This window comes from Algoriphagus chordae, from assembly GCF_003254055.1.
In the GTDB taxonomy this organism is placed as follows: Bacteria; Bacteroidota; Bacteroidia; order Cytophagales; family Cyclobacteriaceae; genus Algoriphagus; species Algoriphagus chordae.
Genome location: NZ_QKZT01000014.1, coordinates 62,241 through 119,911 on the forward strand (window position 1 = coordinate 62,241; position 57,671 = coordinate 119,911).

Annotated in this window: 45 protein-coding genes (2 of these 45 cut by a window edge); 18 read left to right on the forward strand and 27 right to left on the reverse strand. The window is 40.9% G+C overall.

What is annotated here, in order from left to right:
• Positions 1-443: the 5' portion of a polysaccharide biosynthesis protein gene (locus tag LV85_RS15160; protein ID WP_111320927.1), read on the reverse strand. 1,468 nt of this gene lie to the left of the window's left edge; 443 of the gene's 1,911 nt are visible here — the first part of the coding sequence; the start codon lies at positions 441-443; its stop codon lies beyond the left edge, outside the window.
• A 571-nt stretch (positions 444-1,014) separates the two neighbouring features.
• Here LV85_RS15160 and LV85_RS15165 point away from each other — a divergent pair.
• A complete protein-coding gene (locus LV85_RS15165) occupies positions 1,015-1,827 on the forward strand; it encodes an amidohydrolase family protein (RefSeq protein ID WP_111320929.1) in 813 nt (270 codons plus the stop codon).
• Positions 1,828-2,238: 411 nt separating this feature from the next.
• On the opposite strand, the gene LV85_RS15170 is transcribed toward LV85_RS15165, so the two are convergent.
• A complete protein-coding gene (locus tag LV85_RS15170) occupies positions 2,239-4,317 on the reverse strand; it encodes a S9 family peptidase (protein WP_111320931.1) in 2,079 nt (692 codons plus the stop codon).
• Positions 4,318-4,554: 237 nt separating this feature from the next.
• Between LV85_RS15170 and LV85_RS15175 the strand changes: the two genes are divergently transcribed.
• The gene (locus LV85_RS15175; protein WP_111320933.1) at positions 4,555-5,634 is read left to right on the forward strand and encodes a serine hydrolase domain-containing protein; all 1,080 of its coding nucleotides are present in this window, start codon (positions 4,555-4,557) and stop codon (positions 5,632-5,634) included.
• 245 nt (positions 5,635-5,879) lie between these two features.
• Here LV85_RS15175 and LV85_RS15180 read toward each other — a convergent pair whose 3' ends face one another.
• Both LV85_RS15180 and LV85_RS15185 read right to left on the reverse strand, forming a co-directional pair.
• A complete protein-coding gene (locus LV85_RS15180) occupies positions 5,880-8,120 on the reverse strand; it encodes a DUF7133 domain-containing protein (RefSeq protein ID WP_111320935.1) in 2,241 nt (746 codons plus the stop codon).
• A 506-nt stretch (positions 8,121-8,626) separates the two neighbouring features.
• Positions 8,627-9,970 (reverse strand): Gfo/Idh/MocA family protein, encoded by a 1,344-nt coding sequence (locus LV85_RS15185; protein ID WP_111321037.1) that lies wholly within the window; start codon positions 9,968-9,970, stop codon positions 8,627-8,629.
• A 303-nt stretch (positions 9,971-10,273) separates the two neighbouring features.
• Between LV85_RS15185 and LV85_RS15190 the strand changes: the two genes are divergently transcribed.
• Together LV85_RS15190 and LV85_RS15195 are read left to right on the forward strand one after the other, a co-directional pair.
• Positions 10,274-11,446, forward strand: a complete 1,173-nt coding sequence (locus LV85_RS15190) for a PQQ-dependent sugar dehydrogenase (protein WP_111320937.1) — start codon at positions 10,274-10,276, stop codon at positions 11,444-11,446.
• Positions 11,447-11,673: 227 nt separating this feature from the next.
• Positions 11,674-12,252 carry a YceI family protein gene (locus LV85_RS15195; RefSeq protein ID WP_111320939.1) on the forward strand — a complete coding sequence of 193 codons (579 nt, stop codon included), beginning with the start codon at positions 11,674-11,676 and terminating at the stop codon, positions 12,250-12,252.
• Between the two features lie 136 nt (positions 12,253-12,388).
• Here the strand turns inward: LV85_RS15195 and LV85_RS15200 are convergent, their stop codons facing one another.
• Both LV85_RS15200 and LV85_RS15205 read right to left on the reverse strand, forming a co-directional pair.
• Positions 12,389-15,070, reverse strand: coding sequence for a carboxypeptidase-like regulatory domain-containing protein (locus LV85_RS15200; RefSeq protein ID WP_111320941.1), 2,682 nt, complete (start codon positions 15,068-15,070; stop codon positions 12,389-12,391).
• A 20-nt stretch (positions 15,071-15,090) separates the two neighbouring features.
• Positions 15,091-15,921: a GLPGLI family protein gene (locus tag LV85_RS15205; protein WP_111320943.1), complete on the reverse strand. Its 831-nt coding sequence runs from the start codon at positions 15,919-15,921 to the stop codon at positions 15,091-15,093.
• Positions 15,922-16,035: 114 nt separating this feature from the next.
• On the opposite strand from LV85_RS15205, the gene LV85_RS15210 reads away from it, so the two are divergent.
• The 6 genes from LV85_RS15210 to LV85_RS15235 all read left to right on the forward strand — a co-directional run bounded on the left by LV85_RS15210 (position 16,036) and on the right by LV85_RS15235 (position 23,714).
• A complete protein-coding gene (locus LV85_RS15210) occupies positions 16,036-17,556 on the forward strand; it encodes a sensor histidine kinase (RefSeq protein ID WP_111320945.1) in 1,521 nt (506 codons plus the stop codon).
• Positions 17,553-18,236, forward strand: a complete 684-nt coding sequence (locus LV85_RS15215; RefSeq protein ID WP_111320947.1) for a response regulator transcription factor — start codon at positions 17,553-17,555, stop codon at positions 18,234-18,236. The genes LV85_RS15210 and LV85_RS15215 overlap by 4 nt, the downstream gene beginning before the upstream one ends.
• A 635-nt stretch (positions 18,237-18,871) precedes the next feature.
• Complete coding sequence (locus LV85_RS15220) at positions 18,872-20,662, forward strand: serine hydrolase (protein WP_111320949.1); 1,791 nt, start codon at positions 18,872-18,874, stop codon at positions 20,660-20,662.
• A gap of 7 nt (positions 20,663-20,669) precedes the next feature.
• On the forward strand, positions 20,670-21,608 hold the full coding sequence (locus tag LV85_RS15225; protein ID WP_111320951.1) for an FAD-dependent oxidoreductase: 939 nt from the start codon (positions 20,670-20,672) through the stop codon (positions 21,606-21,608).
• Between the two features lie 143 nt (positions 21,609-21,751).
• Positions 21,752-23,050, forward strand: coding sequence for a M28 family peptidase (locus LV85_RS15230; RefSeq protein WP_111320953.1), 1,299 nt, complete (start codon positions 21,752-21,754; stop codon positions 23,048-23,050).
• A gap of 82 nt (positions 23,051-23,132) precedes the next feature.
• Complete coding sequence (locus LV85_RS15235; protein WP_111320955.1) at positions 23,133-23,714, forward strand: YdeI/OmpD-associated family protein; 582 nt, start codon at positions 23,133-23,135, stop codon at positions 23,712-23,714.
• 32 nt (positions 23,715-23,746) lie between these two features.
• Here the strand turns inward: LV85_RS15235 and LV85_RS15240 are convergent, their stop codons facing one another.
• The 5 genes from LV85_RS15240 to LV85_RS15260 all read right to left on the reverse strand — a co-directional run bounded on the left by LV85_RS15240 (position 23,747) and on the right by LV85_RS15260 (position 29,593).
• The gene (locus LV85_RS15240; RefSeq protein ID WP_245942325.1) at positions 23,747-25,636 is read right to left on the reverse strand and encodes a sulfatase family protein; all 1,890 of its coding nucleotides are present in this window, start codon (positions 25,634-25,636) and stop codon (positions 23,747-23,749) included.
• Between the two features lie 49 nt (positions 25,637-25,685).
• A complete protein-coding gene (locus LV85_RS15245; RefSeq protein WP_111320957.1) occupies positions 25,686-26,579 on the reverse strand; it encodes an alkaline phosphatase in 894 nt (297 codons plus the stop codon).
• 44 nt (positions 26,580-26,623) lie between these two features.
• The gene (fabF, locus tag LV85_RS15250; RefSeq protein ID WP_111321041.1) at positions 26,624-27,877 is read right to left on the reverse strand and encodes a beta-ketoacyl-ACP synthase II; all 1,254 of its coding nucleotides are present in this window, start codon (positions 27,875-27,877) and stop codon (positions 26,624-26,626) included.
• Positions 27,878-28,116: 239 nt separating this feature from the next.
• Positions 28,117-28,539, reverse strand: coding sequence for a hypothetical protein (locus LV85_RS15255; protein ID WP_111320959.1), 423 nt, complete (start codon positions 28,537-28,539; stop codon positions 28,117-28,119).
• A 73-nt stretch (positions 28,540-28,612) separates the two neighbouring features.
• The gene (locus tag LV85_RS15260; protein WP_111320961.1) at positions 28,613-29,593 is read right to left on the reverse strand and encodes a zinc-dependent alcohol dehydrogenase family protein; all 981 of its coding nucleotides are present in this window, start codon (positions 29,591-29,593) and stop codon (positions 28,613-28,615) included.
• A gap of 115 nt (positions 29,594-29,708) precedes the next feature.
• On the opposite strand from LV85_RS15260, the gene LV85_RS15265 reads away from it, so the two are divergent.
• The gene (locus LV85_RS15265) at positions 29,709-30,476 is read left to right on the forward strand and encodes an SDR family NAD(P)-dependent oxidoreductase (RefSeq protein WP_111320963.1); all 768 of its coding nucleotides are present in this window, start codon (positions 29,709-29,711) and stop codon (positions 30,474-30,476) included.
• Between the two features lie 21 nt (positions 30,477-30,497).
• A complete protein-coding gene (locus tag LV85_RS15270; protein WP_111320965.1) occupies positions 30,498-31,376 on the forward strand; it encodes a 3-hydroxyacyl-CoA dehydrogenase in 879 nt (292 codons plus the stop codon).
• A gap of 19 nt (positions 31,377-31,395) precedes the next feature.
• Here the strand turns inward: LV85_RS15270 and LV85_RS15275 are convergent, their stop codons facing one another.
• Together LV85_RS15275 and topA are read right to left on the reverse strand one after the other, a co-directional pair.
• The gene (locus LV85_RS15275) at positions 31,396-32,529 is read right to left on the reverse strand and encodes a carboxypeptidase-like regulatory domain-containing protein (RefSeq protein ID WP_111320967.1); all 1,134 of its coding nucleotides are present in this window, start codon (positions 32,527-32,529) and stop codon (positions 31,396-31,398) included.
• Positions 32,530-32,562: 33 nt separating this feature from the next.
• Positions 32,563-34,890, reverse strand: a complete 2,328-nt coding sequence (gene topA, locus LV85_RS15280) for a type I DNA topoisomerase (protein ID WP_111320969.1) — start codon at positions 34,888-34,890, stop codon at positions 32,563-32,565.
• A 154-nt stretch (positions 34,891-35,044) separates the two neighbouring features.
• Between topA and LV85_RS15285 the strand changes: the two genes are divergently transcribed.
• Positions 35,045-35,512: a SixA phosphatase family protein gene (locus tag LV85_RS15285; RefSeq protein WP_111320971.1), complete on the forward strand. Its 468-nt coding sequence runs from the start codon at positions 35,045-35,047 to the stop codon at positions 35,510-35,512.
• Between the two features lie 494 nt (positions 35,513-36,006).
• Here the strand turns inward: LV85_RS15285 and LV85_RS15290 are convergent, their stop codons facing one another.
• Complete coding sequence (locus LV85_RS15290; RefSeq protein ID WP_111320973.1) at positions 36,007-36,780, reverse strand: 3-keto-disaccharide hydrolase; 774 nt, start codon at positions 36,778-36,780, stop codon at positions 36,007-36,009.
• Positions 36,781-36,968: 188 nt separating this feature from the next.
• Between LV85_RS15290 and ypfJ the strand changes: the two genes are divergently transcribed.
• On the forward strand, positions 36,969-37,871 hold the full coding sequence (gene ypfJ, locus LV85_RS15295) for a KPN_02809 family neutral zinc metallopeptidase (RefSeq protein ID WP_111320975.1): 903 nt from the start codon (positions 36,969-36,971) through the stop codon (positions 37,869-37,871).
• Between the two features lie 4 nt (positions 37,872-37,875).
• Here the strand turns inward: ypfJ and LV85_RS15300 are convergent, their stop codons facing one another.
• Positions 37,876-39,240 carry an exonuclease domain-containing protein gene (locus tag LV85_RS15300; protein ID WP_111320977.1) on the reverse strand — a complete coding sequence of 455 codons (1,365 nt, stop codon included), beginning with the start codon at positions 39,238-39,240 and terminating at the stop codon, positions 37,876-37,878.
• 182 nt (positions 39,241-39,422) lie between these two features.
• Between LV85_RS15300 and LV85_RS15305 the strand changes: the two genes are divergently transcribed.
• Both LV85_RS15305 and LV85_RS15310 read left to right on the forward strand, forming a co-directional pair.
• Complete coding sequence (locus LV85_RS15305) at positions 39,423-41,768, forward strand: TonB-dependent receptor (protein ID WP_245942327.1); 2,346 nt, start codon at positions 39,423-39,425, stop codon at positions 41,766-41,768.
• A gap of 10 nt (positions 41,769-41,778) precedes the next feature.
• The gene (locus tag LV85_RS15310) at positions 41,779-42,381 is read left to right on the forward strand and encodes a hypothetical protein (RefSeq protein ID WP_111320981.1); all 603 of its coding nucleotides are present in this window, start codon (positions 41,779-41,781) and stop codon (positions 42,379-42,381) included.
• A gap of 68 nt (positions 42,382-42,449) precedes the next feature.
• On the opposite strand, the gene LV85_RS15315 is transcribed toward LV85_RS15310, so the two are convergent.
• The 5 genes from LV85_RS15315 to LV85_RS21975 form a co-directional block, all read right to left on the reverse strand.
• Positions 42,450-42,962, reverse strand: a complete 513-nt coding sequence (locus LV85_RS15315) for a hypothetical protein (RefSeq protein ID WP_111320983.1) — start codon at positions 42,960-42,962, stop codon at positions 42,450-42,452.
• A 112-nt stretch (positions 42,963-43,074) separates the two neighbouring features.
• Positions 43,075-44,520, reverse strand: coding sequence for a TrkH family potassium uptake protein (locus tag LV85_RS15320; protein ID WP_111320985.1), 1,446 nt, complete (start codon positions 44,518-44,520; stop codon positions 43,075-43,077).
• A gap of 3 nt (positions 44,521-44,523) precedes the next feature.
• The gene (trkA, locus tag LV85_RS15325) at positions 44,524-45,870 is read right to left on the reverse strand and encodes a Trk system potassium transporter TrkA (protein WP_111320987.1); all 1,347 of its coding nucleotides are present in this window, start codon (positions 45,868-45,870) and stop codon (positions 44,524-44,526) included.
• 444 nt (positions 45,871-46,314) lie between these two features.
• Positions 46,315-47,559 carry a DNA recombination protein RmuC gene (locus LV85_RS15330; protein ID WP_111320989.1) on the reverse strand — a complete coding sequence of 415 codons (1,245 nt, stop codon included), beginning with the start codon at positions 47,557-47,559 and terminating at the stop codon, positions 46,315-46,317.
• Between the two features lie 10 nt (positions 47,560-47,569).
• A complete protein-coding gene (locus LV85_RS21975) occupies positions 47,570-47,803 on the reverse strand; it encodes an alpha/beta fold hydrolase (RefSeq protein ID WP_146260486.1) in 234 nt (77 codons plus the stop codon).
• 243 nt (positions 47,804-48,046) lie between these two features.
• Between LV85_RS21975 and LV85_RS15335 the strand changes: the two genes are divergently transcribed.
• On the forward strand, positions 48,047-49,276 hold the full coding sequence (locus LV85_RS15335; protein WP_245942330.1) for an Nramp family divalent metal transporter: 1,230 nt from the start codon (positions 48,047-48,049) through the stop codon (positions 49,274-49,276).
• 105 nt (positions 49,277-49,381) lie between these two features.
• Here the strand turns inward: LV85_RS15335 and LV85_RS15340 are convergent, their stop codons facing one another.
• A complete protein-coding gene (locus LV85_RS15340; RefSeq protein WP_111320993.1) occupies positions 49,382-50,506 on the reverse strand; it encodes a pyridoxal phosphate-dependent aminotransferase in 1,125 nt (374 codons plus the stop codon).
• A gap of 197 nt (positions 50,507-50,703) precedes the next feature.
• Between LV85_RS15340 and LV85_RS15345 the strand changes: the two genes are divergently transcribed.
• Positions 50,704-51,495 carry a hypothetical protein gene (locus LV85_RS15345; RefSeq protein WP_170125628.1) on the forward strand — a complete coding sequence of 264 codons (792 nt, stop codon included), beginning with the start codon at positions 50,704-50,706 and terminating at the stop codon, positions 51,493-51,495.
• Positions 51,496-51,599: 104 nt separating this feature from the next.
• On the opposite strand, the gene LV85_RS15350 is transcribed toward LV85_RS15345, so the two are convergent.
• The 6 genes from LV85_RS15350 to LV85_RS15375 all read right to left on the reverse strand — a co-directional run.
• Complete coding sequence (locus tag LV85_RS15350) at positions 51,600-52,781, reverse strand: MFS transporter (protein WP_211318419.1); 1,182 nt, start codon at positions 52,779-52,781, stop codon at positions 51,600-51,602.
• Positions 52,778-53,797, reverse strand: coding sequence for an L-glyceraldehyde 3-phosphate reductase (mgrA, locus tag LV85_RS15355; protein ID WP_111320997.1), 1,020 nt, complete (start codon positions 53,795-53,797; stop codon positions 52,778-52,780). The genes LV85_RS15350 and mgrA overlap by 4 nt, the downstream gene beginning before the upstream one ends.
• A gap of 22 nt (positions 53,798-53,819) precedes the next feature.
• Complete coding sequence (locus tag LV85_RS15360) at positions 53,820-55,154, reverse strand: YfcC family protein (RefSeq protein WP_111320999.1); 1,335 nt, start codon at positions 55,152-55,154, stop codon at positions 53,820-53,822.
• 14 nt (positions 55,155-55,168) lie between these two features.
• Positions 55,169-56,293, reverse strand: a complete 1,125-nt coding sequence (locus tag LV85_RS15365; protein WP_111321001.1) for a serine hydrolase domain-containing protein — start codon at positions 56,291-56,293, stop codon at positions 55,169-55,171.
• Positions 56,294-56,396: 103 nt separating this feature from the next.
• A complete protein-coding gene (locus LV85_RS15370) occupies positions 56,397-57,329 on the reverse strand; it encodes a DUF5996 family protein (protein ID WP_111321003.1) in 933 nt (310 codons plus the stop codon).
• 55 nt (positions 57,330-57,384) lie between these two features.
• Positions 57,385-57,671, reverse strand: partial view of an SIR2 family NAD-dependent protein deacylase gene (locus LV85_RS15375; RefSeq protein WP_111321005.1) — the end only. 406 nt of this gene lie beyond the right edge of the window; only the last 287 of its 693 coding nucleotides appear in the window; the start codon falls outside the window, past its right edge — the gene reads right to left on this strand; its stop codon occupies positions 57,385-57,387.

The following is a 57,671-nucleotide window of genomic DNA, read 5'->3' on the forward strand; positions in this document are numbered from 1 at the left end:
TTTACTAATACTGCATTCTTGAGATATACAAAAAGCTCTTTTACAACCAATCTGTAGAAAATCAACATAAAAAGTGAAGATAAACTAGCAATAATCAATACAGAGGTAGGCAGCAAAAACCTATCATTCAAGAAGTTACCATGGAAGAAATTTAAGCAAAAGAAAAGAATAAAATTAATGAGGACCATTTTAAAAATGTTTGATCCATCTCTGAAGCCGGTATGCCTCACTATACCTTCGTAGCTCCGGGTATTTTGCATCACCAATAGTCCTCCGACCATAAAAATAAAGCTCCCCGCAAAGGCATCATTTTGCTCAATTAAGACTAATTCAAAATTGAATCGCACCAAGTATCCAAATAGGGCACAATGAAAAAGAATTAAAGAATCCAAGGTGGCAATAATCCATCTTGGAAGGATTTTCAACCGCGTCAAAAAATTCATAGTATAAATTTATTCAAATAGCTAAGTTTTATAAAACGCACTAACCGAATCAACAGATTATACTGCAAAATAACCACTTTTCTAGCTTATATCTAAATATTTTTAAAATCATTTTAATAATATTTTGCACTTTACGACTTTACAATGGACAAACAAAATTTATAAATCATTGATTTTCACAGATTAGCAATTTTTTCTACGTGAAAATTCGATGCAATCATATAGTACTAAAAGCGATTAACACATTAGGTACTGATAATCAGATCTATATAATAAACTCTAAAATTCATCAGGTATTTTTATATACATACGCATTCATCGATAGAACAGCTCTTGCCCTCCTAGGATAGAATGCTGATTTTTTCTTAAATCCAAATCCGATGAAGTATACTCCAAGTTCTTAAATCAGTTGCGTAGATACTAAAATTCTTTTTTTCAACTTATACGCAATTATTCACTGAAGAACTCCATCATTCTACCTAGACTATTATGAGATGCATTTCATATCTCTCCCCAATTTTCCTTTGGTTAAATAATTGTGTTACATTTTAGAAGAACTAATTTTTGAAACATGATCATAGACGTACATACCCACATCAATAATTACCATGAAGACCGTGTCGTTTCCCTAGAAGACTGCCTGAATAAATTGACAGATACCATGGCCGAAAATAAGGTGGACTACTCTCTCGTGCTTACTTCTTACAAAGTCAATGAACATAGGCCAAGTACCAAAAAGGTGGTTGAGGCTATCGCAGACAGGAAAAACCTAGGTGTAGTCGCTGGTATTAGCTATCTGAATTACAATCATCATGACCTGCGCGAAATAGCAGAATACCTAGAAGCTGGCCTGATCAAGGGCTTGAAACTTTATCCTGGCTATGAGCCATTCTACCCAAATGATATGCGAATGAAGGTGGTCTATGACATGGCAATAGAGTATGATGTGCCCGTGATGTTTCATTCAGGCGACACCTACGCTCCCACAGGAAGGGTAAAATATTCCCACCCCATACACCACGATGACCTGGCTGTGGATTATCCTGATTTGAAAATTGTGATTTGTCATGTGGGTAATCCTTGGATCAAGGACTGCATGGAAGTCACCTACAAAAACAAAAATGTTCATGCTGACTTCTCTGGTTTGGTCTTGGGCGATTTCTCAGAGAAGTTTGAGCGCTGGATGAAAAATGAATTGGAGCAGATGATCACCTATGCAGGTAATCCAAAGTATTTACTATACGGAACTGATTGGCCGATTTCCTCCATGAAGTCCTATTTGAATTTCATGAAAAATCTAGAGCTTCCTGAGGAAAAGAAAGAAATGATTCTTTGGAAAAACGCTGCAGATCTATTCAAATTGGATGTGAATAGCTTCAAATAGGAGTTCAACATTCTTAGTTTGGTTAAATGTCACCAGACGTTCCTACGGAACGATAATAGGGTACGGTTAATTTAACTACAAACCAAACGTTCCTACGGAACGTAGTTGACAGCTTCTGGAAATAAACCGAGAAGAATAGAGTTATACAGTTTCAAGTAATTAAAACGCAATCCAGGGTCTGGAAATATGTCCCCTCCGGACATCTCGTCTGTAGCAATTCGTCTAAATTGCTATATAAGCGTTCCAACGGAACGCCTGGTGAATTCATATTTCATCATTCGAAAAGGTTCCGACTTCGCTCAACCTGACAATAGCGTTCTCTGTGTTATCCTCCGCATACTCTACGATTAAAACCATAAAACCACCTACCGATCGCTCAGCAGGTGGTTTTTTATGAAATCAAACTTGTGATTAACGAACTACTTTTTTGTAATCTGTCACCAAATGCTTGATAAAAAACTCCATCATTCTATCTCTGTTCAATGCCGTGTGACCTCCGTCAGGTGCAAGCTGCACTTCTATGCTTTTGCCAGCGTCTTGGAATGCTTTGATCAGCATCAATGAATTGGCTGGGTGCACATTGTTATCAGCAGTACCGAAGAAAACCAATAACTCACCTTGAAGTTGATCCGCTTTGTTCATCAAGCTGAATCTATTGTAACCTGCTTCGTTATTTTCAAGCGTGCTCATAAATCGCTCCGTGTATATATTGTCATACAATCTCCAGTCAGTCACAGATGAATTGGCTACCGCCGCGTGGACAAGCTCTGGGAATCTAAGCAACATAGAAGCTGCAGTGGTTCCGCCATACGAAGTTCCATAAACACCTACTCTATCTTTATCGAAGTATGGTCTGTCATGAAGTGATTTGATGCCTTCAGCAAAGTCATCCATTTCTACCAAACCTAAATTTCCGTACAATTGATCAAGCAATTTTTTGCCACGACCTTTTACATTTCTACCATCAATATTCAATACGAGGAAGCCGTATTCAGTCAGTGGATCAGGATAAACAAAAGTCTCACGGAAAGCATTGGTAGCTGGTCCACCGTAGTTGCTTAGGATAACTGGATACTTTTTGCTTGGGTCAAAATCAGATGGGAAATGAATCATTCCATGCAATTCAGTAACTCCATCTTTAGAAGTAAAGGTAAATACCTCCACTTTTTTCAATCCCAATTCTTCAAACTTACTCATGTCACTCTTCGCCAATTCAGCTACTACTTTGCCTTTAGAATCAACCAAATTGGTAAATGGAGCCACATCATGCGTTTGCGCGATATCTACAAAGTGCTTTCCGTCAGGCGCAATAGTCACTGAGTGATTGAAAGCTGGATCAGTCAAACGAGTATCTTTTGAACCGTCCAATTTTACGCGATGCAATTGCATCTTCATGTGGTTTTCACCACTACGAGCCATGTAGTAAAGCTCCTTATTGTCCTCATCTACTTTCACGATATTGGATACTTCGAAAGGATGAGAAGTGATCGCATTGACAAGGGTACCGTCAAAATTGTACAGGTAGTAGTTGTTGAAACCTGATCTCTCGGAAGCCCAGATGAAGTGCTTCCCATCAGCCAACACGTTCATTTCTGGAGAATTCTCCACAAAACTTGGAAGCCACTCTTCGCGGATTACAGTTCTGCTCTTGCCAGTTTCTGGATTGGCAGCGCGTAGCTCAAGGATATTCTGACGTCTATTGGTACTGTGGAAAAGCAATTCTTTGCCATCAGGAGTCCAAGACATATCATAGATATAAGTTCCCAAATCACCGTCACTGTAAGGCTTCCCATCTCTGATATCTAATTCTGTCACTTTTTTGGTAGCCAGATCATAGACCATCAGATCTACAGGAAGATTTGGCTCACCTACTTTAGGATAAGCTTCTACCTCCAGGGAATCATACAATTCCAATTGATTCAAAAGCACGTAGTATTTCTTCACATCTTTCTCTACAAATCTGTAGAAAGCGATTTTGCTGCCGTCAGGAGACCACCACATGGCAGTATTCTGGCTCAATTCCTCACCATATACCCAGGTAGCGATACCGTATTTCACCTGGTTTTCTTCGTTACCATCTGTGGTGATAGCCATTACATTGCTACCATCTGGATCACTAAGGTACATGTTACGGTCCTTGGTAAATGCCTTGTATTTACCGTCAGGAGATTCTGCAGAATCAAATTGACGACCACGCGCAGGACGATTCCAAGCTCTACGCTCAGGTCTTGGAACATCCCCTTCTTCAGTGACCTTCTTGGTCTTTACAGAAAAAGATTGAAGCTTTCCATTCTCAGCATAGGTGAAAGATTTACCATCTTCGGCCCAGTTCACATTTAGGCTTCCTGGTTTTACAGCAGATCTAACTTGAGGTGCGATTTTTTGGTATTGTTCATAGCCAGGCATGCTTTTCAGCTTGTCTTGAGCTTGCGAAACAGAAATGGTGGTAGCCAAAACTGTCGCCATCGTAAGGAAGAACTTATTCTTCATATAATATTCGGGTTAAGTTTATTCGAGTTGCGATGATACTATTTTTAGCTGTAAAAAGCAGGGATAAATACACGATAGGTTAGGATTAAGCTGATAAGTATCATTCTATACAATCCCTTTCACACCACACTGGAATTCATAATTGTGAAATTACTAGCAATAAAGGACACAGAGCGGGAGATTCTGTAACCAAATAGCAAAAGCTAGCATCCAAGGATTATATCAATTTACCTCCACATGAAGCTCATCTCTTCTTTTACTATTTTCCTTCTCCTCTGTTCCGCCTTCTTTTTACAGTTCCCCACAGAAGCCAACGCTCAATCGCTGGACGCTAAGATTGATTCTTTGCTAGAAAGCACTTTTACTCCAGATGGACCAGGAGCAGTTTTCTTGGTTGCCATAGCTGGTAAGCCTATCTACAGAAAAGCTTTTGGGCTGGCAAACCTAGAACTTAAGGTTCCGATGAATCCAGAGAATGTCTTCGAAATTGGATCCATGACGAAGCAGTTTACAGCTGTCTCTATTTTGATGCTGATGGAGCAAGGAAAGCTACAGTTGGATGATGAGATCACGAAGTTCATCCCAGACTACCCTACTCGTGGCAAAAGCATTACTGTTCATCACTTGCTCACGCATACTTCGGGGATCAAAAGCTTTACGAGCATGAAGTCTCTTAGAGCTATAGAAAAACAAGATCTTACGCCCACAGAACTGATTGATTTTTTCAAAAATGAAGAAATGGATTTCGATCCAGGAGAAGAATACAAATACAACAATTCAGCTTATGTGATTCTGGGATACATTATAGAAGTAGTCTCTGGCGATACTTATGCGGACTTTGTAGAGAAAAACATTTTCCAAAAACTAGAAATGAATTCTTCACAGTATGCCAGCCATTCCCAAGTCATCCCAAATCGTGCTTATGGCTACCACCAAAAGGGTGAATATGCAAATAAGAATTACATCAGCTTGAGTTTGCCCTATTCCTCTGGCTCACTCATGTCCACCGTAGATGATATGTTGAAATGGAATGAAGCGATCAAAAACAACCTCCTTTTAAAGCCAGAAACTACTGCAAAAGTCTTTGATAATTACACGTTAAACAATGGAGACAAAATCCAATATGGTTATGGCTGGAATATTAAAAGTCTGGAAGGATCTCCCAATTATGAGCATGGAGGCAGCATTTTTGGATTTAAATCTATGGGAGTTTACTTACCTGAAGAAGACATCTACGCGATCGGATTAAGTAATTGCGATTGCAATTCACCCACGGTTTTGACAAGAGATATTGCCAAAATGGCCATGGAAAAATGAAAGCCTGAAGCTTATGGCTACAGGCTTTCATTGGAAAATATCAGATCATTCTAACTACTTACTTTTATTCTCCGCTGGAAGCCCTGGATTTTCTTACGCCGCCGTTCGTGTCACACGAATGGCAACAGCAAAAGCCAACATCTGTACAATGTCCCGTTGCCAACAAAAAAGTAGTCTTATAAATAAATAAAAGCCTGCAGCACAATGCTACAGGCTTCCAAGTGCAGTTTTCAAATCAATTCCACTTACTTACTCTTTTTCTCCGCCGGAAGCCCTGGATTTTCCTCCAATTCCTTCAGCGTCCAGTATTCTTTTCGGTCTTTGTATGCATCTCTGACGTAGCCCACAGTCACGCGCCATACTGTACCGCCATCATTCAAATGTCCTCGGATATAACTCAGCACATTCGCGATTTCGGTATCATCGTATTGAGCCGCAGGAGCCATAGGACCATTATATTCTTTTCCGTCAACTGGCCCTGTCAATCCATTCATAAGGATTTTGATCGTGGTCACAGGATCTCCAGTCACACGCGGTGAACCAACAAGCGATGGAGCTAATTGATCAATTCCTTTGCCATCAGCCCCATGGCAGGATGAGCAGAAATCTTTGAATATCACATAGCCAGCAACGATCTGGGAGCCGCCGTTCATCATTTTATACTTATCCTTTAGCATCTGAATCTCCGAGAAAGAAGGATTAAGATTCTCGGCTGTGGTCGCTGCCAGCAATTCATTATTGTGGTGGTTGTTCTGGATCTGAGTCACCATTTCCTTGGTAGCTTCGGCATGAATTCTCGCCGAAAGCACCACCTGTTGCAATACCTCAGCATCTTCGTCAGACTCCATGCTAATCAAAGCAGCCAGCATTGCCGGATCATTTTCCTTAAGATATCGCTCTCCTATCCTCACTGCCGCCACACGTACTCGCGGATCCGCATCTTTCATCGCCAATAATACTAATTCCTTGCTTTCTGCATGTAAGCCTTCTAGCGTCCAAAGAGCATGTACTCTTTCCAGACCATAATCGATATCCTCATTCAAAAAGGTTCTGAAAAACCCTTCATTTCCCTTCACTATTGACTCAAGTTCATCGACAACCGACATGTCCTTTTTCAGAATGATCAGCTTCTGAGCGTTCAATCTCCACCAGCCGTTAGGATGCGATAAGTATTGAATCAAATCTGCTGCAGACTTATCCAGAAGTTGTGGCTTTGGTCCTGGAGTCATTTCTTCGTGATAAACCCGGTAGATTCTTCCCCTTTGGAAAAAACGTGCATAGCCATACTCATCTACCACTTCTCTCAAGTAGCTGCCTTTGCCAGTCCAGTTTCCCTCCTGAATGATCCCCCTATACATATCAGCGATATACAAACTGCCATCAGGACCTGTGCTTGTGAATACAGGGCGGAAAAGCGGATCTGTGGAAGCGATAAATTCAGCTTTATCATAAGGATTTTCTAAGATAATCTTGCCATCGACATGCTTCACCTTAGCTCTACGAATCAGGCGCCCAACTGGCTCTGGGATAAAAAGATCTCCGTAAGCACCTGGCATTTTATCACCTAAGTATACTTCTTGACCTGAAACAGCCGTGAAGGTATTCAAGGTATTATCTGCTTCTCTCACTCTATTTAATCCTCCTTGTACGTCCAAATTCCCTACGATTGGCCAAGGTTCAATAAAACTCTCATCCCAGTGATTTTTCAAAGTCAACTGGCCATAAGCCGGGTTTTGCTGAAAGCCCAATGCTGGAATTTCTCCCCCTGCTCTAGAGAAATACAACCTCCCCACCTCATCTTGTGTCAAGCCATACTGCCCCGGCATAGGTTCAGGAAGTGTATCTCGAATCAACCGATCATCCTCAAATCTATAGCGGAAAGGATCATTGGACACATACAGCCAATTGTCAATTCCCCAAATCATATTGGCGTCCTGATGCTCCAAGTTTCGATTGTCACGATCTGGATCTTCTAGTATGAGAATTTTCTCATCCGCTACGCCGTCATTATCGGTATCGCGGTAGCTGTAGATATTTCTATCATAAGTCACCCCCACGATCACTCGGTCATCTAGTGGAAGGATAATTCTAGGTAGCACCAAACTATCTATAAAGACCGAACTCTTGTCCATCACCCCGTCTCCGTCAGTATCGTCCAGCAGCATCACTCTGCTCCATGGCTCATTCTCATCTGTGGCATCCGCATCCTGCATATAGGTATTCATTTGCGCTACATACATTCTACCATTGCCATCCCAAGCCAGTGCAATAGGTTCAGACACCATCGGTTCGTTGGCGACCAACTCAATGTTAAAGCCATCAGGAAGGTGAATTTTGCTGAGAGACTCTTCTGGCGAAAGTGCGACTAATTCTGGTGCAGGATCGATTTCAGGTTTTTGGTAGATCTCATCTTTATAAATCTTCTTCTCCTGCTGGCAGGATGAAAAAATAAGTGCAACTAAGCAAATGAGTAAAAGCTGTTTCATAGGGTGGTAGGTTTGATTTGCTAAATGGGTGAAGGCAAAGGTATTGTGAGCCTAGATCAGTCTTAGATCAAATAGAGCCCAATATTCAGTTTGCAATAAATCAAAAATAGGATAATTACCTGTCCTTCTCTATCCTAAAAATTAGATTGGACTGTTTAAAGGGTCGATCTGAATAATGATTGGGATCTCTGAAATGCTTCGAACCTATGAGGGTGAAAAAACTCAATGTTTAAGGAATTGAAATCTCTCTAGTCATTAAACTAATAGACATTACTATAATCCATGCATAAGCTATTTATGATTATCTCATAATTCGTTTGGGATAGTCACCAAATTCGAGACATGTCTCACAACAGCTCGTAGAAAAGTATCGCTTGGAGGATTTAGATAAAGGTCTTCTCAAGAAAAAATCTATAATTCTGAATTTTTAGCAAAGAAAAACCTGTCAGGAGATTAAGCCCGACAGGTTTCTATTTTATTCGAATACCTTATAATAGAATCTGTTACTAGATTTTTGCCGGCACTTCAAAGCCTGGTCTATAATCACGAGTAAGCATCTTATCTGCCTCAGGATCATTGACGAAGGTTTCTGTTTTAGGATCAAAATCAAGCACTCGTCCCATTCTATAGGCAATATTGCCCAAATGAGCCAAGCCTGAAGATAAGTGCGCGGTTTCTACTGGCCCATTCAGGATAGATTTATCATGGGCGCGAACTGCCTCGATAAAGTTGGCAAAGTGCCCATCTGTTCCTCCAGCTCCACGGTCCATGCCTGATGCTGCAGCTCCACCATCGTCTCCCGATTTGCCAGGAGTACGGTCATTTCCTAGGAAGGTCTTGTACTTATCATAGCCATCCACCACTAGATATCCCTTGTCTCCATAGAATATATTTCCCACAGTAACCCCGTCTTCCCCATTGGTGTACCAAGGTCGCACCTCAAACTGGATGATTTTGTCTTCGTCAGGATAATTATAAATAGAGGTCAAGACCTCTGGTGTTTCCTTAGAGTCCTTCCAAAGGTATTTTCCTCCCATGGAAGTGATCTGGGTAGGAAAACCTACATCAAGTCCCCACATACAGAGATCTGTCTCATGGATACCTTGGTTTCCTACATCTCCATTTCCATAATCAAAATGCCAGTGCCAGTTGTAATGCACAAGATCATGCGTGAATGGCACCTTTGGAGCCGGACCTGCCCAAAGGTCATAATCCAATCCCTCTGGCACAGGAGAAGGTCCCTTGATCCCAATATCTCCACGCATTCTGAACACCAGACCGCGAGCCATATAAACTCTTCCGATGTAGCCGTCGCGCATTAACTGCACGGCCTCTTGCACTGCAGGAGAGCTACGAAGCTGAACCCCATGCTGGACAATCCTATCGTACTTGGTAGCCGCTTCTATCATTCTACGGCCTTCCGAAATATTGTGCGAACCTGGCTTTTCCACATACACATCCTTGCCTGCCTGACAAGCCCAAATGGTCGCCAAGGCATGCCAGTGATTTGGTGTGGCAAGGCTGATCACATCAATATCCTTATCGTCCATCACTCGTCTGATGTCTTGCTCTAGCGCGACATCAAGGTTATACTCCTCTTTAAAAGTTTTCTGACGGTCCCTCAGAATATTCATATCAGGGTCACAGAGTGTAGTGACCTGCACATCCTTCTGAGCCATAAAGCCTTGGACATGACTTTTCCCTCGACCATTTAGCCCCAACACCGCAGCATTAATTCTGTCATTTGCTCCAAAAGCAGAGGCTGGGATGATGGTAGGCAAAACAATTGTCGCTGATCCGGCAATTGCTGTTTTTTTAATAAATGATCTTCTTGATGATTCTTTACTCATTATTTTGGATTTAAGTGGTTGTATTTGTCTCAATTTATCATTTTTCATCTGAAATATTACCAGTCTCCCCCAAGAGCTTCCATAGGATCTACATTTGGAACGCCTGGCTGCTGGATTTTATGCCTAAGCGGTTCTGTATTCTGCTTAAAGCCATTTCACCTAATTTAGTCTTTGAGAGCTTACCCAAGAAAAAAAGTAGCTCCCTAGCTCAGGATAAGTAACCTATCAAATTACAAACCATTCAAAATCAAAAAATTTACGTAGCAAGTAGAAAGCAATCCTAACTAGTAGCCTTAATTCTGCATGAAAACTTATCTCAATATTATCCTAGTACTAATTTTATCATACTCCACTGCTTGTTCTCAAGACAAGGCTTCTGGTAGCCCAAGCTCAAGTGTGAAGCTGACTGTCCATGAAGCCTTTCCTAATCTGTCTTTCACCAGACCTGTGGACTTTCAGCATGCTGGTGACAATTCTAACAGGGTATTTGTAGTGGAGCAGCGAGGAGTTATTTCAGTTTTTAATAATGATGCTGGTGCTGCTGAGAGAAATGAGTTTCTAGCTATTGAAGGCAAAGTAGATGATTCTGGAAATGAGGAAGGTTTATTAGGATTAGCTTTTCATCCTAATTATGTAAGCAATGGCTATTTCTATGTGAACTACACCGCTAAAAATCCGGATCGGACAGTGATTTCTCGTTTTACAGTTTCCGCCTCTAATTCTAATCAGGCAGATCCAACAAGTGAGCTAATCTTATTAGAGTATGATCAACCTTACAGCAATCACAATGGGGGTCAAATTGCTTTTGGTCCAGATGGCTACTTATACATCGGTGTAGGAGATGGAGGTAGTGGTGGAGATCCAAAAGGCCATGGTCAAAACCGAAAAACACTATTAGGTAATATTCTGAGAATAGATGTGAATCAAACAGCGGGATCAAACAATTACTCCATCCCTTCGGACAATCCATTTGTCAATAATACTGATGGCTTCCGCGAGGAGATATATGCATATGGACTTCGTAATCCTTGGAGGTTCAGCTTTGACTCTGCCACGGGTCAATTATGGGTGGGAGATGTAGGTCAAAACAAATACGAAGAGATTGATATCGTCGTAAATGGCGGGAATTATGGATGGAATACCATGGAAGGTGTACACTGCTTCAAACCCAACGACTGTGATAAAACTGGGCTAGAGTTGCCAGTGTGGGAATATGATCGCTCAAACGGAGATATTTCCGTCACAGGAGGTTTTGTGTACCACGGATCCGCTATTAAGGAACTAGAAGGATTGTATATCTATGCCGACTATGTATCTGGACGAATTTGGAGTTTGGACATCTCTGACCCTGTAAATCCTATCAATACAGAGTTGCTTAACGCTGACTTCCCTATTTCATCTTTTGGAATTGACCAAAATCAGGAATTATACATCTGTGGATTCGATGATAAGATTTATACCCTCAGTTATAAATAGCTGCTTGATTTACTATCCTATATACTTTTCGGGATTCGAATTTTGCTAGCCCAAATCTCTGTCCACTGAGCTAAAAGTCATTTCTAGTAAACACAATGATTATTTCAAAGTGGTGGAATATCCACATCAAAAACCACTTAATGCCAGAACCTTATATATCTCAGCTCCGTCTTAATTGATTCAATCCAAATTTCACTAAGTCCCTTAATCAACCAAACTCAACCCGTATGAAAATCTTTACATTACTATTCACCTTGGCTTTCACGGCATTCTCTCTTGCTCCAGAAGTAGCAACAGTAAATACTGCAGAAAGCACCATCACTTGGACTGCCAAAAAAGTAACCGGTCAGCATCATGGCAAAGTACCTATCACTTCGGCTACACTCGATTATCAAGATGGGAAAATCCTAGGCGGAACCTTTGAAATGGATATGACTAGCTTAACTGTAGAAGATCTCACTGATCCAGACTCAAACAAAAAGCTGACTGATCACTTGAAGTCTGATGATTTTTTCTCCGTGGAAAAGCATAATACCTCAACTTTCACCATCACCGAAGCAAAAACCTCTAATGGTAAGGATTACGAACTCACAGGAGATCTGACAATTAAAGACATTACTAAGCCAGTTACTTTTCCAGTCACAGTAGATGTGAATGATGGGAAAATTGTAGCTACAGGCAAATTGACTTTTGATCGTACGCACTACGATATCAAGTTCCGCTCTGGCTCTTACTTCGAAAATCTTGCTGACAAGCTTATTTACGATGATGTAGAGCTTGATGTGAAACTAATTGCAACTGAGTAATAATTATTAAACTAACACAGAAAAGGCCGGGGAATCCTGGCCTTTCTTGTTTTAAGACATTATTAGTTAAGATTGACAGGCCACCAAGTAAAACACTAGAGGTAAATCACACCAGTCACCCAACATCCAGCTATCCCTAAATATCCCACTTCACCGTAAATAAACCATATCTCGGCTGCACCAAATAGGAATAGGTACTGATCAAATTCTCCGTAAAACTATCTCTACGAATAGATCGCGTATCCAAAATATTCCAAATAGTAAATCTGAATTCCCAAGGACTTGACTTGCCTTGATAGCTAAGAAAAGCGTTGAAGAAATCAAACTCGCTTTTGGTTTGCGCTGCTTGATTCAAATAGGCATTATAGGTGTAGTCAGCATTCAACTTCAGCCCATTCCAGATATCCCAGTCAATTTCAATTTTTGGACTGTGCGTACTAAAGGTATTCTTTGCATTGGTGGACTTATAGAAGTTCTGCTCCCAAGTATAACCTAGGTCAACTTCCACTTTTTTCATAAATGTGCTGGTGAATTTGAAGAAGTAGGAATGAGCAAACTGGCTGTTCTTAATTAAGCCTCGATCCACCATACTGTTTGTCGTATAGTTATTCCAGCTACCTCCTCCTGAGAGTTTGAAGGATTGAAACCGCTTATCTGCCTGCAGATTCCCCGTCAACGTCTCATTGATCGGATCAATATTTTGAATACTTATGATACGATTGATCCCTATAAAACTGGTTGTATTCACTAGGTCATGGTGCTTTCTGGACCAAGTCAGATTCCCGAAAAGATTCAATGCAGAGAAAAAATCAAAATGACTATAGTTCAGAGATTGAGTATAGAATAAGCCATTATCCAACTGCCTATTTCCTCTGAAAATCGAATTGTAATCAGTTATCACCAATCCTTGCGCAAGCTTCTGAATATCCATGAAATTGGCATGAGTACTAAATCGATATGTCAGCGAGCGATTGGATTTGATATTCCACTTGGCATACATGCCTGGAAGAAGCAGTAGTTTATCGTAACTCAGCTCATCTTCCTTTTGTACGTCATTCCATGCATATCTATGGAAATAAAGTGAAGGGCTGATCACCACTGTTTTCCATTTGGTCTTGTAAGTCATACCTAAGTACAAATCCTGAAAATCAAACCTAGAATCATTTTCAAAGTCCCCCATATCTACTTCATCGGAGCTATCCGCCTGTGCCACACTTCCTACTAACTCTTGCCGTGTATCGGTATATCCTAGACTCCAATTGATATGATTGGTAGGATTGATGATTAGATAGTAATTGAAAGCCCCTTCAATCGTACGGGTTTTGATATCCTGATTCTGCAGAAAGCGATAAGTTTCCCGATCAATAATAGGAACAATACCCCCAAAAGGCTTCTGATTGGTAGTCAAATCATACAGCGGATTCTGGTATTTTTTCTCCCAATTCACTTCCATGGAAAAGACTCTCTTGTCCGATGGAGCATGAAACCACTCTCCTTTCTGCTGAATCGCATAGGGCTGCCGACTTTGATAACTAGAGATCTGCTGACGTATCTGTCCAAAATCAGAATCTTGGTAGTTCTGATTAGCTATATCAGCCAATTTCCCAAAAATGCTATACTTCACATAAGTTTCTTCCTTGGGAGTGAAGGTCACCGAATACTTCATCAAACCAGACTTGTTTTCGACAGTACTGGCAGAACTGAGCGATTCTTGGTTGTCCCCGTCCGTCCTCAAATAGGTTCGCTGGGATGAAGAGCCTAGCTTGTTTTTGGAAGCAGAACCGATCACAAAACCTGAATGTCTCCATTTATTGTTTGGATTATAATTCAAGTTCACCGCCGCCAGCTCAGTTCTCAAGTCGCGGGCATTATTTCGCTCCGCCATCGGAATTCCTAGATCATCCGAACTGACACTCAGCGAAGAACCTGACTTTCCTGCCAAGCCAGCCAAACCTCCACTGAATCTAAAATAGTCTTGAAGGGTAAAAGCCAGTTCTCCCACATTATTGGCATCGGCGATTAGATTGATATTTACTTTGGGCGAATAATAAAATGTATTGGCATGCCCCAGATACCGCCCATCAGGTCCAGCGCCAGCTGTCAGGTCACCAAAAACCATATTCTTTTTACCGTCCTTAAGCTGAATATTGAGTGCCAAACCCTCGTCATTATCCAGCCCACGAATTGGCCCTACTTCATTAAAATTCTTCAAGACTTGTACTCTATCTACTGCATTTGCAGGAAGGTTTTTGGTGGCAAGCTTGGTGTCTCCGTCGAAGAAATTCTTTCCGTCTACCATCACTTTATCCACCTTTTTGCCCTGAACTTTCACTTCTCCATTGTCATCCACTTCAAATCCGGGAAGCTTTTCAAGTACATCTTTTAGCTTTCGTTCCGTACCTGTAGTGAATGCATCAGTTTTGTAAGTCAGCGTATCGCCTTTCATGGTGATGGGCAATTCCGTCACAACCTCCACTTGATCGAGCATAGTTTCATCCTGACTCAAGATGATTTTTAGCTGCTCCTGACCGGACCATTCGGAGATTTTCAATTCAAATTGCTTGTATCCTACGAAGGAAACTCGAAGTAAGTATTCAGATCCTGGGACCAAGCCAATCTTAAATCGTCCTTCTCCATCGCTGATGCTAAAGCCTCCGATCTTTTGAGTGGACTGGTTCACCGCCACTACATTAGCATAGGCAATCGGCTGATTTAGACTGTCAAGGACTTGACCAATCAGGTTTTTGTTTTGTGAAAAAGAAGGCAAAGCAATCAGGGAAAAAAGCCCGATTACTAGAAAGCGCTTAATAAATAACATGAGAAAAGTTTTCGAAGCGATCAATTCCCGATTTTGATAACCACCTCATTTCCATTGCCAGGCTTACCGGAATACCTTTTCATCATCTCCTGCATTTTCTCTTCGGAAAGTGTTTTATAATCTTCACTACTGATCATTTCTCCCTTTTTAGGGATTTCTATTTCCACTTTCTCATTTGGATTTAGGACAATGCGTTCAGCGATGTAGGTCATTCCATTGTTTTGCAACTCAAGTATCAAGCCCGGTAATCCCCAAAAATCATCAGGACCATGGCTCACAGGAATTTGCATAGTAAACCAAGCCGTCACGTTAACAGTGTCTTTGCTAGCCTCCATTTCATCCTTGCCCATAGAGAAAACTTTGCTATCGACGATTCTAGAATAGATCGCTTTTTGGCAGGTATAATCTCCTATCGTTTTGCTTTCTCCAGTCAATTCCCAGTCGTAATTTCTTAAACTGTCCTTCACTAGAAACCCTTTACCCATCAGATCCTCTTCCTTGATATAATTCTGCTCGGCAACATTCTTATATAAAAGTCGATCCTGATTTCCAGTATTTATCACAATACTTGCTCCACCTGAAGAGGCAGTAGCTGGGCCAGCACCTAGACTTTCTACCTGCTTCCAGTTAGATTCAGTCTGCGAAAAAGAAAGTACATACTCACGTTCCATCTGCTTCTTCAATTGCTTCTGAAGATCCGCCATGACTTCCGGAGCCATTTTGGAACTGTCCATTGAAATCTTAAAACTTGAAGAGGATTTGTAAAAAGCTCGGCCAGTAAGGCCTTGAGCTGTGGCAGTAATAATCGAGCCCATTAGGGCGAAGGCGAGAAATAGTAATCGTAAGTTCATAGCAGTAAATTAGTTGCTACAAACCAATACAAACTCCCCCTACAACTGAGTTAAGCAGTGTTAACGTGTGTTAACATTCAAATTTCTAAATTTCTTAGCCTATACTTTAGCACTGTGAAAAAGCTACAATTCAAGCGAATAGGTCTTCTGATTGCTCTCACCTTGTTGGTGAGTATATGCGTGCAGATTTATAGAAACTACACGCAGTACAAACAGAACGAAAGTCAATTAACAGCAGATATCCAGCAAAGTTTGGATAATGCACTGGAGGTATACTTTGCTGATTTGGCCAAAACTGATGTGATTACGTTGACTGAAAATAGATCTTCAGGCTTAGTATTCAAGGCTGGAAAAACAGCAGATTTAGATTCTACAGAGAATGACTTCTTCAAAAATATTGGAGAAAGTAAAATACTTATGAAGACTCTAGAGAAAATGGAATCTGGAGACACTTCGAGTGTTGAATGGTTTGGAGATCTGAAAGAAAGCAAGAACCTCAGCTTTCATACGCATACAGACACACTGAATAACATCAATCCAGATCAGATTCAAAGCATCAATATTTTTCGCGGTCTGAATGCCGCAGATAGCGTAAGTAATCTAAAACTCCTCACGAATCGGATCATTATTTCGATAACTCGTGATTCTCTGGATTTTGAAAAAATAAGTACGCTTGTAAAGGATGAATTGGATAGAAAGGAAATCGCGATAAACTATGGGCTGCTTCACTACGAGCACGACACCATCGCAGGATCGTTTAATTATCCCGCTTTGACGGAAATGCCCTTTTCCACAGCTTCCAAATCGACCTTCTTGCCTCGTGGGCAAAAGCTTGAGATGTACTTTGAAAACACAGCACTCACAGTTTTGAAGCGAGGTGTAGTGGACATTCTTATGTCAATAATCTTTCTCCTGATCATTGCAGGGGCATTTTATTACCTCTACCAAACGATCAAAAACCAAAAGGAAATCGCGGAAATCAAGGAGGATCTGATCGGCAACATCACCCACGAATTCAAAACTCCAATTGCTACCACACTCTCTGCCATAGAGGGAATCGAACAATTCAATCCTGAGAACAACCCAGAGAAGACCAAAAAGTACCTGGGAATTTCCAAAGGTCAAATGCTCAAATTGAACTTGATGGTGGAGAAACTTCTGGAAACTGCCACGCTGGATTCGGAGCAGTTTATTTTACAAAAAGAGGAAATTGATCCTATGCCGGTCCTCAGATCTTTGGTACAGAAGTTCCAAACTTTATCTCCCGAAAAGGAAATCGAACTTGTACTCCCTTCCAAAATATCTCCTATTCATGTTGATCCTTTTCACTTCGAAAATGCGCTTTCCAATTTAGTAGACAATGCACTCAAGTATGGCGGTGATGAAGTTCGCATCACTGTAGACCAGGGTGCGAGTACTCGAATTCGGATTTGGGACAATGGCGGGAATATCAGTCCTGATCAGAAGGAAAGGGTTTTTGAGCAGTTTTATAGAATCCCAAAAGGAAATCTTCACGACGTGAAAGGCTTTGGAATCGGGCTATACTACGTAAAGAAAATCATCGAAAAGCATGCAGGGAAAATCGAATTAGAATCATCCCCAAGAAGCACCTCATTTATTACAATTTGGCCATGAGCAAAATCAGAATATTACTAGCTGAAGATGAAATGGCCTTGGGCATGATCATCCAAGAAAGTCTGGAAAGTAGAGATTTTCAAGTGACACTTTGTGGCGATGGACAGCAAGCCTGGGATAGCTATCAAAAGTCCAAACCCGAGGTACTGGTCTTGGATGTGATGATGCCCAAGAAAGATGGTTTTACCCTTGCAGAACAAATTCGAAAAACCGATCCATACACTCCTATCATCTTTCTCACATCAAAATCACAAACCGAAGATGTGCTCAAAGGTTTTGGACTGGGGGCCAATGATTATGTACGTAAACCCTTCAGTATGGAGGAACTTATCGTCCGAATCAAAGCCCAACTTGATAGACAACAACTCCGTCAAAATCAGTCAGATTGGTTGGTTTTGGGGAAGTATGAGTTCCACCCTACCAAACAACTTTTAAAACTAGGGGAAGATGTAGAATGCCATCTCACCGCCCGTGAATCTCAACTGCTTAAAATCCTCTTGGAAAATGCAAATCAGATTACTGATCGTAGTTTGATTCTAACTCAGATTTGGGGGTCGGATGACTTTTTCAATGCCCGAAGTATGGACGTTTTTATCACCAAACTGCGCAAAAAACTTCAGGAAGATCCACAGATTCAGATCCTAAATGTGAGAGGTTTTGGATACAAGTTGGTCTGTTGATTATTTGAGTGAGAATGGCCAGATTTAATTACCTCCGATGAATCTAAATTATTGTAATGGCCATTACAGTAACCTGGGTTACAATAAATAATGCTTCTATTCGAGATTTGTAATCTCGAAGCTTTATCAGGGAATTATCTAAAATCACAACCAAGAATTCATTGCCCTATCTCTCGAAGACATGTAAATGCTGCGTTCCAAATAGCTCTAGGTCCTCCTTTTTTCAATTAACACTCTTTAAGCTTTTTAAAAGATACTCTGGAGACTTGTCTGCCCCAAGCCCACGTTATAAAGGAGAAGAAAATCTTAACCCCTACAAGATTTTGTGTGGAGAGAAGTCGGAGGCAAGGCTGCTTGGATTTTAAGGAATAAAAACCAAGCAGTCCCTCTGCACCACGCTGATTTTTCTCAACCCTGGTCTGTGTCCAACAGACCATTCAACTGCTTTTTTGGCTCCAACCTATCCTTATTACTGAATAGATTCTTATCCAATGAATTAGATCTTCTCAAACAGATGAGCTTTAAGTGACAATTCCTGTGACGTGACACATTGCTTAAAAAAATCCAGCCATTACTTAGAATTTCACAGAAAAAATCTAGAGTTTGAAGCCCTAATGCACCATACCCAACTTATAATGCGCAGTCTTCTCTTCTCCCTCCTTTTTCTATTTATCAGTACACTCACTTTTGCTCAAAGTAAACTAGACAGTAAACAGCTTGATAGTAAACTACAAGAGCTGCAAGAAGCTACCAAAACAGTTGGCTTTTCGGTAGCTATTGTGAAAGGCGACGAAGTCCTATACTCCAAAGGCTTTGGTTATCGGGATTTGGACAATAAGTTGAAAGCCGATGAGAATACACTTTATGCCATAGGATCCTCATCCAAGGCTTTTACAGTAGCACTTTTGGGAATAATGGAAGAAGAAAAAGGCTTGAAATTCACTAATAGTCCAAAGAAATATCTTCCTGAACTAGAATTCTATAACGATGAGTTGAATAATCAGGTGACTATTTTGGACATGGTCAGTCACCGAACTGGACTACCGAGACATGATCTTTCTTGGTATTTGTTTCCAACAGAAGATAAAGACAGTTTGTTGAGTAGAGTAAAATATCAGGAACCCTTCACAGGGATTCGTGAACAATGGTTTTACAATAACTTCATGTATTTGGCGCAAGGCTTAATCACTGAAAAACTTACTGGTAAAAGCTGGGAAGACAATATCAAAGAGCGATTTTTCAAACCCTTGAACATGACTACTTCCAATACCAGTATCAAAGAACTGGAGAGTCAATCCAATATTTCAAAAGGTTATGTATTGGAAGAGTTTGAAACAAATAAGGTCACGCCCTATTACAATATCGCAGCGATCAGCCCTGCAGGAGCTATCAATAGTAGCGTAAAAGAAATGACGAATTGGTTGAAGATTTGGCTAAATGAAGGAAAGCTAAATGACAACCAAGTCCTCCCAAAAGCTTATGTAGCGAAGGCTATCAATCCTTTGATGCTCGTTGGTGGTGGCATCGCAGACAAGCAATTCCCAGATCAGCATCTGAATAGCTACGGATACGCTTGGTTCACTTCTTCCTACAAAGGACATTACAGACTGGAACATGGCGGAAATATCGATGGTTTCTCAGCCAACGTATCCTTTTTTCCCGCAGACAGTATCGGCATTGTCATATTAGCTAATCAAGATGGCTCTGCCCTCCCTACTCTAGCAAGAAATATGATTTCTGATGAAATTTTGGGTTTGGAAAAAACAGATTGGGTGAGCTATTACTCCGAAAAACTGAATAAAGCCAAAGAGCAACAAAAGGAGTCTAAAACAGAGAAGAAATCCAACATCATCCCAAATACTACTCCATCGCACGGTTTAATAGAATATACTGGTAAATACAATCAACCAGGTTACGGTACTTTCAACATTGAATTTGAAAATGATTCGCTCTGGGCTCAATTCCCAAGAGAAAGAATGTATTTGAAGCATATGCATTATGATGTATTTGAACCATTTATGGTGAAGGAAAACAAGATCGATACCTTATCAGGATTGGGTCTCAATTTTAATTTTCGTTCAAACGACCTAGGAGATATTGAGTCAGCGAGTATGAAGGTGGAACCAACATTAGAACCTATTACTTTCAAACGTTCACCAGAAGAAGCTAAAGTTTCTGCCGAAACACTGGACTCCTATGTAGGTACTTATTCCCTATCAGGCACAGATCTAAAAGTTTCCAAGAAGAATGAAACGTTAACGCTACTCGTCCCAGGACAGCCTGAATACTCGCTTACCCCTACGCAAGAAAATGAGTTTATCATCAAAGGATTATCAGGCTACAAAGTGCGATTTGAAGAAAAAGAAGGAGTCTTAAACATGCTGCTAATTCAGCCAAACGGGACTTTCACTGCAATTAAGAAATAAATCGCTGATGGATTCAGTCACCGTCGTAGGTTCAGGAATAATAGGTTTGACATCCGCCATACTCCTTCAGGAAGTAGGTTTTGATGTGAAGCTGATTTCAAAAGCTCCTTTTGATATGACTTTATCTTCCAAGGTTGGAGCAATCTGGTTTCCTTTTGAAATTCATCCCAAAGAAAAAACCAATACCTGGGCGACTTTGGCTTACCAGCGCTATCAAGCAGAGGTAATGGAAGGAAATGGAGTGAAATTCATTTCTTTTATCACAGCCTACACACCTGAAAGTAATATTGATTGGACGAGTCAACTCCCAGCAGGAAAAGTAAGGAAAGCGAGGCCAGAAGAACTTCCAACAGGAATAGAAATGGCTATTGTCTCTGAAGTTCCTTTGGCCCAACCTCTTTTATACTTGCCGCATCTTTTCGAGCGATTTATAGCAAAGGGAGGCAGGTATCAAGAGCAGGAGATTTCAACATTGGAAGAACTAAGTACTTTGGATAGTTTGGTAATCAATTGCACAGGTTTGGGAGCCAAATCGCTCTGCAAGGATGATGATTTGCATCCTATGCGAGGTCAAATTCTTCGCTGCAAGAAAATGGATGTCGCTTCCTTTGCCAATCCCACTAAAAAAGGTGCACTTAGCTACCTGATTAATAGAAGCGGAGATTCAGTAATCGGCGGCACAGACTATGAAGATGATTGGAATGAATCAATCGATCTTGCTGACACTGAATTAATCCTTAGTAGGCTAAAGGCATCTGGTATTTCTCAGAATCCTGAAGTGCTAGAAGTCATCGTTGGATTGAGGCCTAGAAGAAGCGCTGTTCGATTTGAATTTGATCCAAAGCACCCTAATGTATTCCATAATTATGGCCATGGAGGAGCAGGATTTACAGTAGCTTGGGGATGTGCGATAGAGCTATCTGAGATTTTAAGCAGAGATAGCTAGACTATTTAATAAGTGAAAGATGTGAAATTCTCCAGAGACGCTATCTGCCTCTAGACGCTCCATTCATCAAAACAAATATTAATTCTGATAGAAAAAGACAATCTTTACCCTACAACCCCTTATAATACTTACCCATTGCCCAAATGAAAAAAATACTGCTTTCCCTCACCATCCTAGGTACGGCTTTGTATTCCTGTACCCCAAAAATCGGCTCTATAATTAATGTATCCGAAGTAGAACGTATCGAGACAATATTATCTGCTGACGATATGAAAGGCAGGCAACTTTTCAGCCCAGAACTGGACAAGGCTGCTGATTTTATAGCTGATGAGTTTAAGAAAAGTGGCTTAGAGTTTTTCGGTGACAACGACTCCTATCTTCAGACTTTCACTATGCTGCAAGCCACACCAGCTGTAATCACTGGAAGCTTGGATAAGGAAACACTAAGCACTAGCAACGTAATGGTAAATACTACAGCTGCAACTGTAGCAATAAATACACTTACAGATTACGAAGTTGTAAAGGTAGCTAAGGATGCAAATTTCAACCAATTGGTTTTCCCCTTATTCCGTACCGAAAAGAATGTAATTGTACTGATCGATCAGGCGCATGCAAGTACTTTTTCCAGAATAGGGAGAAGTGCTGGAAGAGCAAAATTTCCAACTGAGTATTCTCAGGTTTTTATTCTGACAGACAATCTAGACCCTCAGTCTATAGATCTAAAGATCACAAATACCCTAACCGAGCAAAAACTTCAGAATGTCGTAGGTGTGATTCCTGGCAAATCATTGAAGGATGAATATGTAGTATTTGGAGGACATTATGATCACATTGGTATAGGCAGACCTGATGCAAACAATGACAGTATTTACAATGGTGCCAACGACAATGCAGCTGGGACTACCGCTGTCATGATGCTTGGGAAATACTTCAATAAGCTAAAAGACAATGAACGTACGCTAATCTTTGTTGCCTTCACGGCAGAGGAGTCTGGCGGATTTGGTAGCACCTACTTCAGTAAGCAGCTAGACCCAGACAAGGTAGTCGCCATGTTCAATATTGAGATGATCGGTACCGATAGCAAGTGGGGACCAAATTCAGCCTATATCACCGGATTTGAAAAAAGCTCCATGGGAGAAATACTTCAAAAGAATCTAGTCGGCTCTAAATTCCATTTTGAGCCAGATCCGTATCCTAAGCAAAACCTATTCTACCGCAGTGACAACAGAACCTTGGCTGCTCTGGGTGTTCCAGCTCATACTATCTCCACTTCCAAAATGGAAGAAGCTCCGAACAATGAGCCTAATTACCATAAAGCAAGTGATGAGATCGGCACCTTGGATATGGTCAATATGACTGAAGTAATTAAGGCAATAGCGCTCAGCAGCAAAACTATTATCAGCGGAAAAGATACGCCTACCCGTGTAGAGAAATTGGATTGATTTCCATAGGAGCGAATATTCAATCGCCCCTTTTATGAATTATTTCGAAGAATAATTCAGCCATTAAACAGTCAAAATATTAATGTCAAATATCCAAGCTGATAATTTCTGCCCTACCAATCGAGAAGATTGGAGAGAATGGCTAGCCCAAAACCATGTTTCCAAGGAATCTATTTGGCTTATTTATTACAAAACCTCTTCAAAGAATTTCAACTTAAGCTGGACAGATGCAGTAGAAGAAGCGCTCTGTTTTGGCTGGATAGATAGTGTGAGAAAGACGCTGGATGAAGAACGTTCTATCCAATACTTTAGTAAGCGGAAGAAGAATAGTACCTGGTCTAAAATCAACAAGGATAAAATAGAGTTCCTGATCGAGAATGGACTGATGACACAGGCGGGTTTAAACTGTGTTGAAATAGCGAAAAAAAACGGCTCTTGGACTATTTTGGATTCTGTGGAAGCACTCATAATCCCTGATGATCTGAATGCTGAATTCAGTAAACATCCTGGCGCAAAAGAGTATTTCGAAAGTCTGAGCAAATCTCGTCAGAAAATACAACTGTCATGGATAGTACTTGCCAAGCGTGATGAGACTAGACAAAAGAGAATTAAAGAAATCGCTGAGTACGCTGGTCAGGAACTTATTCCAAAGCAGTTTAGATAGATGACATAGCACAATATAAAGCGTAAATTCCCCTACCTATACTGGAAATTATTGGGCAACAAACCCAAACTCCCTAGGAAATCCTTACTGGCAGCAGAGATGTTGTAATCTTCTTCCCCCTCATATACGTGAGTGATAAGCTGGACAAAAGGAGACTTATAATCACTGTAAAGCAGGTAATTGATTGTCATTAGGGCCAGATGCTTGTTCGGGTGAAGTAGTGATCTTTTGAGCAAATCAGTTGCTTCGTTACTTTGATTCAATTCATATAGAATGGCTGCCAAAATAATCGAAACAGGCGCATACTTATCATTTAGACCGTTTGTCAACTGATCCGCAAATGGCAAAAGCATTTCCTTTTCTTGAGATCTCAAGCCTATCGCTGCCCAGTACCGGAGCATTTCATTATCCGATTTCAAGATCTCCAACTGTTGCAGCATAACTTCTTTGCTTCTAAAGCCCGAAAGTTTAGCAACCTCATAAATCTGCTCTATTGGATACTGATCTAGGTCCTGACGAAACTCGTACGGTGTGGATGTTTTCGAAATATTATCTAATTCGAATTCAGGCAGGAACATGACATCTTTTTGTTCCAACACATGTGCATCAAGTGCAGATCTCATCTCTTCAACCAACTCTCTATACTCAGGCTGATCAATTAAGTTACTCGTTTCCCATAGGTCATTTTCAATATCGTAAAGTACCTCAGCCACGCGAGGTTCGAATAGGCTTCTTTGCAAAGAATCTAATGCATCGTTTTCATAGTCAGTCCTCATCAGCTGCTTGATCTCTCCGATCTCCATATACCGGATGTATCTCGCTTCTGGCATAAAGGGCATGAAATTCCTTGAATACACATACCTGCCATTGGTCACAGTGCGAACCATATCTATCCCATTGTCCGAGCGATCTGAAGATAGAAACAGCTGATCAACACCAGCATCACTTTCATCTCCAAGCAATACTCTTCCCCTCATATACTTTGGCACTTTCTCTCCAACCAAGCTAATCAGCGTTGGTGCCAAATCCTCAAAGCTGACAAGTTCATCCGAGCTTGCACCCGTTCCCCAAGGCGATAAATGTTCATATTTCGGTGGAAACCAAATCGTGAAAGGAACTCGGTAACCAAAGTTAATTCCATTGGTTTTACCTCTGGGCATGCCTTCTCCATGATCTGCAAAGATGAAAATGATAGTCTCATCCAAAAGCCCATCAGATTCCAGTCTTGCGATGAGTTCTCCGATTCGATTATCGGTGAGTTTGAGGCTATTGTAAACTCTAGCCATTTGCTTCCGCATTTCCGGGCTGTCCCGATAGAAAGGAGGCATTTCAAATTCATCCTCTCGTATTCTTTCTTCCTCCGACAATTTCTCCAACACTTCCTCCACATACCACTCGTATGGATTAGTCATGGTACGAGATTGATGGGATTCATTGTAATTGAATACTGCAAAAAATGGCTGCTCTTCAGCTCTATCCCACCATCCAGCTTTGTTGGAGCTTTCATCCCAAGCTTCTGCAATGAAGGCTTTCTCATTGGCTACATTGTAATCCGTCTTACTATTGTTGGTGACATAGTAGCCTGCCTGCTGCAAATAATAAGGGAATCCTTTGATCTCAGAAGGGATTGCGTATTTACTTCTATGATTTCCTGTACCCAATTCATAGGTTTTCACACCTGTGATAATCGCTGTTCTGCTCGGTGAACAAACCGTACCTGTAGAAAAAGCATTGGTAAATCGAACTCCTTCTTGCGTAAATTTATCCATTACAGGAGTCCTCGCGTTTTCATTCCCATAGCTCCCAATAAACTGCGGGGAAGTGTCTTCTATGGTAATCCAGAGGATATTAGGCTGCTGGGAAAATCCAGAAAAACTGATGAATATTAATCCTAAGGATACTATTTTAAAAAATTTCATCATCTGTTTATGCTAGTTAACAACCTTAATACTAGTTAGTTTTAGACCTATTTCAAAAAGACTTAAAGCTGTCTCCCACAGGTTTCCCTCTCCAGCTTTGTGGCATCTTCAAACCCAAGATCCAAGCGATAGTTGCACCAGTGTCATAGGTCATGATCAGATCTGTAATTTTATGATTTTCCTTTACCCCAGGTCCTGAGATCAGCCAAGGAATATAAAGTTCCTCCAAGGATTTTCCCCCATGTCCCTTTTCTATTCCTCCATGATCAGATGAAATCATAATAATTGTTTCATCTGCAAGTCCAGACTCTTTTACTGCAGCTACTAACTGTCCAATCTTCGCATCTACATTCTCCAATTCTTTGTAGTATTCAGGTGTATCATGACCGATATTATGACCAACACCATCTGGCTCGTCTAGATGTAAAAACATAAAGGTAGTTTCACCCTCAAGAATAGTTTCTATGGTTTTGTCTAAGCAAAGTTCTTGGGTCTCTCCATGATAAACTACATCGATCGCATCCTTTTCAATCAAATACCCGATACCATCCCAGTTGTAAATTGCAGCAGTTTTCACGCTTGGCTTTTGATCTCTGATCAAAGAGAAAATAGATGGAAATATCCCATACTTAGTCACTTCATAAGGAGGAATCTCAGGAGTTTTACTTCCCCATTCTGTGAAACCATGCACGGTAGGCCCAGCTCCCATCAACATAGAAGCCCAATTCACCGCGCTTGAAGAGGGCAAAACTGCCCTAGCCTCCAGGGAATGTGAACCGCTTTCCATTAGTTTTTTAAGGTTCGGCATATTCGCCTTCGGGATTGCGTAGGAACCTAATCCATCGAAGCCTATTAAGATTACATGTTTGGCTTTTTTCACTTGAGCAACTCCATTCATGTGAATGCTAAAAACAAGAAATAGGCAGAAAATTAAAATGCGTTTCATAAAGGGATAAGCTGGGTCAAAAATGTATACTGATTAAAAAGTAGCTAAACAAATTCTTTGAAAACTACTGTGGCATTATGCCCACCAAAGCCGAAGGTATTGCTCAAAGCAACTTTAATTTTTTTCTCAATTGCCGTCTTGGTGACTATTTGAATTCCCTCAGGAATAGCAGGATCTAGGGTTTCAGTATTGATCGTAGGAGGAACAAGGCCTTCATTGATAGCCTTGACACAGAAGATCGCCTCAACAGCTCCTGCAGCTCCTAGCAAATGTCCTGTCATAGATTTGGTAGCAGAGATATGTAAGTGGTCATACTTACCATCAAGCAAGCTAGAAATAGCCTTAATCTCACTCAGATCTCCTGTAGGTGTAGAAGTAGCATGAGCATTTAAGTAATCCACATCCTGAATCTTCAATCCAGCTTCCTCCAAAGCTAACTTCATGCAATGCTTTGCTCCTGCTCCCTCTGGATGTGTTGCTGTCAAATGATAAGCATCTGCTGTCATCGCTGCGCCAACCAGTTCCCCATAGATTTTTGCACCTCGTTTTTTAGCATGCTCATATTCTTCCAGTATTAACGCTGCCGCTCCCTCTCCCATCACAAAACCATCCCGATCTGCATCAAAGGGTCTTGAGGCTGACTGAGGACTTTCGTTTCTTGTAGACAGTGCTTTCAATGCATTAAATCCTCCCATTGAAGCCTCGGTAATCGGAGAATCCGAACCACCAGTGATGATCACTTTAGCTTTCCCCCACTTGATGTAGTTGAAAGCATCCATGATTGCTGAGTTTGAAGAAGCACAAGCGGTGACCGAAGTATAGTTGATGCCCATAAAGCCAAACTTCATAGAAATCACACCCGAAGCCATATTTATCAAGTATTTAGGAATAAAGAATGGATTGAACCGTGGACTCAAATCATTGCCAACAAACTCCTTCATCTCCTTTTCAAAGGTATTCATCCCGCCTTGACTTGTTCCCCAGATTACTCCCGCATCAAAAGGAGATTCTAACTGTGACAGCTCCAAACCTGCATCTTCCATGGCTTCGGCTGCCGTATAAAGCGCATATTGAGTGTACAAATCTGACCTTTTGATCTCGTTTCGATCTAGTCTTTGGCTCGGATCGAAATTTGGGATCTGACAAGCAAATCGGGTTTTGAACTTTTCCGCATTAAAATAAGATATTGCAGCAGCACCGCTTTTACCCTGCTTAGCATTTTCCCAGTTTGATGTCACATCATTTCCTAGAGCAGATAGTGCTCCCAAACCCGTAATTACTACTCTTTTTGAATTCATCAGTTTATATTTTCCTACTCTTTGATAAGTCAATTCATCCTATCCATGAAGTTACTTTTTCATTTTGATAAATTAGGACTGAATTCTCCTTAAATCGCATCTACTTATATGTGTGGACAAAACAACGTTTAAACAGAAAAACCCGGCAATACGCCAGGTTTTTCAAATCAATTATATCCTATATCAAGTTTCTTGATTCTAAAATCTAAGATCTCGAAACTCATATTTCCCTACTAAAATTATCTACTTCTCCAAAGATCCTTCAATTGTCTACCGTTGATCAGCATCACAAATCGAGCTGGATTTGGTATCAACACAATGCGAACATCCTGCTTATCAAACTGTTCTGACTCAACAGGTACTCCCTGCTGGCCGGCTACCTCGTAACTTATGACGCCATTAGCATCAGGAAGTAGTGGTTTGTAAGCATTAGCGATATAGGCCGTTGGTAGTAGAATATCAGTGTCAGACTTGATTTTATTCTGAATTTTTTCGATTTCAGATTCGAGCCTGTCCTCATAGTTTTCATTGAAATCATCCTCCAAGTCATGAAGCGCTTCTTCCAGATCATCATAGCTTTCGTCGCTATAATCCATAGCGGCTAGCTGATTTCTTTTTTCTACTATTTCGGTAAGCTCTTTATCCAGCGTATCCCAATTCATCCTTTTCAGTATTTTTGATTTGAAATGCAAAGATGGGGAATCCCTTTTTTTATGAAGAACTATTTCAAATAAATTAACTTACCAAAAGGATTTTTCCATTCCTTCCTGGTTTATTATAAGCCGCAATTGCAGCTTTCACTTCAGTAAGCGGGAATCTCTCAGCCACTTCTGCCTTGGAATCTTCATCCATCAGAAATGCTTGAGTCTCCTTGTAAAGCTTCGCTCTATCTTCTTTGGAAATTCTCTGCAACACAGAACTTAACCAAAATCCTTCCACGCTAACTTCCTTGAAAATCATCAATCCTGTATTTAGAGGCATATCTTGTAAACTCAAGACCCCAAAAACATACATGGTGCCTAGCTGCTTCACACAACTTAAGGCTTTTGCTCCTAGCTCGCCGCCGACTGCATCAAAAACCGCAGACACGCCTTCACCCACTACTTCAGTGATTACTTTTCTAAGATCTTCCTTTTCGGTATTAACCACTAAGTCCGCTCCGAGTTCAGCTAAATATGCTTTCTGCTCATCGTGGCGTACAGTACATGCCACTTTAATGCCTTTGGCTTTCGCCACTTGTATAGCAAATTTGCCAAAAGCAGAAGCTCCAGCAGTTAGCAGCAACCATTCTCCAGCTTTCAACTGAGATTTATTTACCATTGCGACAGCAGTCACAGGATTTACAAAAGCTTGACATGCTACATCGAAGGACATTCCTTCTGGCATAGGAATCACTTGTTTGGCTGGAAGCGTGATATACTCCCTCCAAGTACCAGTATTGGTACCCTGAGCAGTAAACATCACACGAGTTCCTACAGGCAACAAACCTTCTGCATCAGCCATACTTACGATTCCCGCAGCTTCAAAACCTGCACTACTGGGCAATTGAGGCTGAATACCGTAACGTCCTTGAATAAACATCAAATCTGAGGGATTGATATTTCTAGCCTTCACCTCTATCTGAACCTCATGTGCTTGTGGCTCCGGAGCAGGAGATTCTTTCACTTGCAAAACATCCTCAGGCATTCCTACTTTATCAAAAATTACTTCTTTCATAGTTATCTGAAATTTGAGTTTGGTAATTATTATTGGTTTAACTAAGAATAATCTCTCTTCGTTCAGGCTTACTCTTTATCTTTTTTTATCTTGAAAAAAGAAAACAACGCTACTTATGGATCTATCATCTCTATTTTCCCTCGATGGAAAGGTTGCCCTAATCACTGGTGCCAGTAAAGGAATTGGTTTTAGCATAGCTGAAATTTATGCCGCAGCTGGCGCAAAAGTCGTTCTCTGTAGCCGTAAGCAAGAAGCAGTCGATGAAATGGCGGCTAAGCTCAGAGCTAAAGGATATGAAGCTATAGGAATAGCCTGCAACGTAGGAAACATGGAAGAGCTCCCAAAGTTGGTTGAGAAAACTATTAAATCCTGTGGACAGCTTGATGTGTTGGTTAATAACGCTGCTACAAGTCCAGTCTTTGGTCCTGTGCACGAAACAAGTTCGGAAGCTTATGACAAAATCATGAATGTAAACCTGAAGGCTCCATTTGAACTATCGAAGCTTTGTTGGCCACATCTTCGTAAATCTTCCAATCCCGCAGTTATCAATATCAGTTCCATAGGAGGAGTTTCCCCTGAACCAGGATTAGGAATCTACAGCGTGAGTAAAGCTGCTTTGATCTCAATGACAAAGGTGCTAGCCAAAGAATGGGGAGAAGCCAAAATCCGCGTCAACGTAATCTGCCCAGGTTTGATCCAAACCAAATTCTCAGAACCGCTGTGGTCCAATGAGAAAATAATGAGTATGGTGATGAAAAAGCTCCCGATCAAAAGAGTAGGAACCACAGAAGAAATAGGAGCTCTGGCTTTGTTCTTAGCATCCCCAGCATCTTCCTACACCACCGGTGCAGTATTTACGGCAGATGGCGGCTTCACTATTTAATTCACAAGGAATCAATTCTTAATGAATATTTCTACAATCGGTATTATAGGTGCAGGAAACCTAGGAACTAAAATAGGCTTACAAGCTGCTATTTCAGGGTATCAGGTAAATATGTATGATGTAAATGATAAAATCCTAGCTAGATCATTGAAGTCAATGGAAAAATTGCTGGTACATCTGACTCGAACCCAGCAGCTAACAGGAGATGAGGGTAAGCAATCCTTAGAAAGAATTTTTTTTACTGAATATTTGAATCTAGCCCTTCAAGATGTTGATCTGATCAGCGAAAGTGTGATTGAAGATCTAGAGATAAAAACCAAGGTTTGGCAGGAAATCGGCGAAATAGCTCCGGCGCACACAATTTTTACCACCAATACCTCTTACCTACTTCCCTCTCAATTTGCCGAAATATCGGGAAGGCCAGAGAAATTTTGTGCCTTTCATTTCCATGATGTTTTCTATTCCAAGGTAGTGGATATTATGCCGCACCCAGGTACTTCCTCAGAAGTGATTACTATCTTGGAAAAGCTCGGCAGAAAGCTCAAACAAGTGCCTATTTTGGTCAAAAAAGAACATTCAGGTTATATTTTCAATACCTTATTGATCGCATGGATCGATGCTGCAGGAAGATTAGTCACGGGTGAAATCGCGGAAGTAGAAGCTATTGATAAATCCTGGATGATAAACTTCGGTATGACTGCAGGGCCATTCGGTATTCTAGACAATGTGGGTTTGGATACGGCATGGCATATCACTAGCACCAAAAGAAATCCAGCTTCACGTGCATTTGCAGCACTTCTCAAAAGCTATTTAGATCAAGGTAAACTTGGTGTTAAATCAGGTGAAGGATTCTACACATACCCAAAACCTAGCTACAAAGACCCAGATTTTTTGAAGTAAGTTTACAAATGCACTAAAGCTACTGCAATCCTCTTTTAGGCTCTGTCTCCGGGTAATAATCTATAGGAAGTAGGTCTCCCACTCTTTCCCATCCGATATAACCTTCCACCACTATCCCAAATGGATCTGAAAGGCTACCATTTTCAAAAATCTCCACTGAATCTACCGTCAAACTCATGATTGAGGTTTGACTTTTTCGAGTTCCTCTCCCCATTCCTTGTACGTATAATGGACTTTCACTCTCATTTTGGTAGGTGACAAGGATATAATCGGAGAACTCCAAAAATTCTCTTCTATCCCTGTTTTTCATAATAGCAAGAGAGGTAATGGGCTCAGTTGCCACGCTATCTATGAATTTCCCGGCATGCTCAGGATCCTCCTTTCGGTAAAATCTTCTAATCTCGTAACCCTCAGCAACCGTTTTTCCATAATAAAGCGAACGAATAAAATGCTGCATACTTCCATAATATGCCTCCAAACGATTACGTTCTACCCTTCGCTGCTTCCTCTTTGAGAGCGTAGTATCCGGAATAAAAAGTGGAAATCCACTGTAAGTAACCAAACCACCTCTATAGTCATAGCGAAAATCATTAAGCAAATAGTCCAGCCTATACCCCAGATTAGTGGTTTCTAGTTTTAGAATATCCCGGGAGGAAGCTATCAATTTACCTGGTTCTGACTGATCGTCTAGAATCATGGACATCTCATTTAATATCACGGTAGACCTACTGTTCAGCGATGTTCCTAAAAAATATCTCTTAAAATCATCCAAATTTCTATACCAAGCAGGATCGCGAGATTCTTTTACATCCAACTGTTCCAACTCTTCATCCACTGCTACCAGCATGAATTTATATCCTTGAGGCTGCACCATGGATGCGGGCAAATTGAATGTAATGCCTTCGTAGCCTAACATTCGAATTATTACTTCATAGTTTCCCTCTGGCATATAAAGAGAAAATTTCCCCTTCTCATCAGTAGATGCGCCAATCGTGGTATTAGCTAAAAAAACAGTAGCATATGGAATGGCTTCATCGGTTTCAATATCTACAATGGTGCCTTTAAAAATTGCCTGCCCAAAAGACAGGCTTCCACCTAAAAACAAAAACACGCCTAAAACAATCTTTACTAGTATTGAATTAGGCTTGTTCATATATTCTCAATTAATATCTGAGTTCTAAACGTCTTACTTTTTCTTGGAAAACTTCCCTCCTTTTTTCTTTGGTTCAGGCTGATTTTCAATAATATGAATAGTCTCTTCGTAAGTTAAGCTTTCAGCTTCCTTGTCTTTAGGGATTTTGTAATTATTCTTACCCATCTTGATGTAAGGTCCCCATCTGCCGTTCAAAACCTGGATCTCAGGATTCTCATCAAAGGACTTGATATGCTTCTTAGCATCCGCTTCTCGCTTGTCTTTGATCAGCTGAATTCCTTCCTCCTCAGTAATGCTGAGTGGATCCATCTCTTTCGGAAGTGAGACAAAATTACCATCGTGACGAACGTAAGGTCCAAATCGACCAATCGCTGCCACCATCTTTTTATCTTCAAACATGCCGATATCACGAGGCAACTTGAATAACTCCAATGCATCCTCCATCGTGATGTTTTCGATGAATTGACCTTTTTTCAAGCTGGCAAATTGCTTCTCCTCATCTTCCGCATCTCCAATCTGCACCAAAGGACCAAATCGTCCCAATCGAGCGATCATAGGCTTGCCACTCACTGGATGGTTGCCCAACTCACGACTTGAGTTGATATCTTGTCTAGAGACTAACTCTGTTTCCTCTACATTCTTGTGGAAATTTCCATAGAAAGAATCCAGCATATCTTGCCAAACTTGCCCGCCTGCGGCGATATCATCAAACTCCTTCTCCACTCTTGCGGTAAAGCTAAAGTCAATTACATTCGGGAAATGCTCTACCAGGAAGTCATTCACTACCATTGCAATATTGGTAGGGAAGAGCTTCTGCTTCTCGGCACCAGTATTTTCTGTTTTGGTGGCGTCCTTAAATTCGCCTTTCGCAATGATCATTTCTACAAAATCACGCGGCGTACCATCTCTGGATTCTTTGATGACATATTCTCGTCTCTGAATAGTAGAAATAGTAGGAGCATAAGTGGACGGACGACCGATTCCCAACTCTTCCAGTTTCTTCACCAAAGATGCTTCAGTATATCTAGGAGAAGGTCTAGAGAAGGTTTCTCTACCTTTCATTTCCTGTAAACTCAAGTTTTGACCAATAGTCAAAGGAGGCAGTAATGCCTTTCCTTCTTTGCTATCATCCTCTTCTGGTTCATCATCTGTATCTTCCAAATACACTTTCAAGAAACCATCAAATTTGATGATCTCACCAGTTGCCACTAGATTTTGTGGTTGATTCGAAATATCTACTGTAATAATTGTCTTCTCTAATGACGCATCAGCCATCTGTGATGCAATAGCACGCTTCCAAATTAGCTCATAGAGACGCTGTTCGTTGCGTTCTCCTGTGACATGAGCATTAGAGAAGTCCGTAGGGCGGATAGCTTCGTGAGCCTCCTGAGCACCTTCAGACTTGTTTGTAAATTTTCTTGATTTATGATACTGCTCTCCGTAAGAATCATGAATAGCCTTTTTGGCAGAAGCCATGGCGTCATCCGATAGATTCACACTGTCTGTTCTCATATAAGTAATCTTACCAGCTTCATACAATTTCTGCGCTACAGACATGGTCTGAGCCACTGAGAAATAAAGCTTTCTACTCGCCTCCTGCTGAAGAGTAGAAGTGGTAAAAGGTGCAGCAGGTGATTTCTTACCTGGTTTTTTCTCTAGGTTGGCTACAGAAAAATCAGCTTCAAGACATTTCTTTAGGAATTCCTCTGCTTCAGCTTTGGTATCAAATTTCTTTGGAAGTTCTGCCAGGAAGGTTTTCCCCTCTACTTCAAAGATGGCAGTAACTCTAAAGCTCGACTTGGCTTTGTGTTTTTCAACCTCCCGCTCACGATCTACTATTAGTCGAACAGCCACCGACTGAACTCTACCTGCAGATAAGCCGGTTTTAATCTTCTTCCAAAGGATTGGCGAAAGTTCAAAACCTACCAATCGATCCAAAATCCTTCTTGCCTGCTGGGCATTTACGAGATCTATATCTATTCCACGCGGGTTTTCTATTGCTTTAGTGATCGCATTCTTAGTGATTTCACGAAATACGATCCTTCGTGTATTCTCATCCTTCAGTTTGAGTACTTCTTTTAAGTGCCAAGAAATGGCCTCTCCCTCACGGTCATCATCACTCGCTAGATATACAGTCTCTGCATCCTTAACTAAAGCCTTGAGATTTTTGATCACATCCTTTTTATCGGCCGTGACTTCATAGGTGGGAGTAAATCGATTTTTTATATCGATCGCTTTATCGCCTTTTGGAAGATCTCGAACGTGACCGTAGCTTGACGCTACCTTAAAGTCTTTGCCCAAGTATCCCTCAATGGTTTTGGCTTTGGCTGGTGACTCGACGATAACAAGGTTTTTTGACATAAAAGGCAATATTTCTGGGTTTTCAGGCCCGATTAGAAAAGCTAAAAATAGATGGCATTGTATTCTCGTCCAAATATTTAAAATTGACTAAAGGCTATTTGGTGGGATTTTTGATTAAAGTAAGGGATACTTTTAGGCCTATAAACCACTTATCATGAAGCATTTGTTTTTACTTAGACACGGAGAAGCAAGTTTTTCTTCAGGTTCAGATTTTCAAAGACGACTTACTGAAAAAGGCCGAGAAAAGCTCATTCGAATGGGAGAAAGTCTAGATCAAAGTCTAAAATCTGTTGATTTGATGTATTGTTCTGCTGCAGCGCGAACAGTCGAAACAGCCCAATTGATAGAAAAGCACATTCCTATAAAGGAGTCAGTTTTCTGCCAAGAAATTTATATTGGAGATGTAGAGGAAATGATCAAGTTGCTAGAAAAAACTTCTAATTCTGTGGATTCTTGTCTTTTCGTTGGCCACAACCCTACTATTAGTTTACTTCTATCGCACATTTCGGACGAAAGCTACCTTGGATTACAACCTGGAATGATGGCCGTATTAGAATTGGAAATTTCAGACTGGATGATGATCGGGCTCGGGACTGGGGTTTTAAAAGAAATCATCCAATAACCGTATTTTACTTTTCAACAGGTATAACAACCACTTTTCTAAATTTTGTCAAAAAAAATCAACAAGACAACAATTTTCAGAACCTACTTCTCTTATATTCGCATATTAATTCAGAGAAAAACAAAGATTAACAACCAAACAAACTAATCATCGCTATCTCTGCTAATATCAGTACGAGCAAATACTCTCAAAATTCGGAATCTTACCCCGAAACCTAGCCCAAAATATTCTTATGAATCCATCGCCATGGAACCAAAGATTGATTTCTGATCAATTGGCTAAATATTGAGTACCCTTTAAAGAATATACCAACCCAAATCGCGAGTACCTGAAAAGTATAAGTTGCTTTTCTCACCCAAAATCTAGTTAGTTGAGTTTCAAAAGAACTAGAGAGGAAATAAACCTTCTCTCCAATTCCGTGAAGTATTAATTAATTAAAAGTAAAAAGCCCTGATTCCAAAAGATTCAGGGCTTTTTGCTTTATTCTCTAAGCATTAGAAAGAAGTTGATTTCCCATCGAGATCAAGCTTTTTGATCCAAATATTTCTATAATAAACATTATGTCCTTCTGCTTGTAGTTTCAATCCCCCAGGTCTATCCGTAATTCCTTTTCCACCATCATTCCCGCCATCTAAACCAGAGTTTGGGCCTCCCCAAACTTGCTGTATCTCTTTATCATCGTGTATTTTAACTCCATTCAGATAAACTGTCGCGCGAGGCTTTGCCACTAGTTTTCCATTTTCGAAACGTGCTGCTTTGAATTCAATATCATATGCATTCCACTTGCCTAAACCATAATATTCCTCTGATGTTGGAATATGCTCATTAATCAATGCCCCTAGGCCATGATCACCATAATCGCCATCCAGAATTTGGATTTCGTAACGGTTTTGGAGATAAACGCCTGAATTCCCCCCTTCATCTTTGATGAAAAATTCTACATGGGCACGAAAGTCTTCGAATTTCTCTTTGGTCACAATATCTGCGGCCCCATACAATCCACCTGCTGCCGCAGGATCATTACTACTTATTGCTTTCCCTCCATCTACTGGATCAGTTACCTCTGGCCATTTGATGGGATTTTCGGCCTTAAATCGAGGTCCTTCCCAATACTCCCAGTTTTTATGCAGAGATTTTTTGCTGCCATTAAGGTAAACTTTGGCTCCTTTTTCAGGCTTAGCACCTACCCCAGTTTGCGCATTTACCAGCGTAAAAGCACAGACTAGAGCCAAACTGAGGGATAATCTTTGAAAAATTTTGTGATGCATAGGTTTTAGGTTTTTGGTTATTTTTTCAAAATTAATTTTAAGACAATGTCCAATTGTTGAATTTGGTTAATTTTAAACAAAATCAAATCTTTTATGCCTTGAAATCGAGCATTACGAATACTTCACATTAGAAATGATTATTCACTTTGCGAGATTCTATATGACCTTTAAAATTAAATTATAAGCAAATGAAATGGGAAGGAAGAAGACGAAGTTCAAATGTAGAGGATAGACGGGGTCAGAGCAGTGGCGGTGGAATGCGCGGAGGCGGGCTTAATCCAATGCTCATCGGACCACTGATTAAAATCTTATTTTCTAAAACTGGACTGATTATCGTCGGGGTGGTTATCGCTATTTCGGTTATTACGGGTACCAATCCACTTACATTCCTAGGGAATTTCATGGGTGGTGGCAGCCAGGGATTTACCACTGAGACCAACTACACCCCTTCTGCTGAAGAAGATAGATTGGCCGCTTTCAGCGAAACCATATTGGCAGATACCGAAGATGTATGGAATAATCTCTTAGAGAATTATAGAGATCCCACGCTTGTCCTTTTTAGCGGGCAGGTTTCTTCAGCTTGTGGATTAGCCTCAAGTGCCACAGGACCATTCTATTGTCCAGGTGATGAAAAACTGTACATAGATCTTAGTTTTTTCAAAGAAATGGAAGTGAAGCTAAATGCTCCTGGAGACTTTGCACAGGCATACGTTATCGCTCATGAAGTTGGGCATCATATCCAAAAAATCATGGGCATCACTGCTGAAATGAACAAACTTCGTGGTCAAGTAAGTGAAAAAGAATACAATCAATACTCTGTGAGGTTAGAACTTCAGGCAGATTTCTTAGCAGGAGTCTGGGCAAATCATAGTCAGCGATCTGTTGGCTGGTTGGAAAAGGGCGATTTGGAAGAAGCCCTCAATGCAGCAAATGCTATTGGCGATGACCGTCTTCAAAAGCAAGCCACAGGTAGAGTAATGCCTGATTCCTTCACCCATGGCACCTCAGCACAGCGAATGAAGTGGTTTAAAAAAGGCTTTGAAACTGGGGACATCAATCAGGGAGACACTTTCAACACTACGGATTTATAAAGACTCAACTTGTCTCCAAAACCATAATCTGCTCAGGATTGATCTGATGAATAAACTGGCGAAGGATGTAAAAGGTCTCAGGAACCTGCGTTACTAGGTCTAACTGTGAAGGAATATCTTCGGAAATCTGATCATTTGCCAAGAAGGCAAATCTGCTAAGCATTCCTCTTTCAAACATGCAATAAGCGGTCTCATCTGGACTTCTACCCTCAAGTTTGATTAGGACTTCCTTTTGGCTTGCCTTGATCTTGTCCATAAACTCTGCAAGTCGCTTATTGTATTCTTTCGGATTTTCAGAGAAGTCACAGGCACCTTCACATTTCATATCCTCTTCTGAATCACAGTTCACCTTTCTAAGCCCACATAATTTGGGACAGAGACCATAGGTTTTGATACCGGTTTTCAGGAATGTATTTGCCTCCTCCATGGAGAAAAAGGATTCAATTGGTTTGAAAAACTTGGTAATCTTGGAAACCTGAAGCCTTCCATAGCCTGAATTATCCTCGTAATGAAATAAGCCAAACATACGCTTAGGAAGTTTTGACGCAGAATTATACTTAGGCCATAGTCTCTTGATTTCCAATGTTTCAAATAGCAAAGCCATAAATTCACTTCCGGTCAATTCCCATTTCAGATCATAGACTTCATTCTTGAGTTTTTGCTTCAACTTTGGTAAAAGCTGCCCAGAAAAGTGATTTTTAAATCGTTCTCTGATATTTATTGCTTTACCTACATAAATAACTTTGCTATGCTCATCCAGCATGTAATAGACGCCAGAGGAAGTTGGGATTTCTTTGAACTTTGAATGGGGGAAATTAGGAGGCAGAAAAGCTTCTCCCGTATTCTTTTTTAGAGCTTGATTGATGATTTGATAGTCAGATTTGATCATTCTATCAAACAAGATCGCTGTTGCTTTGGCATCACCCATCGCACGGTGCCTCGCTTCAATTTGAATCTTTTGACTTTCGCATAGTCTACCCAAGCTATAAGAACTCATGCCCGGATATACTTTTCTACTAAGACGAACTGTACAGAGTTTAGGAGTTTTGAGCTCCTTCCCCACTTTCAAAAATGCCTCTCGAAGAAAGCCGAAATCAAAACTCACATTATGGGCTACGAATACTCTATCATGGAGCAATTCCCAAAGTTCCTCTTGAATAGCTGCAAAAGTAGGCTTATGCCTCACCATGAAATTATCGATGCCTGTCAATCCCGTAATGTAAGTTGGAATCGCCTGCTCGGGATTGAGAAGTGTCTGATACTCTCGGATAATCGATTCCCCATCGTGAATCAATACGGCTACTTCAGTAATACCACCATGCTTGGGAGCGCCGCCGGTGGTCTCTATATCTACTATGGCAAATTCCATTGCCTAAAAGTAGGAATTAGAATTTTCAGTAAAGAATAGATGTCACAGAATGACGTGGTTTCTATGAGTTTTTGATTTTCTATCTATAGAGATTTCATTTTTAGTCCTCCAAACAACAGCCAAAAGCCACATTAATTTCAATTTTTCACCATTTATCCCATAAATGCAACTTTGTTTCAAATATGCTAGTTAATAAATTCATAGCCCATTATTTTTGCATGGTGAATTTGAAAACAGGAATACTACTTATACTGGTTTTACTACTCAGTTTAGAGATACAGGCTCAGGACTGTAAGCTTGCTATTCGAGGTAAAATTATCCATTTGGAAAATAATGAACCCATTGAGGCTGCTTATGTGTGGGTAGTTGAGGCGCAGGATGGTGCTGTGAGTGATGAGAATGGGAATTTTACTGTAAAGAATCTTTGCAGTGGTACTTACACAATCACGATACAATACCTTGGACACAAAGATGTACGGGATACCGTTGAATTAAAATCCAACACCTTTAGTAAAACTTACAGACTAGAAGAAGAGGCGATGGGCTTGCAGAGCGTGGAAGTTCATGGACATCGCGATGCTGTGCAAACAACCACAGCTGTCTCTTCGCTATATGGAGACCAACTAGAGGAATCACGAGGTGAGAACCTAGGTGAGAGTCTAAAGAGAATTTCTGGTGTATCGACTTTTTCCACAGGAAATAGCATAGCAAAACCAGTGATCCATGGTATGCATAGTAATCGGATTATGATTATGAACAATGGAATTCGACTAGAAGGCCAGCAATGGGGATCAGAACACGCGCCAGAAATAGATCCTTTTCTAGCAGATGAAATCACGGTTGTAAAAGGAGCAGAAACAGTAAGATATGGACCTGAGGCAATGGGTGGAGTGATTTTGGTGAATCCAGCTCCTCTTCCTACCAAAACGATGAGTAAGACAAACCTCAACCTAATCGGGGGGACCAATGGCCAAATGGGTAATATCAATATGGTGCATGTAGCTGGTTCAGACAAAATCAAAGGCTTAGGCTACCGAATCCAAGGATCTGCCAAAAGATCAGGAAATGTAAGGTCTCCAGGATATTTTCAAGAGAACACTGGTGTAAGCGAGCTAAATCTTAGTAGTTCGCTTGGCTATAGTAGTTCTAAACTTGGCGTAGAAGCCTACTACAGTCTATTCCATACCGATTTGGGAATATTGGCTGACTCCCATACTGGAAACCTCGCAGATCTGGAAGCTATCATTGCAAACGGACGGCCCTTTGCAGATGGAGAATTCAGCTATGAAATCAACAATCCCAAACAACGCGTCACCCACAACTTAGCCAAGTTAAAATCACACTATCATATTTCTGAGAGTTGGAAGTTGAATTTTCAATACGGTTTTCAGCTCAATCGAAGATTGGAATTTGACAAGAGACGCGGTAATTTGAATGAGGTAGCAAGCTTAGATTTGCAGCTTTACACTAATACCATTGACCTTTATGTAAACCATACGCATAAGAATGAACTGAGCGGTACTTGGGGGGTAAACTTTATTCAGCAGGCAAACTCTAATGTTCCGGGCACAGGAGTTACGCCCTTGATCCCTAATTATGACATGATGAATACTGGCATTTATGCTATGGAAAAGTATTCGAAAGGACCATTGGAGGTCGAGGCTGGCCTACGCTTTGACTTCAGAACGCTCCATACAGCCCGATTTATCAATCAGGAATTGAAAACTGCAGATCTGGATTATCAAAATTTCTCAGCATTCCTTGGCGGACTTTATCATATCAGCCCAAACTTGACTTTTAATTCAAATATTGGCTCAGCCTGGAGACCACCAAATGTGAATGAATTATTTTCCGAGGGGCTTCATCACGGTGCTGCCGCAGTGGAGATTGGTGATCCTAATTTGAAATCAGAAAATTCATATAAATGGATCAATGAACTTCAATATGATGGCAGAAAAACACATTTGGAACTTACAGCCTATGTGAATCCTATCCGTAATTACATTTATCTAAACCCTACTGGTGAGGTTTATGTAAGCCTAAGGGGCACATTCATTGTATATGAATATACTCAGGCTAATGCGCTATTCTATGGGGTTGATTTTGCTGGAAGCTATGAATTTACCGACCAAATAAGTGGCTACCTAAAAGGATCTATAGTACATGCAAAGAACACGGATGAAGACAATTATTTTCCTTTTATTCCAGCGAGCAATATAGACTGGGGGATTTCTTATGATTTTGCAAAGGACAATAATCCTCGTACCAATAAGGTAACCCTAAGTAATGTGTTGGTCGCTAAGCAAAATAGAGAGCCTGATTTTGATTATGCTCCTGCCCCACCTGCATATGCGCTTTTCAATGTATCCTACCAGAAGCAATTATCTATTGGAAATGATAAGCTGAATCTTGGGCTTCAAGTACAAAACTTATTCAATACCCGATACAAAGATTACATGAACCGCTTCCGATACTTCACATATGATATGGGCACAAATGTGCTTTTAAAAATTAATTTTGAATTCTAACCAATACCTAATGAAAACAACAAACAAACTTTACCTCATCGCAACAATTTTGGTTTCACTAGCTTTCTCAAGCTGCAAGAGTGAAGACCCAGTTCCAGAAAATGATGGAGAACTGATTACCGACGTTACGCTCCACTTCCAGGAGTTTGATGAAAATCTCGACCCAGTTGGAGATTTGATCTCTTTCCAAGCTTCAGACCCTGAAGGAATAGAAAATGGTCAATCGCCTACGATAGATATCGTCACGTTAAAGAAAGGAAAAAATTACATTATGACCATTGATGTGGCCAATAGCATAGCCAATGAAGACATCACTGGAGAAATCCTCGAAGAATCTGACGAGCATCAGTTTTACTTTCTTGGATCAGCTTGGGAAGGGGACTCTGCTCCACTTACCTATGCCTACGATGACCCAAGCGGTGAATTGATAGGAATACAAGGAATAGTTACTGTAGAGGAACTGACAAGTATAAATAATTCGCAAATGAGAATAGTACTTCGTCATGACCTAGACAAAAACTACCCAGGAGCTGATAATCCTAATTTTGTTGATTTTACAGCTGCAGGAGGTGAATCTGATTTGGATATCACTTTCCCTTTAGTGATTGAGTAATTGATAAAACATCTCTATAAACAAAAAAAGTAGCTCTAGGGCTACTTTTTTTGTTTAATGGCTGATCTCTAAAAATCCGGTGAGCAACTAGTTATTTTGGAGGCATCAAATGCAATATTATCATCTTCATTGGAGCCTACATTTCCTGTTACCAAAATCACCTTATAGTCCGGGCCTTCACTAGCCAAATGCACTTTCACATGTCCATCGAAGGTTTGGATATCCTCAAAACTCAACATTGTTCCATCCATCAAAGGACCAAGCACAGTTTTACTTTGTAAGGTAGAGCCATTCACTGGACTCAACATCAAGGCCATTGGAGCTTCTGGATCAGTATAATCACCGTAATGCAAGTGTGCTGGATAGCTTGTAGCTGAATTCGTTTTCGCTCCTACCAATTGAAGGCTCAACTCCAAATTGCCATCAGTCAATTCTCTGATCGTTACCTCCCCAGTATAGTCATACTCACTAGCCTTATACAACTGGTATTCCAATTTCTGTCCAGTATAAACCTCTGGGTCAGTATCGTTACACGACCATACAGATATCAACACGATAAAGTAAACAAATATCTTTCTCATAATTATGACTTTCAATGCTCAACGGATTGCTCTGCAATTCCGTTCACAAATTTTTTAAGTTTTCTATAGGGACAATAGCCGTAAGGATCGAAACCTGGTTTATATATACAAGTTAATTCGCTCTCCAGAAGAATGGAGTAAATAGAATTAGAATAGTAAAGAGCTCCAATCTACCTAATAACATGATCACAGAAAGGAATATTTTGGCTGCAGGAGAGAAGAAAGCAAAATTGTCAACCGGACCAACAGCTCCTATCCCTGGACCAACATTCGCTAGCGAAGTAGCAACTGCTCCTAATGAAGTAGCCAAATCATAGCCCATCAGCGAAAGAGTCAAAGCGCCCAGCACGAACGTTAGCAAGTAAATCAGCAAGAAATTCATGATATGCGTGATGATCCTACCAGTAACACGATCTCCATTGATCATCAGTGGAACAATCGCCCTTGGGTGTACAAGACGCTTGAACTCCAACCATGAGTTTTTGATAAAGGTAAGATGCCTCACAAACTTGATCCCACCAGCCGTAGATCCTGCACAACCACCCAAAAACAGTAACATAAAGCAGATGAATGTAAATCCTTGACTGTACTGTGTGTAATCATCCGTCACAAAACCCGTCGTGGTCACAATGGATACTACTTGAAAAAGTGATTTTCTAAATGCCAATTCAGGATTAACTCCCAAAGAAGCAATAGGAAAATAAAGCACTACAGCAATACCTAAAAGAGAGAGTCCATAAATCTTGAATTCATCACTTTTGAGTACTCTTTTGAATTTACCCATTAGGCCAAAATAGATAACTGTAAAGTTGGTCCCTGCCAAAAACATAAATACGATCGCCACATATTGGATAAATGCAGAATCATAATACGCCATGCTGGCATTCTTAGTCGAGAATCCACCTGTAGCCAGGGTAGTCAGCGCATGATTGATTGCGTCAAAGAAAGTCATACCACCTATCCAATATAGCGACATTGCCAAAACGGTCAGTCCCACATAGACATACCATAGTCTTTTGGCTGTTTCAGAAATTCTAGGGTGTACTTTATCAGAAGTTGGCCCGGGAGATTCTGCTACAAACAATTCAATCCCACCTATTCCTAATAGTGGAAAGATAGCTACCGTCAGCACTATTATCCCTAATCCTCCTATCCACTGCGTCATGCTCCTCCAAAACAGCAAGCCTTTTGGCATCGCCTCTATATCAGTCAATATTGATGCTCCCGTGGTAGTAAGTCCAGACATAGTCTCGAAAAGCGCATCCTCGAAACTGACTATCTCGTGGCTTAGGATATATGGAAGCATTCCAAAACCAGCCATAAAAACCCAGCTCAGTGCAACTATCAAATAGCCTTCACGCTTCCTGATGTTCTGATCTTGCTTAGAAAAAGAGAAAAATAAAGTCATCCCGATGATCATCGTGATCAAAGCCGAACTCAAAATCGGCCAGGGATCCTCTTCAAAATAGACTGAAAAAATAACGCCAGGAAGCATCAGAAGGGCAATTAGCACCAAGAGTGCGCCCATGATCTTGCCTATTTCTTTGAAATGAATCATGCCTTAATGAAACAGTTTGTCGAGTGCGCTCTTTGCCTCGGGCAGTGCCAAGACAATAGCTTTATCATTCAAATCAAGCTGAAAATCTCCATCTGGAATAAACACTTTTTCTCCTCGTATCACTCCCGCCACTATAGCAGAATCAGGAAAGTGAAGCTCTTTCAATGGGTTTTTCACCAATCTGTTATTCTTACAAACTGAATACTGAATAAACTCTGCATCCACTCCATAAATACCCGAAACAGCATCTACAGTGCCTTTTTTCAGGAATCTGGAAATCTCGTTTGCCGCAACCAGCTTTTTATTAATCAGTGAATCCACCCCAATACTGTGAGAAATATGAATATACTCTCGGGTATCTACGTGTGCAATGGTCTTATATACGCCGTGATTCTTGGCTGTCAAACTCGCAATAATATTCGTCTCGGAAGACTCTGTCAAAGCAAGGAATGCATCCATCTGCTCCAAACCTTCTTCAATGAGCAACTCTACATTTTTGTAATCTCCATTGATTACCAAAGAACTCTTGAGATTTTCCGCAAGCCATTTACATCGCTCTTTGTCTTTATTGATCAGCGTCACACGGAAGTGATCTTCTAGACGGAGCGCAGTGGTCAATGCCATGTCATCCCCACCAATAATCATCACATTCTTGATCGTGTGTTTTACCTGACCTAGAACTTCCATAATGGTCTGGGTATTTTTCTTATTGGAGATGAAAAATACGTGATCATTATTTCGGATAATCGTGCTGCCTCGAGGTATGATTGTTTTTTGATCACGAAGAACCGCAATGATTCTAATATCCTCAAAAATCGGGTTGGACTTGGTGTCCATGATACGTTGATTTACCAAAGGATTACTTTGATCCAGCGTGATACCTACAATATTCAGTTTTCCTCCTTCAAAGTCAAAAACCTCGGTAAAGCTGGAATTCTCAATCATATTGAAAATCTCCCGACTACAAAGCATCGTAGGCGAGATCAAATTATCAATACCTAGATTTTGAAAATAGGATTTATTCTCCTCATCCATGTAGGAGTGATTTCTCACTCTCGCCATCACGCGCTTAGCGCCCAATTGCTTGGCCAATACAGCCGTAACAATATTAGTTTTCTCAGAGGTAGTCACAGCCAGCACCATACTCGCTCTGTTGACATTGGCTCGCTTGAGGACCTCAAATGAAGTCGCATCTCCTTGTACCGTCAACACATCGAGTTTGGAAGCGACATAGTCCAGCACTTCTCGGTCTGTATCGATCAGCGTGATATCCTTATTATCGAAACTTAATTGCTCAGCGAGGTGGTAACCCATGTCTCCAGCGCCAGCAATCACAATATTCATCCCCATAGAGGTAGTCCGGTGATTTTTGAATTGGCAAAAATAAGAGCTTTCTAAATGGTAATCAGATATTAAGCCATTTCTTTTCCGCCCTTATAAGCTAAGGTAAGAAAGCTAAAATCGAATAATTCAGTTTAAGGAGAAATTTTACAGCTTGTAACTAACCATGGAAGCCAATGAATTTCATGAATAAAACACTCTTAATTACAATTACCTCTAATGAGCTCAGCCTTGGATTCTGTTTCACAAACTAGATTGAAATGTGATTGAAGGCACCCAAATTTGCTATAAAACACAAGCAACGCTGAGAAAAATAAGCATCAGTGACTTTTACATCACACTTGTCACCTTATACTTCCTACCTCTCACATCTTACTTTTCACCTCTTACCTCCCACTTCACACCAATACAAAGACTGAAAACTGCGACCGGCACTTCCTCGGCTGACACCTCCTACTCATCTAGCAACTTTGAACTCTCTGCTTCAGGCAATTCTTGGATATCTTTTAGCTTCCTTTGGATCACCCTGGTCCTAGCGCCAACCAGCTTATCTAATTCGGAATTTGCCTCTGAAAGCTTCTTCTGGGTCTTTTCGATCAGCTCTCCAAACTTCCCAAACTCAGTCTTGATTGCTCCCAGTACCTGCCAAACCTCAGAACTTCTCTTTTGAATCGCCAGAGTTCGGAAACCCATTTGCAGACTATTAAGAATAGCTGAAAGCGTTGTTGGTCCAGTGACAAGAACTTTATAGTCCTGTTGGATTTGTTGCGAAAGTCCGGGCTCGCGGAGGATTTCCGCATAGAGGCTTTCTACAGGGAGAAAAAGTATGGCGAAATCAGTGGTATAAGGTGCATTGATATACTTACTCTGAATATCCTGAGCAGCTTTTTTCACTGCTTTGAAAAGCTCATTTCTATTCGCTTCTATCTCAGGCTTTGAGGCTAATTCATAAGCATCAACTAATCTCAGGTAAGATTCCTGCGGAAATTTAGAATCAATCGGAAGTAAAACTGGCTCAGTTTGACCCGGCATTTTCACAGCAAACTCCACTCGCTCACGATTCCCCTTTCCTACTGATGCATTCAGCACATATTGATCTGGAGAAAGTAAATTTTCCAAAATCGCCTGCAACTGATATTCACCAAGTACGCCGCGACTCTTCACATTGGTCAGCACCCGCTTCAAATCCCCCACTCCATTAGCAAGATTCTGCATCTCTCCCAAGCCTTTTTGCACCGCTTGAAGCTGATTACTCACCATCTCGAATGATTGTCCCAGACGAGTCTCTAGTGTCTTCTGCAACTTCTCATCAACTGTCTCACGGATTTTCTCCAATCGCAACTCAGTCGTTTTCATCAGGTCTTCCTGACGCCTATTCAGCTCAGAAAATTTCTCTCGCTGCAGAGCATTGAATTCTTGAACGTTCTGTCTAAATACCTCTCCAAAGGACTTCAAGGCTTCATTTTGGTCTTTCGAATTGGCACGAATACTATTAAACACCAATTGAAACTGATTAGTCAGATTCTCACTTGCCTCTCGCCTCGATTGCGCCAAAGCTACTTCAAGCTCCTTGCTCATCCTGGCGAGTTCGGCTTGCAATAAGTGTTTTTCTTGATCCTTGTTCTTTCGTAAGAAAAAAAGAACCAGCAAGATCACTTGGAGAATAAGTACAAGAATAATCAAATAATCAATCGGCATAAGTCATCAGTTAAGGTTCGTGAAAGTAATCCTTTCGAACTTCCACGCCTAAAAAGGAAAGATATTTAGCGACAGATGCCGTCGGTATTTCTTCCATTGGCACATGGCCAGTATCATCAAAAAACACCAATTTGGAGCCTGGAATTGCTTTTTCTAAAGCATATCCATGAGACATCGGAATAAAGAAAGTAAAAGCTTCTTTGCAAGAAACAAAGTTCTTTGCCCTCTCCCATAATCCGCACATGGACCTTGACTCCATCTAATTCAATAAAGTGTCATTGTGAAGCCCCGTACATTACTTCGATTTCCTCAGGCTAAATATCACTTCAATAAAGCAACAGCAAAAAGAACAATAACAGGAATTCCTTTTAGAATTGGTTTGATTCAAACCATAAAATCGGCTTTTTTGAGTTTGTAATAAATTCAGCAAGAAGAAGAGAAACAGTTTAAAAAATTACACTCTCAAGTTCGACCTAAAACACAAGCCTTGAATCTTACATCTGTTTTCAAAAACATGGGACCTGGCCCAATCATCGCAGCAGCCTTCATTGGTCCTGGGACGGTGACGGTTTGCACACTTGCTGGTGTCAACTTTGGTTTCTCCTTGCTCTGGGCATTAGCTTTGTCCGTGGTTTCCACCGTGATTCTTCAGGAGATTTCGGGAAGATTGGGACTGATTACAGGCAAGGATTTGAGCCAACTGATCCGTAGTCAAAAAGGAAATCCAGCATTTCGATATTTTTCGATGGGATTGGTTTTGGTAGCTATTGGACTGGGAAATGCGGCCTACGAATCGGGAAATATCTCTGGGACTAACTTGGGGTTGCAGGTATTTTGGGAGGCCCCAAGCATCCAACTTTCAGGCATGGAGATTCAATCAGGCAATCTGATCTTGGGAATTCTAGCCTTCCTACTGCTTTGGCTAGGCAATTATAAGGCCTTGGAGCGAGTACTGTTGGGCTTAGTGATTTTTATGTCCATCGCCTTTGCAGGTACAGCCATTCTCACCAAGCCTGATTGGTCAGCCGTCTTTGCAGGTTTTATCCCAAGTTGGAACGATGCTAATCTCCCAACCCTAGTTGCTTTGATCGGAACAACGGTCGTTCCATACAATCTTTTCCTCTATGCTAGCTTAGCCAAAAACCGCTGGTCAAGATCGACAGACATTCCTTGGATGCGGCGAGATATTGTCATTTCTATAGTCTTAGGAGGAATCGTATCCATGGCAATAGTACTCGTAGGGGCGGCGAATGTCAGCACTGAGATCAACAATGCCATTGACGTTTCCAAAGGGCTGGAAGGTGTTTTTGGAAGTTTTGCCAAGTACCTGATGGGATTTGGATTGATGGCGGCAGGCCTTACTTCTAGCATCACTGCGCCACTCGCAGCTGGATTGGTCATCTGTGGAATTATGGGATGGAGTCAGGACATACGCTCTAAGCCTATGCGTCTAGCCATGGGGCTCATTGTATTGCTTGGATTGATTTTCGCATCCTTGGGGATCAAACCTGTTCAACTGATCACCTTAGCGCAATTGGCCAACGGAATTCTTCTTCCACTGATCTCTGGCTGGATTATTTGGATTGCTTCACAAAAAGAAATTCTAGGCGACTTCCGCAATAAACCTGGACATACGATCATCGCTGGGATCATCTGGCTGGTGACCTTGGACTTGGGCTTGAAAAGTATATTGGCTGTGTTGGGGATTAGTTTCTAGGTTTTGCTCACAGTGGCACGGCGATAAGGCTTCTGATTTTTCTCCTCTGACAATCCCCTTATAACAACTAGTACCTCTTCGTCTTATCTCCGTAAACTTCCAATATCAACCTAACACTTCTTGAATTGCTTTATTGTAAAGTTCCACCTCCTCAATCGTACCCGTAGAAATCCTACACCAATCATTCAAGGGCTCAAAAGGCCTACCTACAATAAAGCCTTTATCTAGCATGGTCTTGTTCAATTCTTTGATGTCTCTGCCCGAATGGAAAAAGATAAAATTAGTATGAGAATCTAAATAAGGTAAATTCAAATCGTCAAGCGTCTTGGTCAGCATTGACTTCGCTTCCTTCGTTTTTTGGAGTGAAAACTGATAGAATTCATCATCCAAAAGAGCAGCTTTACTAGCTTCTATCGCCATAATATTGGTATTGGCAACAACTCGATCTGAAAGCAGTTTGGCAAGTTCTGGCTTGGCTATCAAATACCCCATTCTGATTCCTGCCAATCCATACACTTTAGAGAAAGTACGGGAAACTACCACATCGTAACCTTGCTTTACTAATTCCACCATAGATGGGTAATTGGGCTCGGTGATGTAGTCATAATAGGCCTCATCGGAAAAAACAACGGCCTGCTTGCTCACCGTTTTACAAAAATCTACAACCTGGTTTGCCGGAAGTAATTTACCCGTAGGGTTATTGGGATTACAGAGAAAAACCATTTTGGTTTTATAGGAAACACGCTTCTCAATTTCCTGCAGATCGAAATCCAGATCTTTATTAAGTGGAACCCAATTGACACCCGTCCCCCAAAGTTCGGCGTAGCTCATCATCGAAAGGAAGGTAGGCGAGCAAGAGATGATTTCCCCACCACCACCGAAGGTAATCCCGGCTATCTTCAAGCCTTCTGTAGAGCCTGCTACCAACACGATGTGATCTTCGGGAACTCCCTCTTTCTCGGCAATCATTTTCACCAAGTCTGCATTGTAGCCCCAAGGATAACGACAGCCTTTATCAAAGCCATTGACCATTGCCTCTCGCATGGATTCAGATGGCCCATAGGGATTTTCATTGGATCCTAAGCGAATGGGACCTTCGATTGGACGAGGGTTAAATTTTCTAATCTCCTCAGCGGAGAGTGTACTGATTATTCCCGTAGTACCCAAAGCAGCTAATCCAGTTCCTAAGGAAGCTTTTTTTAGCCATGACCTTCTTGAAATTCCTGACATGATTTTACCTTTTATTTGTTAAAATACTAATGTTTGACCACAGATGTTAATATATCTTCATTTTTAATGTAATTTTTTGATTAGATCATATTTGGTAAAACTAAACTATTGTAAAATTATCTACCATAATTAGGATAAGAATCGAAATATTTAATTAAATTATACCAAAGCGAAATTAACCCTAAACCCTTATATTCATGAAAAAGCTATTACTTTTCTTAGTCTGTGGGATGCTTTGGGTAAGTAGTCTCAAGGCTCAACAAACGCAGTACATGGTATTCGAATTTGTCAAGGTTGAAAACGATCAACTTTTTGATTATATCGAGTTTAAAGATTTGATGGAAAAAGTATACAGGCAGGCGCTAAACGATAAGCGAATCAAAGGCTGGGACTTCTGGTCTCTGCAATCTGGAGGCGACCATGCGGATTTCCAATACATCATGGTTACCTATTACAATGATCCAGTTCAAATGATGAATGGGCTCGATGAGCAATCCATGATAGAGTACACCAAAATCGCCTATCCGCACCTGAACAGTATTCAAGTAGGCAAACTATTCCAAGAGTCACTTTCTATGAGAGACATGCCGATGAGGCTATATATGAAGGAAATATCTGAGACCAATGACAGCTTTCAGATGAAGCCAGGTGTATTAGCATCCTTTGATCTGATGAAGGCCCGAGAAGGTAATTTTGAAGCTTATGAGGAGGCAGAAACACAAACATTCAAGCCAATACATCAGCGATTCGTTGATCAAGGATTGATGGGGCATTGGAGCTTATTGAGAACAGCACTACCGCTAGGCTCAGAAGCCAAATCTACACATCTGACCATGAATGTCTACAAGGATTATATGCAGTTTTTCAACGCACAATCCTATGAGGATATGAATCAAACCGAAGCACAGCGAGAAGCTGTCAATGAGGGGCTAAACTCTAGAGATCAAAAATGGGTTTACCTAGCAACATTAGAAAACGTAGTTCGATAGTCCGGTAGTAACATACGTGGAGAGGCTTTGAGAGAAGCCTCTTTTTTTGTTTATACTCTCTGGGAATAAAAATCAATTTTCGATGCTCAGGAAATTATTGAGTTTTAAATAACCTCCCGCCGATCATATAACTTAAAGAGCATCAAGCCGATCGCTGGCCCAATGAAGAGCAGCGCCAAGACCTGATCAATCTGCAACCATTTCAATAGAAACTGAGCAAGCTGAATACTAACAATAGATATCGCAAAGCCCATGGAATTAACTAATGTCAGGGCTGTTCCACGATATTCGGCTGGGACACTTTGTGCGACAAGCGTAGAAAACTGAGGTGAATCTGCAGTGATCAAAATCCCCCAGACCAATAACAACGCGATCCAGATCCATGTCGGTAAGCCCCCAACAAAGAGTACCAGAACACAGCAAATCCCTGAGCCTGCCAGTGCAAATTGCGCGACTCCTTTACTACCAATCCGCTCGGCAATACTACCTCCTACTGCACATGAAAGACCTCCTATCGCTATTACTAAAAATGAGAGCATACTATCCTCGGGAAGAAGGCTCCCCTTTCCTTTCAAAAACACAATCAACATAGGCACAAAAGCCCAAAAGGTGTATAGCTCCCACATGTGACCAAAGTATCCAGAAGCAGCACTTTTCAGCGCTTTGATCTTGGAAAGCCTAGGCAAAAGGCTTAGGTCAAATTTGGAATTGATTTTATGAAATGGACCATCTGGAACAAAAAAGCCAACGATCACCCCTCCTAGCAAGGCTAAACCTGAGGTACACCAAAGCACCAGTTTCCATGATAAATTTAAATCCAAGCCCTTTAACAAGTGCGGAAAAGCTGTACCCAGAACCAGAGCTCCTACCAGAAAACCTAAAGCAGCTCCCAGTCCTTTCTGGAAGTAATCTGCAGCAAGCTTCATTCCCACGGGGTAAATACCTGCCAAGAAAAACCCTACCATAAATCTACAGGCAAGGACGGTAGCAAGCTGTAGCGGTAGAATTACTGTTAACAGATTGAAACAAGCTGCCAGAATCGAACTGAAAAAGAAAACATTTGAAGGCGAATAGCGATCAGGAATAGAAAAAATGGCAAAAATTAGGGTGCCTAGAATAAAGCCAAATTGTACCACCGAGGTGATACTTGCCATAATCCCTGGAAGTTCCAGGATTTGACTGATTTCAGGGGCTACAGCATTTCCAGCAAACCAAAGCGAAGTACCCAAAAATTGAGCAATGACGATCAAAATCAGGGCACTTCGAGATGTTAGTTGGGATTTCAAGCGCCTAAGATTCCTCTGATAGTTTTCACTTCCTCAGCACTGAAAACAGAATTCTTCACCGCAGCGACATTATCATCCAATTGCTCTGGTTTGGAAACTCCCACCAACACAGAAGTGATTCGCTGATCCTTCAACAGCCAAGCTATCGCCATTTGTGCAAGCGTCTGCCCTCTTCCGATTGCAATGTCATTGAGCTTAGATATCATATTGATCTTTTCCTCAGAAATCTGCTCAGCTTTCAAGTACCTACCATCCTTCGCTGCACGTGAATCTGCTGGAATTCCTTTCAGATATTTATCAGTAAGTAGGCCTTGTTCCAATGGAGAAAATGCAATACTTCCCACCCCTTTCTTTCCTAGCAAATCCATCAAGCCATTCTCAACCCATCGGTCAATCATGGAATAACGCGGCTGATGTATCAAAAGTGGTGTCCCTAAACTTTCCAAAATCGCATTAGCCTTGGCCGTCTCTTCCACAGAATATTGAGAAACACCTACATAAAGTGCTTTCCCTTGACGTACTAAAAGGTCTAATGCTCCCATGGTCTCCTCAAGTGGTGTATCTGGATCTGGTCTGTGATGGTAGAAAATATCTACATAGTCCAAGCCCATTCGTTTCAAGCTTTGGTCACAGCTCGCTACCAAATATTTTTTGGAACCATTATTCCCATACGGGCCAGGCCACATATCCCAACCAGCCTTGGAGGAAATAATCAACTCATCTCGTAGATTTGAGAAGTCTTTATTCAGCATTCTGCCAAAATTCTCTTCAGCAGAACCAAAAGGAGGACCATAATTATTAGCTAAATCAAAGTGACAAATTCCTAAATCAAAGGCTCTACGGAGGATAGAACGACCTAGGGTAAAATCTGCATTATGACCGAAATTATGCCAGAGTCCAAGGCTAATTTCTGGTAATATTAATCCGCTATGTCCGCATCTGCGGTACTTCATCTGATGATAGCGATCAGCAGCTGGCTGATAAGGCAAAAGTGGAGAGTGATCGTTGATGTCCATTATCTTAGGTTTGAGAGTTCTATTAAACAAACCAAATTAGAGCGATTAAAACTGAAATCAAACCTAATCCCATAAGAAGTAACCAACTTTTCCATATGTAACTGATCCAATGATTATACTTGATTCCAGCTGCAGCCAATACCGCCATCATGCCACCATTTGTCGGAGTAAGTATATCCATCAATCCTGCCGGATACTGATAGGTCAATACGGCGATTTGCCTAGAAACCCCTAACAGATCCATCAAAGGCACGGCAAGCGGAGTAGTCAAAACTGCATGACCTGAAGTACTTGGCACTGGAATATGAATGATGGCTTGACTCAGATACAAACCAACCGCAGCCAGTTGTACAGGCATGTATTGAAGTGGCTCGAAAATCCCCTGAATCATAGGGTCTATTATAGCTGTATCCTGCAAAATCAAATACACAGAGCGAGCTAACCCAACGATCACACCAGCAAATATCATTTCACTGAAACCTGCTGTATAAGCTCTTGCTGTGCCATTTAAACCCAATTTCCCTATTAGCCCACAACTAATTCCTATTACAAAAAATAAAGCACTCATTTCATTATATCCCCAGTCTTGATAAATTATCCCCCAAGCCATAACACCAATCCCACCAAAAGTCAGAAATAGTATCAATGCATTCTGAATCGAAATCTTCACAGGCTTCATTACAACGGTTTCTGAAATAGCAGTTTTCAGTTTACCATACTTAATATGATAACTGCACCAAACCAATATCGCTGCAATCAAAAATACACCCCTAAAAGCAAATCCCTCCTCAAAATCCAATTCTGCTATAGTCTGAGAAAGCAAAGAGCCGAATGGATTGAATGGTGAAAAACTGGCACCTACAAGCGCAGAACCCAGAGCTAAGGCCACAATGGACCGTATATCATAATTGATTTTCCTAGCTAAAATTACCAAAACCGGTGCAAGCGCTATGATTTCCTCCTGCATTGCCATGGTACTTCCACAAAAAGCAAAAACAAAACCGATGAGATAAAGCAGCAAATATTGCCGACTTCTAAACTTATATATTAAGGCTTCAATCCCGATATGAAGTGCTCCTGTCTTTTCCACTACATAAAAAGCACCACCAAGCAGCAAAATCAAAACAACGATATCAGCTCCGAGTATAAAACCTTCAGGAATGGCAAGGATTATCTCATAAATACTCGCATTCTGATCTTCTACAGTATGAAAACTTCCAGGAACTATTACTTCTCGTCCAGTCTCAAGATCCAATACTCTGTCATAACTTCCCGACTGAATAAAATAACTCGACAGGCCAGCCAGCAAAATAAAACCTAAGAGAATAATGATGGGATGCGGAAAGGATAGTTTCATTTAAAAATCACCGTTTACTTTGAGATATAGGAAATAATTTGTCTGGCTATTTCAATTCTGAAATCATCCTTATCTCGGGAATTTGAAAATAGAAAAATACCAGTATCAGCTTCTTTGGAGTAAAACAATAGACTTGCATAACCTGCCTGCCCTCCAAAATGACCAATCCATTCAGATCCATTAATTTGAGTTTTCTGGAATCCTACCGGCACCTTAGTGCCCTCAATGCTGAGCCATTCAAGTGCTTGTCTATAAGCTCCTCTCTCAGCTCTCAGCAAATGGATTAAAGCAGAACTCATATCTTTTGTCGTACTGACCAAACCAGCAGAAGGCGAAGGAAGTGTTGGGAATTTAATCCGTTTTGGGACTATTCTTTTCCACAAGAAAGTCCTCTGATATCCAGTTATACCTTCTTCAATACTAGGCCATTCTGACACAAATCCGGATCCCTCCATCCCAGAAGGATCTAGCACAGAATTTTGAAGATGTGTATGAAACTCAAGGTTCTCAGACCGGCTGAGCAAAAAGCCCAATAAATCATAGTTGGAATCCGCGTAATTGTAGCTCGTTGAATCACTGTGATAAGTAGCCGTATTTTCTAAAAAGGCTGTTCCCCATTCATCCAAACTTTGAGATCTCGAAGAGAAAGAAAAAATCATTTCTGAGAAAGTCTTATCACGTAGGCCAGATTGATGTGATAAAAGGTCTTGAAAGCGGACCTTGGCCAAAGAAGTTGAATTAATCTTCTCCCCTAATCCAAGTGCGGAAACAGGGTCATTTACCTGAATTCCTTTAGCCTGTAAAGCTTCTGCCAGCCCAATAGCAGTGAACAGTTTAGAAACCGAGGCAACAATAATTTCACTTTCTACAGTGAGCGAATCCTTAGTTTCTAGATTACTATAACCAAAAGCATTCAAATAGTAGAGCTTGTCATTCCTTACAATCGCGACAGATATACCAGGTAACAGGTAGTTTGACATGGCATGAGTTACTATCGAATCAATGCCTTCGGCTTCCGAGGTCACCTCAGTAGTGGGAATAATGCGAACCTTAGGAAAACTATACCACCATTCCCAAGCAATAAATAGCGCAACCCAGAAAACCAAAACAGCCGATATGATTTTGATTTTCTTGTTCATAATAGAAACAACTTTTAGTCAAAGAGAACTTGGTATTTACTTTCAACCCATCCTGAAAAGGAAAGTTGATCATCAAGAAATAGAACAGTCCTAGACTATGCTATTATTTATCCAGATGTGAGAAATCACAATCCAGATTTTTGCGATCCCATTTCCCAGATTTGGCAGCGGCTTCATAGCTACTTTGCAAAAAGCTTAAAAGCGTTTCGCTTGGAGCAGAAGACTTTCGTACCTCTTCGTAGCTCAGCATAAACTCGCCCATGTCTTTATTCCAGTAAGCTTTTTCAGGAGAAATTTTTGCCTTTTGAAAATCCGGATAATTTGGATAGCAATAGGTATAAAATATCGGAGTTTTGAAATCCTCAGATCCTGGCCAAAAACCCACGCTAAACACCTCATGAGAGTAGGCTTCCTGCATTACAGCCATGGGAATATTGGGAACTTGTCCTGTGAATTCTGGAGCTTTCTTCCCTGAAAATCGTGTATATGCCAGATCAAAAGAACCCCAAAAAAAGTGAATTGGGCTGCTTTTACCCGTAAACTTCGTTTTGAAAACAGAAAACACATTCTGAACCTGAACCAATGCCTTCCATAAGCTTTGGGCAGCATTTGCCTGGTACATTATGCGTTTTTTATTCTTTGGAAAAGGAATAGGATTGGGTATTTCATTAGGAGTTTCATGAATTTTGACTTCAATTCCTAAAAACCTAAGTTTTTCCATCAACTGCTCATAGAAACTAGCAACAGTTTGCCCTCCCAGTGCAAATCGATCTCGGGTTCCATTGCTAGTTTTTATTCTTAGTTCGTGATGTATAAAATCAAATTTGATTTCAAACACACCATTTTCATAGGGAATCAAACCGGTAGTCAGACCTTGCACATCTACGTACAGCGAAACATGCCAGGAGTGGTTTTGCCAGAGCGATTTCTTAAGTCGCACCTTGCCTACAATCTGAGTCCATTGGTGCAAGAGATAAATGGTGTCTTTATTCTCTTCAAATTGAAATACTGGCCAAGAATTCTTTTTGGGTGCCATAAATAAAAGTTTAGACTTCAATTTATAGGTTTTCCGTCCTGAACAAAAATTAAATCTAAGTCTTTAGCATTTTTTCAAGAGTCTTTACCCCTGAAGTTGCATTTTCGAGGATATAAATAACATTTTTACTTAAACCAACTGATGGATTTATCGGATCAATCAAATAAATCTGACTTAACGCAGGAACATAATTAACTAAACCAGCGGCAGGGTAAACTTGCAATGAGGTCCCAATCACTACGAAAATATCTGCAGATCCAGCAATTTGGATAGCTTCATCCATTTTTGGGACTTGCTCTCCAAACCACACGATGTACGGGCGCAACTGACTTCCCTTCTCAC

Bases quoted from the DNA above. Each gene is read 5' to 3' on its own strand.
- LV85_RS15165 (WP_111320929.1), top strand. From the start codon at position 1,015: ATGATCATAGACGTACATACCCACATCAATAATTACCATGAAGACCGT.
- LV85_RS15170 (WP_111320931.1), bottom strand. From the start codon at position 4,317: ATGAAGAATAAGTTCTTCCTTACGATGGCGACAGTTTTGGCTACCACC.
- LV85_RS15175 (WP_111320933.1), top strand. From the start codon at position 4,555: ATGAAGCTCATCTCTTCTTTTACTATTTTCCTTCTCCTCTGTTCCGCC.
- LV85_RS15180 (WP_111320935.1), bottom strand. From the start codon at position 8,120: ATGAAACAGCTTTTACTCATTTGCTTAGTTGCACTTATTTTTTCATCC.
- LV85_RS15185 (WP_111321037.1), bottom strand. From the start codon at position 9,970: ATGAGTAAAGAATCATCAAGAAGATCATTTATTAAAAAAACAGCAATT.
- LV85_RS15190 (WP_111320937.1), top strand. From the start codon at position 10,274: ATGAAAACTTATCTCAATATTATCCTAGTACTAATTTTATCATACTCC.
- LV85_RS15195 (WP_111320939.1), top strand. From the start codon at position 11,674: ATGAAAATCTTTACATTACTATTCACCTTGGCTTTCACGGCATTCTCT.
- LV85_RS15200 (WP_111320941.1), bottom strand. From the start codon at position 15,070: ATGTTATTTATTAAGCGCTTTCTAGTAATCGGGCTTTTTTCCCTGATT.
- LV85_RS15205 (WP_111320943.1), bottom strand. From the start codon at position 15,921: ATGAACTTACGATTACTATTTCTCGCCTTCGCCCTAATGGGCTCGATT.
- LV85_RS15215 (WP_111320947.1), top strand. From the start codon at position 17,553: ATGAGCAAAATCAGAATATTACTAGCTGAAGATGAAATGGCCTTGGGC.
- LV85_RS15220 (WP_111320949.1), top strand. From the start codon at position 18,872: ATGCGCAGTCTTCTCTTCTCCCTCCTTTTTCTATTTATCAGTACACTC.
- LV85_RS15225 (WP_111320951.1), top strand. From the start codon at position 20,670: ATGGATTCAGTCACCGTCGTAGGTTCAGGAATAATAGGTTTGACATCC.
- LV85_RS15230 (WP_111320953.1), top strand. From the start codon at position 21,752: ATGAAAAAAATACTGCTTTCCCTCACCATCCTAGGTACGGCTTTGTAT.
- LV85_RS15235 (WP_111320955.1), top strand. From the start codon at position 23,133: ATGTCAAATATCCAAGCTGATAATTTCTGCCCTACCAATCGAGAAGAT.
- LV85_RS15240 (WP_245942325.1), bottom strand. From the start codon at position 25,636: ATGATGAAATTTTTTAAAATAGTATCCTTAGGATTAATATTCATCAGT.
- LV85_RS15245 (WP_111320957.1), bottom strand. From the start codon at position 26,579: ATGAAACGCATTTTAATTTTCTGCCTATTTCTTGTTTTTAGCATTCAC.
- fabF (WP_111321041.1), bottom strand. From the start codon at position 27,877: ATGAATTCAAAAAGAGTAGTAATTACGGGTTTGGGAGCACTATCTGCT.
- LV85_RS15255 (WP_111320959.1), bottom strand. From the start codon at position 28,539: ATGAATTGGGATACGCTGGATAAAGAGCTTACCGAAATAGTAGAAAAA.
- LV85_RS15260 (WP_111320961.1), bottom strand. From the start codon at position 29,593: ATGAAAGAAGTAATTTTTGATAAAGTAGGAATGCCTGAGGATGTTTTG.
- LV85_RS15265 (WP_111320963.1), top strand. From the start codon at position 29,709: ATGGATCTATCATCTCTATTTTCCCTCGATGGAAAGGTTGCCCTAATC.
- LV85_RS15270 (WP_111320965.1), top strand. From the start codon at position 30,498: ATGAATATTTCTACAATCGGTATTATAGGTGCAGGAAACCTAGGAACT.
- LV85_RS15275 (WP_111320967.1), bottom strand. From the start codon at position 32,529: ATGAACAAGCCTAATTCAATACTAGTAAAGATTGTTTTAGGCGTGTTT.
- topA (WP_111320969.1), bottom strand. From the start codon at position 34,890: ATGTCAAAAAACCTTGTTATCGTCGAGTCACCAGCCAAAGCCAAAACC.
- LV85_RS15285 (WP_111320971.1), top strand. From the start codon at position 35,045: ATGAAGCATTTGTTTTTACTTAGACACGGAGAAGCAAGTTTTTCTTCA.
- LV85_RS15290 (WP_111320973.1), bottom strand. From the start codon at position 36,780: ATGCATCACAAAATTTTTCAAAGATTATCCCTCAGTTTGGCTCTAGTC.
- ypfJ (WP_111320975.1), top strand. From the start codon at position 36,969: ATGAAATGGGAAGGAAGAAGACGAAGTTCAAATGTAGAGGATAGACGG.
- LV85_RS15300 (WP_111320977.1), bottom strand. From the start codon at position 39,240: ATGGAATTTGCCATAGTAGATATAGAGACCACCGGCGGCGCTCCCAAG.
- LV85_RS15305 (WP_245942327.1), top strand. From the start codon at position 39,423: ATGCTAGTTAATAAATTCATAGCCCATTATTTTTGCATGGTGAATTTG.
- LV85_RS15310 (WP_111320981.1), top strand. From the start codon at position 41,779: ATGAAAACAACAAACAAACTTTACCTCATCGCAACAATTTTGGTTTCA.
- LV85_RS15315 (WP_111320983.1), bottom strand. From the start codon at position 42,962: ATGAGAAAGATATTTGTTTACTTTATCGTGTTGATATCTGTATGGTCG.
- LV85_RS15320 (WP_111320985.1), bottom strand. From the start codon at position 44,520: ATGATTCATTTCAAAGAAATAGGCAAGATCATGGGCGCACTCTTGGTG.
- trkA (WP_111320987.1), bottom strand. From the start codon at position 45,870: ATGGGGATGAATATTGTGATTGCTGGCGCTGGAGACATGGGTTACCAC.
- LV85_RS15330 (WP_111320989.1), bottom strand. From the start codon at position 47,559: ATGCCGATTGATTATTTGATTATTCTTGTACTTATTCTCCAAGTGATC.
- LV85_RS21975 (WP_146260486.1), bottom strand. From the start codon at position 47,803: ATGTGCGGATTATGGGAGAGGGCAAAGAACTTTGTTTCTTGCAAAGAA.
- LV85_RS15340 (WP_111320993.1), bottom strand. From the start codon at position 50,506: ATGTCAGGAATTTCAAGAAGGTCATGGCTAAAAAAAGCTTCCTTAGGA.
- LV85_RS15345 (WP_170125628.1), top strand. From the start codon at position 50,704: ATGAAAAAGCTATTACTTTTCTTAGTCTGTGGGATGCTTTGGGTAAGT.
- mgrA (WP_111320997.1), bottom strand. From the start codon at position 53,797: ATGGACATCAACGATCACTCTCCACTTTTGCCTTATCAGCCAGCTGCT.
- LV85_RS15360 (WP_111320999.1), bottom strand. From the start codon at position 55,154: ATGAAACTATCCTTTCCGCATCCCATCATTATTCTCTTAGGTTTTATT.
- LV85_RS15365 (WP_111321001.1), bottom strand. From the start codon at position 56,293: ATGAACAAGAAAATCAAAATCATATCGGCTGTTTTGGTTTTCTGGGTT.
- LV85_RS15370 (WP_111321003.1), bottom strand. From the start codon at position 57,329: ATGGCACCCAAAAAGAATTCTTGGCCAGTATTTCAATTTGAAGAGAAT.